Here is a 57,671-nt window from a genome sequence, read left to right as displayed (position 1 = left end):
TATCGATCAAGCTACGCAGCTGCAAAACACGCACTTCATGGCTTTTTTGAATCTCTGAGATTAGAACATTTTGATGATAATATAGCCGTATCGATGATTTGTCCAGGTTTTATCAAAACCGACGTTTCCAAGAATGCGCTAACCGCTGACGGAACTCCGCTCAATGAGATGGACAAAGCACAAGAAAATGGAATGAGTGCAGAAGACTGCGCTAAGGAGATTTTCAATGCCCTCAAACGCAAGAAAGAGGAAGTCTATATCGGTGGAAAAGAAACTATGGGAATCTATTTAAAACGATTTGTCCCAACAATTTTCACAAAGGTCCTACGTAAATCAGAAGTACGCTAACTATATGAAAGTAGTCAGAGCCGAGATAATAGCCATAGGGGATGAATTGCTCTATGGGCAAATAGTCGATACAAATAGTCATTGGATTAGTCAGGAACTTGATCTAATGGGAGTAAAAGTGGTTAGAAAAACGACTGTCGGAGATGACCGAAAGGATATTCTTGCGGCCTTTGCTTCTGCAGAAGCTAGAGCTGACATCATTTTGATCACTGGAGGTCTAGGCCCTACTCAAGACGATCTGACCAAGCCGCTAATGGCAGAATATTTTGACTGTCCCATTGTGGAAAATCCTGCTGCTGTAGAAGCTGTTACTGAGTTTTTCAAGCAAAGAGGTAGAGAAATCACTCCATTAAATATACTTCAAGGTCACCTTCCTACTTGCTGCACCTATGTACCCAATGAAGTTGGTACTGCTCCAGGAATGTGGTTTGAGCGCTATGGAACCTATTGGATGTCTATGCCTGGAGTGCCGCATGAGATGAAAAAACTGATGACAGGTTTTGTATTACCCAAGCTTCCTACCCTATTCCCTCTACCCGTCATCGTACACCGACTGATCAAAACTGTAGGAATTGGAGAAAGCTGGCTGGCAGACCTGATTAGAGATTGGGAGAATGCACTTCCTTCAACTATTCGATTGGCATATTTACCTTCCTTGGGTCATGTCAAACTACGACTTACTGGTTTCGGGCAGGATAAAGTTGAAATCGAAAAAGATATTCAAAAGCAAATTGAGCTGGTTTTACCAAGCATAGAAAAGTACGTGTATGGCTATGATTCAGAGTCCTTAGAATCTGCTATCGGTAAGCTATTGACAAGCAATAAGAAAACTGTAGCCTTAGCTGAAAGCTGCTCTGGAGGATATATTTCTCACCTAATTACTAGTGTTTCGGGCAGTAGTTCGTATTTTCAGGGAGCGGTAATTCCTTACCACAACCAATTTAAAGAGGGAATTCTTCAGGTGAAACATCAAACCTTGGACTCTTTTGGGGCAGTAAGTGAGGAAACAGTGAAGGAAATGTCCAGAGGAGTTCGAGAATTATTCAAGGCAGACTTTGGTTTGGCAAGCAGCGGAATCGCTGGCCCAAATGGCGGAACTGATGAAAAGCCAGTGGGTACAATTTGGATCGCCTGTGCAGGAAATGGATTTGTAGAAACTAAGAAACTCCAGCTCACACAGGATAGAATGCTCAATATTCAACTGACAGCAACGGCTGTTTTGAATTTACTTAGAATTTGTATTTCAGAGAAATAACAAATAAAATTTCTATTGAAAGGTTAGGGATAGTGTTTGAGAAAATTTAATTTTAAATCTTGAATATAAACCCAATAAATTATTAAATCATAACCATGGCGATTGTAGAAATGCTGATGCCCAAAATGGGCGAGAGTATCATAGAAGGCACAGTACTGACCTGGCTCAAAAAAGAGGGTGATATCATCGAGCAAGATGAATCAGTCCTAGAAGTAGCCACAGATAAGGTAGATACAGAAGTTCCATCCACACATGCTGGGGTTCTTAAGCAAATTCTTGCTAAAGAAGGTGATGTAATAGCTGTGGGTTCTCCGATAGCAATTATTGAAACAGCTGGGGAAGACAAAACTACTACTCTCAATTCTGAGCCTAACAAAGAAACACCAAAAGAAGAGTTGGTAGCTGCAGCACCAGAAAATACAGCTTCAATTTTAGGAACTTCGAGCAAATCAGACTCTGCCCAATCTGGAGATGATAGATTTTATTCTCCTTTAGTTCAAAGTATTGCCAAAGAGGAAGGAATCTCGAAGGCTGAGCTCGCCAAAATTCCTGGCACGGGAAAAGATGCCAGAGTGACCAAGCAAGACATGCTAGCTTACTTAGCATCTAAAACTGCTGCTAGCAAATCCACCAATTCCATCCCTCCTATTTCAGCTCCAAAAGTACAAGTGAGTAGTTCTGGCGAAGACGAGATCATCGAAATGGATCGTATGCGCAAGATGATCGCGCAGCGTATGTTGGATTCAAAACGTATTTCTGCCCATGTCACCTCTTTTGTAGAAGCGGACATGACAAACATCGTATTGTGGCGTGAGCGTCATAAACTTGATTATAAGGCCAAATTTGGTGAGTCGATTACCTACACACCGTTCTTTATTGAAGCCGTAGCAAAAGCTATTCGTGACTTCCCTATGATCAATATCTCCGTAGATGGAGATAGAATTATCAGAAAGAAGGATATCAATGTGGGTATGGCTGTAGCTCTACCTAATGGCAATCTGATCGTTCCTGTCATTAGAAATGCTGATCAGTTGAATCTTGTTGGGGTTTCCAAAAAAGTAAATGAGCTGGCTAATCTTGCTAGAAATAATAAGTTGACAGCAGATCACCTAACTGGTGGCACCTATACGGTCTCAAATGTGGGGTCTTTTGGGAATGTAATGGGAACTCCTATCATTCCACAGCCCCAAGTAGCTATTTTAGCTGTAGGTGCTATTGTGAAGAAGCCTGCTGTGGTAGAAACACCTACAGGTGATGTCATCGCAATCAGACATAAAATGTTCCTCTCCCATTCCTATGATCATCGAGTAGTTGATGGTTCCTTGGGCGGGAAGTTTGTCAAACGTGTTTCGGATTATCTGGAAGCATTTGATATCAACACTCCCCTATAAATTCAAAAGCCGGTTCAAATCACCGGCTTTTTTCATTTCACATTCCTCAAATCTCTTTTCAGAGAATATTCCTTTATTTTTTCTGCCAGTTTCAGCAGCCTGATAGGCTTGGTCAGATAATCATCCATTCCAGCTTCCGTAGCTTTTTTCTGATCCTCATCGAAGACATTGGCAGATAAACCAATTATAAAAACATTTCCTCTATCACCTAGCTCTCTGATCTTTTTAGAGGCTTCCAGCCCATTCAACAGAGGCATTTGTACATCCATCAGAATCATGTCAAAATCTTTGGATTTGACTAAATCCAAGGCTTCCAAGCCATTTTTTGCCACGGAAAAATCGTAACCTAGCTGACCAAGCATCAAGGTCATCAATTGGAGATTGAGTTCATTATCTTCCGCTAGGAGAATGCGAGCAGGATATTCGTTAGCCATACCGTTCCAATTAGTTCTCTGAGGCATTTCACTGGAAGGATATTCAGCCACAAATTTGGCTTTTTTCAAGATGACCGAAAAAGCAAAAGTTGAACCCACACCAGGCTCACTGGCAATATTCAATTCTCCTCCCATCAATTCCACAATCTTTTTGGCAATAGCTAAACCTAGGCCAGTTCCTTGATAACTCCTTGAACTTGAACTCTCTACTTGATAAAATGGATCTGTCAACCTTGGGATAACCTCCTTAGGAATACCTATCCCGCTATCTTTGACACTACAGCGCAGATAATGGATTTCTCCAGAAATATTTTCGATTTCGAGCTTCACCACTACAGTTCCTCCTTTGGGAGTAAACTTCACAGCATTGCCGACCAAATTTAGAATCACCTGGTTGATTTTTTCTACATCTCCTTCCATCAACTCCTTGGTTGCTGGCTCCAGCACGGTGGTCAAAATAACTCCCTTCTTTTGAGCCAAACCATAAAAAATCTGCACTTGCTTTTCCAACTCCTCGGCAGGAGAAAAAACAATGGAGTTAATTTCAATTTTCCCGGCTTCTATTTTCGAATAATCTAGAATATCCTTGATGATGCTCAGCAATGAATTACCTGAGTTTTTGATGATTTCCAGATATTGAAGCTGCTCAGCGTCTAGGTTTGTTTGATCCAGTAGGTCAATAATTCCTAGAAGACCATTCATCGGCGTTCGGATTTCATGACTCATATTGGCTAGGAATTCCGACTTAGCCTTACTTGCTTGATCCGCTGCATTCATTGCTTCGACCAAGCCTTTTTCCCAAATACGCTGACTAGTGATATCTTTAGATACGGACATCATTCTATTGCTATCTAATGGGAAAAATCGAACCTCAAAATATTGACTTTCCTGTGCTACTTCAATTTTCAAGTCTACAGTCTGAATTTGTTCTGTTTTCCTTGCCAAATTAAAGGCAAACTGAGTTTGTTCTCGTTGTTTGGGAGGGACCAGATCAAAAAGTGAATCACCAATCAGGGATCGATCTATGGATTGCAAGAATTTCTGATCCTTAATATGTGAATCCAAAACTTTTCCGTCATTATCAAAGGTGAATATGACATCGGGAATGTTATCGATCAGATTTTGAAGACGTTTACCACTTTCGATCAATTCATGTTTACTCAGAAACTGATCCGTGATATCTGTGCAAATGCCTAGTCCCCCATTAAACCTTCCTTGCTCATCAAAAACCAACTTTTCAAAAATCCTCAAGCGTAGTTTAGTTCCATCAGGTTTAATAAAATCATATTCTATATCGACTGAAGACTTATTTTGATTAAGAGCCCTCTTGACCAAACTTTTAACATTTAGTGCGTCATGGTGTCCATCTTCCTTTTGGAAGGCTTCCAAAAATTCTGATTTGGGATGACCAAGTATTACCTCTACCTCATCACTCACTCTAGTAATTTGCCCTTTGAAATTATGAAAATACACAAAGCCGCGAAGTTCCTTTAGCAGTAGGTTTTGCTGATCAAATAGCTCGGAAATCTCTTCTGCACTTTCTTCCAGTAGCTTCTGGGATTCTCGGTTATGCTGCAGCGAAAGCGTAAAGAAAACCACCGTACCCATCAGTAGAAATACAAATCCTGAAAACAAAAAGAGATATGTACTGTAGATCCCACTCAAGATTGAATCAGATTCAACCATAAATAAAAGTGCAGCATCATCGTAAAAATCTCCTAGGTTAAAAGGATATTGAACCAGAATACCTGCCCCTGAATTAGCTCCTTTTTTCCAGTCAATTTGATAAATCCCTATCACACCGATCTCTACATCATATCGAATTTTTTCCAAAGAGGTCTCGTCTATCACAAGCATATCTGAATCCTGACCGGGATCCAAATTTTGAGTCTTTCCTCCAAGCATCAGAAGTTTGCTCCCTCCTTTATTTAAATAATAATGGGTCACAAAATCTTTGGCGAACTTGACAGGATTCAATGAAAACGTGAGTTCAAAGCCTTTATCAGCCCCTTTAGTAGTAAAGATGAAATCTCTATCCCCCTTTTTCGGGACTGCACCCTGACTTATATTTCGGATAAAATCATTCCTTTCTGTCCGAGTTAAATACACCACAGAATCCTGAAGATCTACCCAAAGGGTATCAATAAGACTTGGATAGTTATTAAAAACTCTTCTTGCAGCCTTGGTGAAATCACCTCTAAAATCCTCTGCGTCTAGGTCTTCATCTTCCAAATAGTCAATAAGCGTCTTGGCAGTAATTTCAAAACGATCTATATCGATTTCAATTTCTGTAGCCGCCAGCTCAGTCTGGCGCCTTAGAAACTCTCTTTTGGATTTGGTTTCAGAATCAGATATCGCTTTGAAAAAACTAACTCCGAGTAATATCACCAGAATCACTAAAGTACTTCCGATGGCGATCATAAGCCAAAAATCTCTTCGATATCCTATCCTTTTCTTCATAGAGAATTGGGCTGTACTTCTATCAAATACCAATCAAAAAGTGTAAATGGTATTGCGTATGCTGCTTGGGGACTAAATTCATCTTGAAAGAAAAAATGGTTTTCCTTCTTCAGGATAATAGATTGGGCCATTTCTCGGACTTCCCTATTTTTAGAATTGAATAGATTAAAGTCTGAAATACGAAAATTATCTGAGCGAATAGTTTCTTCATATACATGATTGAGCAAAGGTGGAAAACTCAATGCCTCAATTGCAGAAGCATTTCCTCCTACTATATCTCCTTTGCCATTTACAATCAAATAGTCTCCTTCCCTAGATTCTAGGTATCTGCTGATAATCTCATCCACAGTGATGTCAATTCCCAAGACCGCATACAGCTCCCCATTATCAAGCACTGGATGAACCAAGGACAGAATCCAGCCCCTTCCTGCAGGATCAATATAAACTTCAGAAATCCACACTGGGCCTTGATCTGGATTATGCTTAGTATCAGCCTCATAAAAGAAATTAAAGCTTGCCAGATCTATATCCGGTTCCAGCAGAGTCTTAGCATCATATGCTGGAAATACCCGAGACATCTGATCGATAGTATTGAAATAAACCTGAGACAGGATTTTGTATTTTTTCGCTGTCTGATAAAAAAGTGAATCCATTCCATTAGTGATGAGCACATTTTCCATAGCTCTGTCAAAATCGGATGTTGTGTTCAAAATCACTACTGAACTTAACTTATCAGAGTCTTTAGGTGTATTCGTGGAATAGCCTCCATTGAAGCTATATTTATCGATTTGCACATGACTCATTAAACTATCTCTATTGTCTAATAGAAATTCGAAGTGATCTTTCAAAAAAACAATCTCGTCCTCCAGTACCGAGAGCTCCGATTCCATCTCTACAATGATAGATTTATCAAAGCCTTTGGTATGATCTGCTCCAACTTTGGGCGAAGATTCACAGGAAAGCAAAACAATAAGTGAGGGGAATATCCAGAGGAAAGATGATTTCATGAGATTTGAGCTTAAAGGGAAATTATAAATTATCCACCTCAGCACGAAATGATTCTCCCATTTCTTTAAACCTCAATTGGACTTTTTCAAAAAACTCACCCGTCCAAAAAGACTTCAAGTCTTCCTCATCTAACACATCCATCTCAGGGATTTTGAAGGTCTGCTCCATGGGACCCAACTCAAACTTGATGATATATTTGTTATTCCAGGAGAATACAGAGATTCTAATTTCCTTCTGACTAAACTCATGTACAACTCTCATTAGGCAGGTCTTACTTCTGTAGAGAAAGCGATTTCAGCCTTCAAGGAAGACGCAACTGAACAGTATTTCTCTACGGATAGCGCAACTACCTTAGCAAATTCTTCATCCTTAGCATCTGGAGAAACTAGAATAAATTTCAAATTGATAGCAGTAAAATAAGCAGGAACTCCTTCGTTTCTATCTCCCTCTACTTCTACTATAAAATCGATAACTGTTTTACGCTTTTTTTTCATCATCAAAACCGCATCGACAGCCGCACATGAACCCAGAGCAGAAAGCAACAAATCCATTGGGGATTGCGCCTTTTTGTCCTGAAAATCGTGCATATCGATCTGTACTACATTTCCCTGAGGATTTACTGCCTCGTATTCGTGATCCGCTTTCATGCGAACCGTCACATTTCTTTTAGCCATCTCTTTTTATAATTACCTAACGTGAATGTTATAAATAATTTTTAAATCTTTTAATTTTTCAATCTTAGAATCAGATTACATATTCCGGCGATATTGCCCCCCTACTTCGTAAAGTGCGTGAGTAATCTCCCCAAGTGAACAATACTTTACTGCTTCCATTAGTTCCGCGAAAATGTTCTCGTTATTAACAGAGACTTTTCTCAGTGCCTGAAGATGTTCAGTTACCAAAGTTGGATTGGCAGCATGAAGTGTTTGCAAGGTTTTGATCTGAGCTTCCTTTTCTTCAGTTTCAGCCCGAATCACTTCTCCCGGAGTGACCGTAGGAGATCCATCTGAAGACAGGAAGGTATTCACTCCGATGATAGGATATACTCCGGTATGCTTCAGCATTTCATAGTGCATACTTTCCTCTTGGATTTTGCCACGCTGATACATGGTTTCCATAGCTCCCAGCACACCACCACGCTCAGTGATTCTATCAAATTCCACATAAACAGCTTCCTCAATTAAGTCAGTCAACTCCTCTATAATAAAGGCTCCCTGAATAGGATTCTCATTTTTAGCAAGCCCCAATTCCTTATTGATAATCAACTGAATAGCCATCGCTCTTCGAACTGATGCTTCAGTAGGAGTTGTGATCGCTTCATCGTAAGCATTCGTGTGAAGTGAGTTGCAATTATCGTAAATCGCATACAAGGCTTGCAGGGTAGTTCGGATATCGTTGAAGTCAATTTCCTGTGCATGAAGCGAGCGTCCTGAAGTCTGAATATGGTATTTCAGCATTTGAGAACGCTCGTTTGCACCATACTTTAACTTCATTGCTTTTGCCCAAATCCTACGAGCCACTCTTCCGATTACTGCATATTCCGGATCGATCCCATTGGAGAAAAAGAAAGAGAGGTTTGGAGCAAATTGATTGATGTCCATTCCACGACTCACATAATATTCAACGTAGGTAAATCCGTTGGAAAGCGTCAAAGCTAACTGAGTGATAGGATTGGCGCCAGCTTCTGCAATATGATATCCAGAGATAGACACAGAGTAGAAATTACGGATGCTTTGCTCAATGAAGTATTGCTGTACATCACCCATCAGTCTCAAGGAGAATTCCGTGGAGAAAATACAGGTATTCTGTGCCTGATCTTCTTTCAAAATATCAGCTTGCACCGTTCCACGCACTCTAGCGATGGTATCAGCTTTGATCTTCTGATAAACTTCCAATGGTAACACCTGATCTCCAGTCACTCCCAAAAGCATCAAACCTAGACCATTATTCCCTTCTGGAACTTTAGCATTGTAAGTTGGTCTAGGGAGATTCTTGTCCTTATATAGTTGAGCAATTTTCTGATCAATTTCTTTTTCCAGTCCTTGCTCTTTGATATAAACCTCGCACTGCTGATCAATCGCGGCATTCATAAAAAATGCAGTCATCGTAGCCGCAGGACCATTGATAGTCATTGACACAGAGGTCATTGGATCTACTAGATTAAAGCCTGAATAGAGCTTCTTAGCATCATCCAAACAGCAAACATTCACACCTGAGTTACCGATCTTGCCATAGATATCTGGGCGATAGTCCGGATCTTCACCATACAAGGTAACTGAATCAAAAGCAGTAGAAAGTCGCTTTGCAGCCATATCCTTGGAGACATAGTGAAAACGTTTATTCGTACGCTCTGGCCCGCCTTCACCGGCAAACATTCGTGTAGGATCCTCTCCTTCTCTTTTGAATGGAAAAACACCTGCTGTGTATGGAAACTTTCCTGGGACATTTTCCCGTAAACCCCATTTCAATAAATCTCCCCATGCCTCATACTTAGGTAAGGAAATTTTAGGTATTCTAGTATCTGAAAGGGAGGTAGAGAAAGTCTTAATCTTAATCTCCTTATCTCTTACTTTAAACACATAAAAATCTTCTCCATACTTAGCTGACTCATCAGCCCATTCCTCTAGCCACTTTTTGTTTTTCGGGTCAAACTCTATCTCCACCTGGGCATATACTTCTTGGAGTTCTTTGATCAGGCGATCCTTATCCTCCAAGTTTGTTTTAGCAATCGCTTCTATTGACTTGGAAATGCTATAAAGTTGTTGTGCGATTTCCTTCTGCTCATCTACCCAGACATCGTAATTTCTGTTGATTTCAGAAATTTCGGATAAGTACCGAGTCCGTGCCGGAGGAATAATATAGATTTTCTCTGAGCTCCCTGCAGTCAACTCAAAGTTGCTTTTCATCTCTGGGTATTTCTCAGCAATCTTAGAAATCAAGCTGCGATAAAGCTGATTCATTCCAGGATCGTTGAATTGCGAAGCTATGGTACCAAAAACCGGAATATCCTCGTCCTTAGTTTCCCACAAATGATGATTTCGCTTAAACTGCTTTTTTACATCACGGATCGCGTCCAAAGCTCCTCTCTTATCGAACTTATTCAAGGCAATCAGGTCGGCAAAATCCAACATATCTATCTTTTCCAACTGCGAAGCGGCTCCATATTCTGGAGTCATCACATAGAGTGAAAGATCTGAATGCTCAATGATTTCCGTATCCGACTGACCAATCCCAGAAGTCTCCAATATCACCATATCATAACCGGCAGCTTTGACAGTATCTACTGCATCCTGCACATATTTGGAAAGCGCAAGATTAGATTGTCGCGTAGCCAATGAGCGCATATACACACGTGGATGATGAATCGCATTCATACGAATTCTATCGCCAAGCAATGCTCCACCAGTTTTTCGCTTAGATGGATCAACTGATATGATTGCCAGAGTTTTATCTTCAAAGTCCATGATGAATCGACGAACCAACTCATCTACTAAAGAGGATTTCCCAGCTCCGCCTGTACCTGTAATTCCAATCACAGGAGTCTTGCATGTTTCACTTTGTTTTCTGACTTTAGCAAGCAATTCGGTAGAATTTTCCGGGAAGTTTTCGAAGGCAGAAATAGCTCTGGATACATGCTCCTTATTTTCTACATTAAGAGCAAATCCTTTAGGCAAGGTTTCTCCGATTGCAAAATCACATTGACTCACCAAGTCATTAATCATTCCCTGCAAGCCTAATGAACGTCCATCATCTGGAGCGTAAATTCTATTGATGCCATAATCCTGCAATTCCTTTATTTCTTCAGGAAGGATGGTTCCTCCTCCTCCTCCAAAAATCTTCACATGAGCAGCGCCTTTTTCGCGCAGCAAATCATACATATACTTGAAAAATTCCACATGACCTCCCTGATAAGAAGTGATGGCAATAGCCTGCACATCTTCTTGGATTGCACAATCGACAATCTCCTGCACGGAGCGATTATGACCTAAGTGTATCACTTCACATCCGGTGGCCTGAATGATGCGTCGCATGATATTAATCGCGGCATCATGCCCATCGAAAAGCGAAGCGGCGGTAACTATTCTAATGTGGTTTTTGGGTTTGTAGCTCTCAGGAATTGTAGTCATGGACTTAAATTAGCTTGGTAGACTGATGTGGTATGGAACAGAAGTAGTTTTTGACTGCTATCTGCTCGTCTCACAAATATAGTAATTATAAAGGTGCTCTACTTTCGGTTTTGGTGGAAAAACAAAATATAATTTGGCTCATTCAGAGGGACAATTTAGCTTTTCAAGCCCTTTATTCTGTAATTTTTTACGACATTGGAACTCAAGATTAAAAAATATTTTAAACATTATTTTTAGCACCATGATCACTTATGTTAGTCCAGAAGTAGCCGTTTCTTCTATCCAAAGCCATCAGAGAGTTTTCATTCATGGAAGCGCAGCCACACCTACCAAATTATTGTATGCGTTAGCAGCCAGAAAAGATGAGCTCAGGGATGTAGAGATTGTCGCCATTACCACCTTGGGTGACATGCCATTGGTATCAGAAGACTGCAAGGACAGCTTTTATATGAACTCTCTTTTTGTTTCTCAAAATGTGAGAAAGTCAGTCAATTCAGAACATGGAGGTTATGTTCCTATTTTCCTCAGTGAAATAGGTCACCTATTCAGAAAAAACATTCTAAAAATAGACGTAGCCATCATTCAAGTATCTGAGCCAGATGCACATGGTTTCTGCTCCCTTGGCACTTCGGTGGATGTGGCAAAACCTGCTGTGGAAACTGCCCGGACTATCATAGCGCAGATCAATAAGCAAATGCCAAGAACACATGGAGATGGCCAAATTCATATATCTAAGTTTCATTCAGCTATTCATGTGGATGAGCCACTGCCGGAAGTGGATTATGGTGAAAAAATAACTGAAATAGAACGGCAGATAGGAAATCATTGCGCCTCTCTGATAGAAGATCGATCTACCTTACAAATGGGTATTGGAGCCATACCAGATGCAGTGCTCGATTCACTGAAGCAGCACAAAGATTTGGGTATTCATACCGAGATGTTTTCTAATGGTATTCTTGGGCTGCTACGATCTGGCGCCATTACCAACAAATACAAGAAAAAGCACCCTGGGAAAATTGTTTCTGCTTTCGTCACAGGTTCTAGGGAATTATATGACGCAATAGATGACAATCCGGAATTCTCATTTCATGAGGCTGCCTATGTAAATGATACGGCTGTTATCCGTAAAAACCCCAAAGTAATATCCATCAACAGTTGTGTAGAAATGGATCTAACTGGTCAAGTTTGCGCAGATTCCATTGGTAGCTATCAATATTCAGGAGTAGGTGGACAAATGGACTTCATGCGTGGAGCGTCACTTTCTGAAGGTGGAAAACCAATTATGGCGCTGACCTCTGCCACACGCAAAGGAAGCTCCAAAATAGTCCCTTTCCTCAAAGAAGGTGCTGGAGTAGTCACCACGCGGGCACATATGCAATATGTGGTCACGGAATATGGTATGGTTAATCTCTATGGGAAAAACCTGCGTCAGCGTGCTTATGAACTGATGAAAATCGCTCATCCTGATCATAGAGAAGATCTAGAGAAGTCAATAGTGGAACGCTTTGGTAGCTATATTTATCCATTTAGGTAAGCATTATTAGAATATCGTTTTGATTTATTCCGCTTCTGGTTAGTTTAGCAAACTTTACTAAACCCAGAATCGATGAATTCCAAACAATACGCATTCTTTCTATCCATTACCGCAGCTTTAGGCGGTTTCCTATTCGGATTTGACACAGCCGTGATTTCTGGTGCGGAGCGTGCCATTCAGGATGTCTGGGGGCTGGGTGATCTTGCACATGGTTTGGCTATTGCCATGGCACTCTATGGCACTGTGATTGGAGCATTATTCGGAGGAGTTCCAGCGGATAAATTTGGAAGGAAGAAAAGTTTACTCTGGATCGGTGCATTATACCTAATATCGGCTTTAGGCTCTGGAATGGCACCAGATCCCTATTCATTTATGTTTTTTAGGTTTATAGGAGGACTGGGCGTAGGCGCTTCATCTGTAGTTGCTCCTATGTATATCTCTGAAATCGCTCCTGCCAAAAACAGAGGATTATTAGTTGCTCTCTACCAATTCAATATCGTATTCGGTATTCTGATCGCCTATTTATCAAACTATCTAATAGGTACAGCGGGCATTGCAAACGACTGGAGATGGATGCTTGGAGTAGAAGCAATACCAGCTCTGATATATTCTGCTATGATCTTCAGAATCCCTGAAAGTCCTCGCTGGTTGATTTCAAAATTCAACGATCAGGTAAAAGCCAGAGAAATCCTAACTAGAACTGATCCAGATGGAGTAGATGAAGCGATTCGATTGGCTGTAATTGAAGAGCAAACTATCAAGCAAAAAGGTAGTTTCTCTGCCCTATTCACTAAAGCATTTATGTCCACCACCATGCTGGCCATTTTCATTGCTTTTTTCAACCAAGTTTCGGGCATCAATGCCATCATTTACTTTGCTCCAAGAGTATTTGAAATGGCAGGAATATCCACGGAGTCTGCCCTCTTCTCCACCATAGGAATAGGGGTGATTAATCTCCTAGCAACCTTTGTAGGCTTGTATTTGATCGATAGAATCGGTAGAAAAAAACTGATGTACATCGGCTCGATTGGCTACATCATTTCGCTTTCACTGATGTCATACAATTTCCTTGTCGGCGGCATAGACAACTTCTGGCTACCCATATTTGTATTTGCCTTTATTGCATCTCATGCTGTGGGTCAAGGAGCTGTGATTTGGGTATTTATCTCCGAAGTATTCCCTAATGAACTTCGTGCTTACGGACAATCTATCGGTTGTTTTACACACTGGATTCTTGCAGCATTGATAGCCAATGTCTTCCCATATTTTGCCACTCAATTTGGCCCCGGATACATCTTCGCATTCTTCGCTGTAATGATGGTTTGGCAACTACTTTGGGTCAAATATAAAATGCCAGAAACCAAAGGTCGTTCTCTAGAGGAAATCCAACAAGATTTACACAATACCGATGCAGCATAAAGTAGTCATATTCGGAGAAATGCTATGGGACTGCTTGCCATCTGGGGCAGTACCTGGCGGAGCTCCTATGAATGTCACGCTGAATCTTCATCAGCTCGGTTTAGATAGTAGATTAATTTCCGCTATAGGAGAAGATTCTGATGGTCAGAAACTTATTGAATTCCTGGCCACATTCAATCTCCCGTTGAATTTGATTCAACACAGTTCCGAACACGAGACTTCGAGAGTGTTGGTGAACGATGGTGATCCTGAAAACATCAAATACACTATCATATCTCCGGTAGCATGGGATTTCATTCAGTGGAATACTGAAATAGATGAGGCTGTTGCTATTTCGGATGCCTTTGTATTTGGAACACTTGGTGTTCGTAATTCTAAAAGCCTAACCACCCTACTCAAGTTACTTCGTCATAAGACCAAACGCATTTTTGATGTAAACTTCCGTCCTCCTTATTATGATTTTGAGATCATCGAAACCTTACTTGGCTTCACAGATATTCTTAAGATCAACGAGGATGAATTGGAGATTTTTGCTGATTACTTTGATATAGAATCTAGCATAAAAAGTGTCTGTGGCTATCTAGACAAACATTTTCCTATGGATTTGATCTGTGTAACTCTTGGTGCCAAAGGCGCTCTAATATACAAATCAGGAGAAATCATCCAGCATGATGGATACAAAGTCAAAGTTGCCGATAGCATAGGAGCTGGAGATGCATTTCTCTCTGGTTTTATCAAAACCTATCTAGAAGATCAGCCATTGGATCAGGTATTGGATTTCGCCTGTAAATTGGGTGCTTTCGTCGCCAGCAAAAAAGGAGGAACGCAGAGGTATGAGGTTTCGGATCTGTAAAAGTGGTCAGTCGCATTTAGAAGGTTTAAGTGATCAGTCGCAGTGTTCAGCCTTAATTTTCAAAACTCATCAGGTTGTATTAAAAAAATTACCCTGAATAACTACAGAGTTTATAAACTGATCACTGAGACCGCGACTGAACACTGATCACTGGGACTTATCAATTCTTACTTTCAAAACCCTCCTTTAATCCGATCCGCTATCTCCCCCAATTCCTCTTTACTCAACTTCAGCTTCTCACGAGTGAAATTGATATCATCCATGGAATTTAACGGCACGAGATGTACATGCACATGGGGAACTTCAAGGCCGATCACAGCCACTCCTACTCGTGTGCATTTGATGGTTTTGTCAATGGCTTTCGCAACTCGCTGCGCAAAAATATGTAAGCCAGAAAGCACTTCAGGCTCCAAATCAAAAATGTAATCGACTTCTTGCTTGGGGACAACTAGCACATGGCCTTTGACTAAAGGCATGATGTCTAGGAAAGCAATGTAATTTTCATCCTCAGCTACGATTTGAGCGGGAATTTCTCTGTTGATGATTTTAGTGAAAATTGAAGCCATAGCTATGAAAATAAAAATCCCGACAAACGCCGGGATTGTGTTAGAATGTAATATCTAATATTTCAAATTGAAGTGTTCCTGCTGGAGCAACTACCTCTGCGATATCACCTATTTTTTTGCCTACCAGGCCTTTTCCAAATGGAGAAGCCAGTGAAATCTTTCCAGCTTTCAAATCAGCTTCTTCCTCAGATACCAAGGTATAGCTTACCGTCATACCGTTTTTCACATTTTTAATCTTCACCGTAGTCAAGATTCCTACCTTGGAAGTGTCCAGCTGAGAACTGTCAAGAACTCTTGCATTTCCCACTACTTTCTCCAATTTCGCGATCTTAAGCTCCAAGTGTCCCTGTGCGTCCTTTGCGGCATCATATTCAGCATTCTCGCTTAGATCACCCTTGTCCCTAGCTTCAGCGATCTGATTAGATATATCAGTTCTGCCCTTCGTTCTAAGCATTTGAAGTTCGTCCTTCAATCGCTTTAAACCTTCTTCAGTATAGTATTGTATTGTTCCCATAATCTACTCTATTAAAAAGCCACAAAAACAAAGTAACGGTCGCAAGACGGGACCGTTACCTTGTTTTTAACTTGTATTTGAACTTCAAAGGTAACAAAGCTTTTGAAACAAAGCAAAGCAGGTTTTTAATCTTGCTTCTCTAAAGCATCTTTTAAAAACCCTTTAAAACTATATAATGTAGTAGTTGAAAAATTCCCTGAATCGATACTATTTCAATCTTGGTTCATTTATAGCAACTAACCAGTCTTGCTCACCACATATTTGGCATGCTGTGTTTTCATTAAGCTCTATTTCGATCTCTCCGCAGTGTGTACAACTATACAGCTTCCCTTCTTTAAATTCCTTACATGGAAAATCATAAATATTAGGCAATATCGGCAAACCGAAAAGAACTTTCTCATCAGGAAAATAAAAGACACTTAAATCCCCAGAAGTCTCTAGGTAGGCTAATTCAACTTGCCCGAGATGCGACACGCTATTTTGTCTTAGTTGTGAAAATAACTCATTGTAAGCCAAAGATTCTTTTCGAAATGATTGATAGAGAATTCGACCATTTTCTATCAATTTGACAGGCTTACCCTCTACAAACTCCTCTACCTTTTCAAACCTTCCGGTAAGGTAAGTAATGAACTTGTATAGGCTAATTACTATCACGAATACTAAAATAGCAGGTAGCAAAGCAACATCCTCATAAAACATAGGGTCACCAGCAGCAGAGCCTAGCGATATAATGATAGCCAGTTCAAATACTGAGAGTTGCTTGATGCCTCGCTTGCCCGACAAACGCAGTACAAAAAGCACTATAAAAAACATGATTGTGGTGCGTGCGAGCACTTCCCACAAAAATGCATATGGAATCTCTTCACCGATCAGGAGTCTCCTTACATCAAACAGCTCAAGTGATTCTGCGGATTCCATAGCCTATTAAATGGAAAATGATGGCGCCTCCTCGCGACTGTAGCTTATATTCATGCTTCAATTAAGTAGCTCTGAATCTATAATCGGCCTACTTTCACGGTCATACCTCTTTAAAAGTTAACCCTTAATTCAAGTAAACAACTCGAAGCCTAATAGCCGGTCAAGGGAGGCATCATCATTTATTTATAGTTTAGTCTAGTGACTTTGTTTTCCCGTCTTCATCGTAAATAATGGTTAAGGATTGTTCTCCTTTCGTCGTGAATGTTACAGAATAATAGGTTTTTCCATCCTCTTCAAAAATCCTCTTGTTTGTAATTTCATCCATAGAAACAGCATCATTCTTCTCAATAGCCTCAAGAACAGGAGGCGGAAGTGTTATAGAATCTGTTTGATCCATTGCCCCTGAGAGTAGCGTTCCATCTCGCTTTACAACATTGGTATCCGATTCATGTAAAGCTCCGCTCATTTCATTCTGAGCATCTATACTCTTTTCATAGGCCTTTTCAGATTTCTCGCCACAGGAAACCGTCAGGAAGGCAGCGGTGGCTAGGCTTATAAATAAATGCGTTTTCATAGTTGAGGTAGTTTTATTTCCTATTTGGAAGCATAAACTTCTTTTGATTTTGGAATCCAAAATCCAACCCAATTCTTTTCTCTCAGAAAAAAACCTAAAGAGGACCCATAGTTGACATCTCAGATTTCAAAATAAACAATTGAAAAAACCCAAATCCCAACAGCTAAGCGAAATAAACTCATAAAAATCCATACTATTGTTTGAAAAAATATTGAATACAGAAAAATGACATCTCAAATAATTAACCCAAAAAGCCTAACTTCGACAAGTAAACTCACACATTCAACAAACTCATAATGAGTCCTTTATTTCCCAAAATGTTGACTTTTGGTATTATAGGGTAATACCAAAGAAACACAGTTACATCTGCCCTACTTTCAAAAAATATCAGACTTCTTTAAAGGCCTTTTTTATCCTTTTCGCTAAAACTTTATTAATCTTCACATAAGATTCATGAGTCCAGCCAGCAACGTGTGGTGTAAATATCACATTGTCTCGGGCAGCCAGTTTTTCAAATTCAGCTTTTTGCTCAGGATTGAATTTCTGGAATTTTTCATTTTCCAATACATCCAGCAAGGCACCTCGCAATACTCCCTGATCTAGGGCGTCATTGAGCGTCTTTAAATTGATTACTTCACCTCTAGCCGTATTGATCAGCCAAAATGGTTTAGCAAAACTTTTGAGTTCTTTCAAAGTGAAAAAACCCCTAGTTTCTGCTGTAAGCGGAACATGAATACTCAAAATATCCGCTTCAGCTTTCAGTTTTTCCCACATTACTTCCTGCACAAAATCATCCGCAAAATCCATCCTATATTTATCATAAGCGAGGACATCCACTTTAAAACCTTGTAGTCGCTGAGCAAATGATTTACCCATATTTCCATAGCCCATAATACCCACAGTTTTACCCGCTAGCTCATGTCCACGATTGCCTTCTCTATCCCAGATACCCTTTCGGACTTCCTGATCGGCTTTTTCTACATTATTAAATAATGCCAAGAGCATCCCAATGGCATGTTCAGCTACTGCATCCCGATTGCCTTTGGCTGCATGAAAAAGCTTAATGTCTTTTTCGGCCATATACTCCAAATCTATCTTATCCAACCCTGCTCCTGCTCTACCTATAAACTTCAATTTGGTAGCCTTCTCCAATAAATCACGATCCATCGGAGTCTTAGAGCGGATAATAAGTCCTTCATATTCCGCTATGGTAGAAATGATTTCTTCACGGCTGATTTCAGGTAAGTAGCTGACCTCATGACCTTCCTTTTCCAGTATAGGCATGATACTTTCGTGCATCTCGTCGATGATGAGAATCTTCATTTTTATAAGTTTAGATATGTAATAGTGACATGGCTACCAAAAAATAAACCGCAAGCCCAATCAAATCATTGGCTGTGGTGATAAATGGTCCTGAAGCCAAAGCAGGATTTATCCCAATCTTGTCCAGGATTATAGGTGTGATCGTCCCCATGAACGAGGCAAGCAACACAACTGAAAACAAAGCTATTGATACAACCATCGCAAATGCCACGTCGGTTTTGTAAAACAAAACCACTACTCCAAAGACGAATGTAGCTAAGATCAACCCGTTTAAAATTGCCACTAACAATACTTTGAGAAATCTCTTTGCCATCGAATCATCAAAAATTGATTTGCTTGCTAGAGACTGTACCACTATTGAAGAAGTCTGAATCCCCACATTTCCACCAGTCGCAGTGATCAAAGGGATAAAAAAGGCAAGTGCTGTCACTTTGCTAAGTCCTTCCTCAAAAAAACCAATAAACCCCGCTCCAAGTAATCCACCGCAAATACCTATCAATAACCATGGCAATCTGGCCTTGGAGAGCTTGATCACACTATCATATTCATCGACCGTATCGGAGACACCTGTCATAGCCTGAATGTCTTCTTCAGCCTCTTCGCGAATTACATCAAGAATATCATCGACAGTGATTCTTCCTACCAACTTATTTTTACTATTGACTACAGGCAGTGATTCCAAATCATATTTACGCATAACCTCTGCCACTTCTTCCTGGTCCATATAGGTAGGCACAGAGATGACCTCCTCCATATAGATATCTTCGATCTTCGTCTCCTCCGATGCCAAGACAATGCGCTTCAAAGAAACTATCCCCATTAATTGCTGCCTGTTGTTTACAACAAAAATGGAATAGATCTTATTAACATTTTCCGCCTGACGACGAATCTCATTAATAGTCTGAACTACGTTCCAGTTTTTATTGGCGCGAATGTATTCCTTCGCCATAATACCCCCCGCGGTGTCTTGATCGTAGCGTAAGAGTTCGAGTATTTGATCCGATTTTACTTTATCCTGAAAATGGCTGATGATATCTTCTCGCTCTCGCTCTAGAAAAAGATTCAGAATATCCGCGCCATCATCGGAATCCATCAGCTCAATCAGATTGGCCATTTCTTGGACTTCCAATTCCTTCAATACCCTGTGCTGAGTAGTGGCTTCCAGCTCAATAATTATATCTGCTGCTAACTGCGCATCCACCACTCTAAGAACATAGATGGACTCCTCCATCGACAATTCATCGAGCAGCGCAGCAATGTCAGCCACATTCACTCCATCCAGCGACTCCTGAATGAAGTTTAAATCCTCCGCTTCAATAGCTTGCTGGAGGCTTTCTAAGTATTCTTTCGAGAGTTCAAACTGCTTAATTATTTCCACGAGAAGCTTCGATTGTTTGGGTCAGAAATATATAATCAGCCACGTCCAATTGCTCAGCTCTAAGATCCAAAATTGGATTTGAATTAAAGTCAAGCGGAAGATTAAAGGGCTTGAGACAGTTTCTAAGGGTTTTCCGCCTATTTCCAAAACCTGCCTTCACTACTTGTTTAAATAGCTTTTCATTACAATCTAATTTATCCGTAGCATTCCTTGTCAGTCGAATAACTCCTGAATTCACTTTAGGCGGAGGCTCAAATACATGGGGAGGAACTGTAAATAAATATTCTATATCGTAATAAGCCTGCAATAGCACTGACAATATCCCATAGGATTTATTCCCCTTTGGCGAAGCTATTCGTTCTGCCACTTCTTTTTGAAGCATACAGACTACTTCATTCACCTGATCTTTTACATCCAGTACTTTGAAGAAAATCTGAGAAGAAATATTGTAAGGGAAATTGCCAACGATTGCAAACTTATCTGGAAATGCTTCTTGGAGATGCATTTTCAAAAAATCGCCTTCAATGATCTTATCTCCCAATTCTGGATATTTTTTATGCAGATAAGCAACAGACTCCTTATCAATATCGATAAGATATAAATCCAACTTCCCCTTCAACAAGAAATCAGTAAGTACGCCCATTCCAGGCCCAATTTCAAGGACTTTGTTTACTTCATAATGCCCTTTGACCGCTTGCGCTATTTGCTCCGCAATAGTTAAATCGGTCAAAAAATGTTGTCCCAAGTGTTTCTTGGCTTTGACCTTTTCCATCGGTTAGCTCTGATAAATTTTTATAAATTGCAAGTTCAAAATTAAGAGAATAATTCTAAAGGACTAGCTTAGTTGCGGTAGCAATACCAAAGCAGTTAGCAAATCCAACTTACATCCTTTATGCAGCAACGAAAGATCAAACCCATAATCGGAATTAGCATTGGCGACATCAACGGAATAAGCGTCGAAGTCACCATGAAAGCCTTGCTAGACAACAGAACCTACAAGAAATTTACTCCGCTGATCTATGCGCATGGCAAGGCTTTTACTTTCTATCGAAAACAATTGGGGATTGAAGATTTCAATTTCAACCAGATCAGGTCTATTGACGAGATACAGCACAAGCGCATTAATGTAATCAATGTGACTGAAGAATGTCCTGAGGTAATTCCAGGTACAGAAACACAGGAAGCGGGGAAATTTGCGCTAGCAGCATTAAAAATGGCTGTTGATGATCTAAAGGAAGGAAAGATTCAAGCTTTGGTCACTGCTCCACTTAATAAGAACAATGTCAATTCTGAAGAGCTTCCTTTTGTTGGACATACAGAGTTTATTACTGAGGCGGTTGGAGCCAAGGAAAGCTTAATGCTGATGGTATCCGAACAAGTGCGTGTGGGATTAGTGACAGGGCACCTGCCTTTGGCAAAGGTGGCTGAAAATGTAACGCAGGAAAGAATTAATCAAAAAGCTAAAATTTTGATAAAAAGTCTAGAAAAGGACTTTGGTATAAATAAGCCGAAAATCGCAATCCTAGGACTCAACCCTCATGCAGGAGAAGATGGGCTGTTAGGTGAGGAAGAGGAAAAAATCATCAAGCCGGCGATTCATGCGCTGAAGGATCAAAACAAAATGGTCTTTGGCCCCTATCCTGCCGATGGCTTTTTCGGAATGGCGCATCAAACCAAATTTGATGGCGTTCTGGCCATGTATCATGATCAAGGTCTGGTACCTTTCAAATCTTTGGCATTCAGCACTGGAGTGAATTTCACCGCTGGATTGCCTGTAGTGAGAACCTCTCCTGATCATGGCACTGCCTACAATATTGCAGGTAAAAACGTTGCTGACGAAGGCTCTATGAGAGCTGCAATATTCTTAGCAGCAGACATTATTGAATTACATAACCCACAAGAATCAGAGGATTGAGAAGAAAAACCAAAGATTATTTCAAAATCTCTTTCATCCTGATATAATAATTCACTATTTTTGCGGTCTTAAATCGAGAGGAGGTATCGTGAAATTCTGGAGAACATTTGATATTGAGGTCATTAAGTTCCTCGAAGGCACTCACGAAATTGACTTCGAAATTGGAGATTCATTTTTCCAGCATTTCGAAGACAATGAACTGGTCCAAAAAGGCAATTTGATCGTACGGATCAAAATGAAAGTCGGAGCCAATTTGATTGAAATGGATTTTCACATCGCGGGTAAGGTAACTTTGACCTGTGATAGAAGTCTGGAGTCTTTTGAAGAGCCTTTAGATTTTCATGAAAAGATGATCTACAAGTTTGGCTCTGAAGAAAAAGAAATCGACGAAAATGTCAACATGATTACTCGGGACACCCCGAAGGTCAATGTGGCTCAGTTGATTTATGAATTTATTTTGCTTGCTTTGCCCGCAAAGAAAATTCATCCTGATTACAGAAACGAAATGGATGATGAGGATTACGAAGGAGAAGGGATTTACGCTTATATAGATGGGCAAAATTCTGATGACTCTGACGATGAATCAGAAGCCGAAGAAGATAATAACAGTACAGTTGATCCTAGATGGGATCTTTTAAAGAAATTAAAAAACAAGGAATAATCATAAACCACGCATAAAATGGCACATCCTAAACGAAAAATCTCGAAAACCAGAAGAGATAAAAGAAGAACACATTACAAATTGGAGGCTCCAGGTTTGGCAAAATGCCCTACTACAGGCGAAATGCACTTACCACACAGAGCTTTCTGGTTGGACGGTAAATTGTACTACAAAGGACAAGTTATCATCGAGAAAGAAATCTTAGCTTAATCAAGCAACTGAATCTTATAAAAATCCATTCGCCTATTGCGAATGGATTTTTTTTGTTTTTTACCCCAAGCAAAGCACTTGACAATCAAACCCATTAACTTCCATTGATGGATTTCTTTTGGTAGAGAATGACAATTGTAATATTTTTGCCTTCCTTACAGGATAGAACACATCCATAACATACAGTTTGAGATGATTTTGATTTGATCATCTTAGCTTAAACCCAGCATAATGGACAAACTCAGAGCCATGATCACCGGAATACAAGGTTACGTTCCGGAATACAGGTTGACTAACAAAGAACTTGAGAAACTCGTGGAAACGAATGACGAGTGGATCGTCTCAAGGACAGGAATAAAAGAAAGAAGAATACTAAAAGGCGAAGACCAAGGCAGCTCAGTAATGGGCGCCGAAGCTGTAAAAGGCCTTTTGGAAAAAACTGGTACTGATCCTTTAGATGTAGATTTGATTATTTGTGCGACAGTTACGCCAGATATGCCTTTTCCTGCTACTGCGAATATCATAGCCGATATTGTAGGAGCTAAGAAAAGCTACAGCTTTGATATTGGTGCAGCATGCTCTGGTTTCTTATATGCCCTTCAAATGGGTAGCCAATTTATCCAGACAGGCACTCACAAGAAAGTAATAATCGTGGGCGCGGATAAGATGTCGTCCATAGTCAACTACCAAGACCGAACTACTTGCATACTTTTCGGAGATGGTGCCGGGGCGGTGATGCTTGAGCCAACTACCGAAGACTTAGGCATAATGGATGCAATCCTTAGATCAGATGGATCTGGAGCTCCATACCTACATATGAAGGCAGGCGGAAGTCGCAGACCTGCCACCCAGCAAACGCTAGATGCAAATGAACACTATGCTTTCCAGGAAGGCTCTACAGTATTCAAATTTGCTGTTACTAATATGGCAGATGTCAGTGCAGAGGTAATGGAGAAAAACAACCTTACCGGAGATGATATCGCTTGGCTAGTACCTCATCAGGCGAATATGAGAATTATCAACGCTACAGCTAACCGAATGGGAATCGGACCGGACAAGGTTATGATAAACATTGAAAAATACGGAAACACCACAGCTGCTACATTGCCATTATGTCTTTGGGATTATGAAAGCCAACTAAAAAAAGGCGATAACTTGATACTCGCAGCATTTGGTGGCGGCTTTACTTGGGGCTCAATATTCCTCAAATGGGGATACGATCCGAAATAAGTGTTTAAGAAAATAATACGATAATAATTTTATGGCTAGTACTTCAGATTTTAAAAACGGACTTTGTCTGATCATAAATAATGACATCTACACTATCGTAGAGTTTCAGCATGTCAAACCAGGAAAAGGTCCAGCATTTGTCAGAACGAAGATGAAAGGAATCACTTCTGGAAAAACGCTTGACAAAACTTTCAATGCTGGAGAGAAAATAGAAACAGCAAGAGTGGAGAAAAGACCACATCAGTTCCTATATGCTGATGATATGGGCTACAACTTCATGGACACCAATAATTTTGAGCAGATTTCTATTGAAGAAAAACTGATCGATAGAGCTAACCTACTGAAAGACGGACAATTCGTGGATATTTTGATTCATGACGAAACAGAAACTCCTCTTGCCGTAGAGCTCCCTCCTTTTGTAGAATTGATGATCACTTACACCGAACCTGGTATCAAGGGTGACACTGCAACTAATGCCTTGAAAGCAGCTACTGTAGAAACTGGCGCAACCGTAATGGTGCCCCTGTTCGTAGAGCAAGACATCATGATCAAAGTAGACACCAGAGATGGTTCTTACTCAGAAAGAGTAAAATAACTTAGTTTAGCTGTGTGATTTTTTTAAATTACACAGCTTTATTCTTTTATCCCCATTTAAAAAAATTGCCTTTGGGCCCCAATAAATAATAGACCTATGAAAGCAAAAGAGATTCAAGAGCTTATCGATTATATCTCCAATTCTGGTTTGGCGGAAGTTAAAATCAAAACTGACGAGTTTGAACTTTCAATTAAAAAATATGCAGAATCATCTGCACCGAGAATGGTAGAAGTGGCCGCAGCTCCTGCACCTGCAGCTGTTTCTGCACCCGCTCCAGCAGCAGCACCTGCTCCAGCTGCAGCGGAACCTACTCCTTCCAATTTGGTGGAGATCAAATCACCTATGATTGGTACATTCTACATGACCTCTAGTCCAGATGCAGATCCATTTGTAGCTGTTGGAGATTCCGTCAAAACTGGTGACACTGTTTGTATCATCGAAGCAATGAAGCTTTTCAATGAAATCGAATCTGAGATCTCTGGTAAAATCGTCAAAATCTTGGTGAGCAATTCTACCCCTGTAGAATACGATCAACCATTATTCCTTGTAGATCCAGCGGGTTAATTTTTTCACTAAAAATAAATAGCTGTGTTTAAAAAAATACTTATCGCCAACAGAGGTGAAATTGCGCTTAGGATCATCCGTACTTGCAAAGAGATGGGAATTGAAACCGTAGCCGTTTATTCCACTGCGGACAAAGACAGTTTACATGTCAGATTTGCTGATGAAGCTGTCTGCATAGGCCCTGCTCCTAGTCGAGATTCTTACTTGAATATTCCAAGAATTATTGCCGCTGCAGAAATCACCAATGCAGATGCTATTCACCCTGGTTACGGATTCCTTTCTGAAAATGCAGAATTTTCCAAAATCTGTGAAGAATACGGAATCAAATTTATCGGTGCCAGTGCTGAGATGATCAATCAAATGGGTGACAAGGCTACTGCCAAGGCTACGATGAAAGCTGCTGGAGTGCCTACAATCCCTGGCTCTGAAGGGATTTTGGAATCCATGGAGCAAGGTGTTACTCTCGCCAATGAAATGGGATATCCCGTCATTCTAAAAGCAACTGCCGGTGGTGGTGGACGAGGAATGCGAATTGTGAAGGAAGAATCCGGTTTCAAAAAAGCTTGGGATGATGCAAGAATGGAATCAGGTGCCGCTTTCGGAAATGATGGTTTGTATCTTGAGAAATTTGTAGAAGAACCTCGCCACATTGAGATTCAGATTATCGGAGACAAAACAGGTAAAGCTTGTCACCTTTCAGAGCGTGATTGTTCTATCCAAAGAAGACATCAAAAACTGATCGAAGAAACTCCTTCTCCTTTTATCACGGATGAATTACGTGAAGAAATGGGCAAGGCTGCTATCAAAGGAGCTGAAGCCATTGGCTACGAAGGTGCAGGTACTGTCGAGTTCCTTGTTGACAAGCATCGCAACTTCTTCTTTATGGAAATGAATACTCGTATTCAGGTAGAGCATCCTATCACGGAAGAGGTAACCGATTTTGACTTGATCAAAGAACAAATCAAAGTGGCTGCTGGAAATACTATTTCAGGAAAAAACTACTACCCTAAGCTGTACGCAATGGAATGTAGAATCAATGCAGAAGATCCGGCACATGGATTCAGACCTAGTCCAGGAAAGATTAATAACCTTCATGTTCCAGGTGGGCGCGGGGTGAGAATTGATTCCCATGTATATGCAGGCTATGTGATTCCTCCTAATTACGATTCCATGATTGCCAAGCTGATTGTCAGCGGTCAATCCAGAGAAGAAGTGATCGTAAGAATGAAAAGAGCCTTAGAGGAATTTGTAATTGATGGCGTCAAAACAACCATTCCTTTCCATATCGCACTTTTGGAAAACGAACAATTCAAAGCAGGAAACTTCACTACGAAGTTCTTGGAAGACTTTGATTTCTCCGTGATCAAAGGATAAATCAAACATATTGAAATAGAAAAAGCTGTCCATCTGGGCAGCTTTTTCTATTTATAGGAAATTGTGATTTCAATCTACAATACCAAGAATCTTTTTCTTCAAAAATCACAAAACATTATTCTATTCATCAATATTTTAACTTAAGTTTTTTTCCTTTTGTCAAAAAAGAAAAAGAATAATCCAGAATTCAGGATGACTTTTGATCAAATTATCGCTAGTTTGAGCCTGATTATCACATCGATTAAACCCAAAAATGAATCCTTCTCAAATTCTTAGACTGTTCCTGTTCCTTGGTTTTGGCAGCGCACTAATTAGTTGCGGTTCAAACCAAAGCGATGAAATTCAGCTATCAGAAATCGAACAGGTAAGTTATAACTTCCATATACGACCAATTCTTTCTGACAAATGCTTCGTTTGCCATGGTCCAGATGCAAATAAACGTGAATCTGATCTACGCCTTGATACAGAAGAGGGAGCCTACGCAGCTCTGAAAGAAGATCCAAATCAGGTTGTGATAAAGCCTGGAAGCTTGGAGGAATCGACAGTATACCATAGAATCATTTCCGAGGATCCGGGGGAGTTGATGCCTCCGCCAGAATCTAATCTTGCCCTATCCGATACGGAAATTCAGCTAATCAAGAAATGGATCGAGCAAGGAGCCAAATATGAACCACATTGGGCTTTTGCAAAAGCTGAAAAAGCAGCTCTTCCCAACGAAACTGATTGGACCATCAATGAAATAGATCGCTTCACTTTGAAGAAAATGAGGGAGAAAGGTCTTCAACCTAATCCTGAAGCTAAATCTTACGAATTAATAAAAAGAGCAAGTTTAGACCTTACAGGTCTACCTCCAAGCCCTGAGCTTTTGGATAGATTTGGCGATTTTTCAGGTGATCTTTCATACGAGGATTTACTCGATGGCTTATTAGACGATCCAGGTTTTGGTGAGAAAATGGCAATTCTTTGGATGGATATATCGAGGTATTCAGATAGTTACGGCTATCAGGATGACAATATCCGTACACAGTGGCCATATCGCGATTGGGTGATTCATGCATTCAATGAGAACATGTCCTATGATCAATTTGTCACTTGGCAACTTGCAGGAGATCTTTTGCCTGATGCTAATAAAGAACAGATTTTGGCGACAGCCTTCAATAGAAATCATAAGTACACTGAAGAAGGTGGCGTAATCGATGAAGAGTACCGAATCGAATATGTACTTGACAAGACAAACACCGTGAGCAAGGGACTTTTGGGGATTACTATGGAGTGCGCCCAGTGTCATGATCATAAATATGATCCATTCTCTCAGAAAGAATATTTTGAGATGTTTGCCTTTTTCAATAATACGCCTGAAAAAGGATATCAAGGCGATGTCTCTCAATCCAAGCCTGCCAAAACCCCTATCCTCTTTGTAGATCAGGAAGATATTTCAGGTATTATGAGTTTTATCAATTATGCAGATACATCCAAGCTAAGTATCTCAGTGATGGGTGAATTGGATGAGCAGCGCCCAACCTACATTCTTGATCGGGGAGTTTATGATGCGCCAACGGTAGAAGTGGAACCTTCCACTCCTAGTTCTATTATGGATTTTCCAGAAGACTTGGAAAAGAACCGTCTAGGTCTGGCTAAATGGATTACTGCTAGAGAAAACCCGCTAACGGCTAGAGTATTTGTAAACTTGATGTGGCAGGAAATCTTCGGTCAAGGTATAGTAAAATCTGCTGGTGACTTTGGCATGCAAGGTGATCTACCTACTCATCCTGAATTGTTGGATTGGTTGGCAGTTGATTTTATGGAAAATGGTTGGGATATCAAACGCTTATTGAAGCAAATCCTAAGTTCGGCCACCTACAAGCAGTCAGCTGTAATAACCGAAAAGCATCTCAATACTGACCCCGCCAACTTATATCTAGCACGAGCGCCTCGGCTTCGATTACCTGCTGAAAACATCCAAGATTTAGTTTTGGCAAGTAGTGGATTGTTGGTAAGAAAGCTAGGTGGTCCAAGTCTCAAGCCATATATGCCTGAAGGAATCTGGGAGGCTGCTACTTCTGGAAGAGGTGTCTTGGCAACCTACATACAAGATAAAGGTGACAAACTCTATCGCCGAGGTTTATACAATTTCATCAAACTAACAGTCCCTCCTCCTAAGGCAATCATCTTTGATTCTAGTAATAGAGATCGCTGTGAAATAGGCAGAAACAGGACAAACACTCCTTTGCAAGCGCTTGTCATGATGAATGATCCGATGATACTCGAAGCATCACGTGTTCTTGCTAGCAAAATGTGGGATGAGAATACAGACGAAGAAAATGCTATTTCCACCTCATTCAAACGCATCGTTTGTAGAGATATGAGCAGCGAGGAGATGTCTATACTACTCTCCTACTACGAAAATCAATTAGATAGATTCAAAGAAAATCCAGACCAGGTACTTCCTACATTAAGTGTAGGAGAATTTCCTCTGGAAGAAAAAAATATCAATCCAGAAACTGCCGCGCTTATGCAAGTGATCGTGAGTATTTACAATCTGGAAGAAACCATTACGAAGAGCTGACATGGAAAAGGAAATATTAGAAGAAGGACTCAATCATAATCGAAGGAAATTTCTATCCAGACTTAGCCTTGGGGTTGGTAGCCTAGCACTAGGATCTCTTTTGGTTCCTGAACTTTTCTCAGGAAAATCTGAAGCTGAAGAAGCCATGATGAATGCCCTTCCTCACTTTGCACCCAAAGCTAAAAGAGTCATATATCTCTTTCAGAATGGCGCTCCTAGTCAACTAGAATCTTTCGATTATAAGCCAGAGTTGAATAAGCGAATGGGCGAAGAACTACCCGAATCCATTCGTGGCACGCAGCGACTTACAGGAATGACCGCTGGTCAAGCCTCTTTTCCTTTGGTAGGTTCGCACTATAAATTTGATCAATACGGAGAATCAAGAGCTTGGATATCTGAGGTCTTCCCACATACTGCAGGAATTGTTGATGACATTTGTATTGTCAAATCCATGCACACCGACGCAATCAACCATGATCCAGCACTTACCTTTTTCCAGACTGGAGCTCAGGTAGGAAATCGCCCAAGTATGGGTTCTTGGCTGAGCTATGGTCTAGGATCTGAGAACAGCAATCTCCCAGCCTTTTCTGTATTGCTTAGTCGTGGACGTGGAAATGGACAAGGTGTTTATTCCAAACTTTGGAGCAATGGCTTCCTCGACGCTACTCACCAAGGTGTTCAATTTTCCAATTCGGAAGATCCAGTGCTTTACCTCAAGGATCCAGAATCAATGAGTCGCTCAGAACGACGCAAAATGATCGATAAGATTGCGGAGATGAATAACCTGAGCATGCAGCAATTCAATGATCCTGAGATTTCGGCAAAAGTAAAGCAGTATGAAATGGCCTATAGAATGCAAACAGCAGTACCAGAAATGACTGATGTTTCTAAAGAGCCAGAAAGTATTATCAAGCTTTATGGACCAGATTGTTTGGTTCCTGGCACTTATGCAGCGAATTGCCTTTTGGCTAGAAAACTATCAGAAAGTGGCGTTCGTTTCGTGCAACTCTATCATCAAGGATGGGATCAGCATGGTAATTTGCCAAATGAAATGCGACTACAAGCAGAAGATGTTGATCAGGCTTCTGCGGCGCTAATTACAGACTTGAAGCAAAGAGGCTTATTGGATGAAACATTAGTAATTTGGGGTGGAGAATTTGGACGAACAAATTACTGTCAAGGCAAAATAATAGTGGATAATTATGGTCGTGATCATCATCCACGTGCATTCTCTATCTGGATGGCAGGCGGAGGAGTGAAATCCGGTATGGTCTATGGCGAGACAGATGAGTTTGGCTACAATATCACAGAAAACCCAGTGCACGTTCATGATTTCCAAGCTACCATGCTTCACCTTATGGGAATCGACCACGAGCGCATGACATACAAGCACCTAGGCAGAAGGTATCGACTGACAGATGTTTCGGGCAAAGTAGTAAAAGACTTAATTGCTTAGAATTCCCATGCTCAAGATTTCTTCGATTAGATCTATTCTAGAAAGCAGCCTTTTTGTTTGGATCGGTCTCACACTCATCATTACCCTGGCTGGCGACGCATTGGTTTTGCCCGATTGGCTGCAAGTATTCGGCAGAAGCCATCCTATACTCTTACACTTCCCGATTGTATTGCTCCTTATGGGTTTACTATTTTTCTGGATCCCAGGAATTGATCAAAAGCCCGAGATAAGAGAAATAGGAGAAGTCAGTTTTCTAGCTGGATGTAATTTCGCAGGAATCACTGTGTTAGCTGGGCTGATCTTGGCTCAGGAAGAATATACTGGCGAGATACTTACCTGGCACAAATGGGGAGGCATGGTAGTTTTTGGAGGCTGTGTTTTACTTTACTTTTTCAGAACTATCAAAGCTAGCTTAATCCGAATTTCCAGCCTTGGCCTTGCTATTGCCATTATTGCCACTGGACATTGGGGCGCAGGGCTGACACACGGAGAAGATTTCCTTTTGGCCCCTATCCAGTCCAATCAAGTTGAAATTATTCCATTGGCTGAGGCTGAGATTTTTGGCGATGTGGTGCAGCCTATTTTGCAGGCAAAATGCATCAGTTGTCATAAGGAAGGCAAGGTAAAAGGTAAGCTTAGAATGGATCATATCGAAGGCTTGCAAAAAGGTGGAAAGACAGGTCCTTTTGTATTGGCGGGGGATTTTGAGAAATCTATGCTAATCCAGCGAATCAATCTTCCTGAAGATGACAAGAAGCACATGCCACCAAAGAATAAGGCTCAACTGACAGATGAGGAACTTTTGATCCTAAGTGAGTGGGTGGCTTCTGGAGCTAGCTTTGAGCAAAAACTGGTTACGCTACCAGCCAAAAATGAACTCTACCAACTGGCTTCAGTGAAGTTTGAGGGAAATAAGATCTATTCCTTTGATGCTGCAGATCAAGACGATATTGAAGAGTTAAATACCTCATTCAGATCTGTAAAAGCACTTTTCCCAGAATCACCAGCGTTGGATGTTTCGTATTTTGGTATTTCAGCCTTCCCTCCCAAATCACTTTCTGACTTGAAAGTGGTTCATGATCAAATTGTCAAATTTAGTCTGAACAAGATGCCATTGGCTGGTGTGGATCTTAAGTTCTTGAAGGATTTCAAACACTTGGAAGAGTTGCAATTGAACTTTACTGACTTGGATGCTGAGCAGCTGAAAGTCGTTTCTGAACTCAAAACACTTGAAGTTCTCGCCATCTCTGGCAACGTAGTAGATCAATCGACGTTACAGAAAATCGCTGAGATGAAGTCTCTCAAAAAACTTTATTTATGGCATACGGCACTGACTGAGGAAGATCAGGAGAAAATTCAAAAAGCACTTCCTGATACTGAAATTGACTTTGGATTTGATGGAAAGGGAATAATCTATGAATTGAATAGCCCGATCATTTCCCAAGATGAGATGATCTACCAAGATAGTCTGGAGATCAAGCTCTCGCACCCTATCAAAACCGCTGAGATTCGCTATACTTTAGATGGTACAGAGCCAGATAGTATTTCTAGTCCAATTTATACGGAGCCAATATTTGTCACGACTACGGGGAAAATTATTGCCAAAGCTTTTTCCCAAGACTGGAAAGGTTCTAAAGAAATAGAATCTGTATTCATTCATTCTGGAATCAAACCTGCAGAATATGCTTTAGCCTATGAGCCAAACTCAAAATATAAAGCTTCAGGTCCAGGGACTCTTTTTGATCTGGTAAAAGCTGAAGCTACAAATCACGGTCAAAAATGGTTGGGTTTCCAGGAAAAACCGATGGTATTGGAAGTTGACTTCAAGAACTTGCCTAAGGCAAATGATGTATCTCTAAGCTTACTTTACAATGAGGCAGCACATATATTCCCTCCTGCCAAGGTAACAGTTCAAGGATTAGAAAATGGGCAGTGGAAGCAGCTCGCAAGTATTTCTCCTCCTATGCCAAAGGAAGCATCTTCAGCACGATCAGATCTGCTGACACTTTCCTTGGATAACAACAAGTACGAAAAGCTTAAAATCACTTTAATACCAGTTCCACATCTACCAAAATGGCATTCCAATGCAGGAAGTAAAGCTTGGGTATTTGTAGATGAGGTGATTTTCAATGAGTAAAATCACCTCATTTAATTAAATTTTCGTCCTTTGCCAGTATCTCCTTATACATTTCGATATTCTCCTTAATCTTATCATCCAACTGAGGTTCTTGGATATCCTCCATCTTTCTCATTTGCTCATAGATGATTTTTGCGACAAGAAGCCGAGCCGTTTCTTTATTGTCTGAGGGAATAATGTACCAAGGAGCATGAGCTTTTGAGGTTTTGTTGATCGCTTCCTCGTAGTACTTCTGATAATCATCCCAACGCTCACGCTCTTTGAGATCACCTGGAGAGAATTTCCAGTTATGTTTGGACTTATTCAGACGACGAAGCAAACGCTGCCTTTGCTCTTCTTTGCCTAGGTGAAGGAAAAACTTGAAAATGATCGTTCCATTATCAGCAATCTGCTTTTCAAAATTATTGATTTGCTCAAATCGCTTTTCCCAAAATTCCGCCTTTATATCATCCACTGATTCTATTCCTGGAATATTTTCTCCTAGAATATATTCTGGATGCACTCGCGTCACTAAGACATTCTCATAATGCGTCCGATTGAAAACCCCATATTTTCCACGCTGAGGCAGGCAAACAATATGTCTCCACAAATAATCATGCTGTAATTCTAAGGTGGAAGGAGTTTTAAAACTATGAACTACCACGCCACGTGGATTGAATTCCTTAAACACTTCCCGGATTAAACTATCCTTGCCTGCCGTATCCATTCCTTGGAGACATATAAGCACAGAATACTTGTTATGAGCATACATGATATCCTGATGTTCACTGAGATTTTCTCTCAGCTTGTTTAGCTTTTTATCCTTCTTCTTTTCTGATGCGTCGAGATCGATACTGGTCGGTATCTCCTTCAGACTGATTGGAGCAGTAATTTTAAAATCTTCTACAGATATATTTTTCATGAATAATTGTATTTTTCTGTGATTAAATCTAAGTGGTCAAGTGAAAAACAAGATAATATTTTATCTTGAAGCTTAAAGGATATGTAATCTTTTTCAAGCCAATTTACCCCACCTTAACATGACCCAAAATTCTATTTCTCCAGGTATAACAAACAGATATCTGGCGCTTGACGTATTGCGTGGACTCACTATTGCTTTTATGATCATAGTCAATACGGCAGGAGATTGGAGCAATTTATTTGCTCCCTTAGCTCACGCCAAGTGGCATGGCTTCACCCCCACTGATCTGGTATTCCCTACATTTCTATTTGTAGTCGGCAATGCAATGAGTTTTTCTATGAAAAAGCTTCAGCAAATGCCTAGCAACGAGTTTTTTAAAAAAGTAGGTAAAAGAACCATCCTGATATTCCTAATCGGCTGGTTACTCAATGCATTTCCTTTTTATGACATATCCGAAGCGGGTGCCATTAGTTTTATAGACCTTACTCAAGTTCGTCTCTTCGGTGTACTTCAGCGAATTGCACTTTGCTACTTCTTCGCATCCATTGTCTTATATTATGGCGGTATCAAGTTTAGCTGGATTTTCAGCGCTATCGCTCTATTCGGTTACTGGGCCATTATGTATTTCTTTGGTGATGCCTCAGATCCATATAGTCTCACAGGTAATGCAGCTATCAAATTGGACCTAGCCCTGATCGGGCCAGAGCGTATGTATGGAGGCGAAGGAATTCCTTTTGACCCCGAGGGAATATTGAGCACTTTACCTGGAATCGTCAATGTAATCGCAGGATACTTAGCTGGCAAAATGGTGCAGAAAATGGGTAATACGATGGAAACTGTCAAAAAATTACTCGCCATCGGAGTACTGCTGATCGCTCTGAGTTATGCCTGGGACATTTTATTTCCAATCAATAAGAAAATCTGGACAAGCTCTTATGTAGTACTCACCACAGGGATTAACCTTATTTTATTGGCCTTCTTAATTGGAATTATTGAAATAAAAAACTGGAAAGGCTGGACCTATTTCTTTGAAGTATTCGGTAGAAATCCTTTGATTCTATATGTTTTGTCTGGTTTAGTAGTTACTCTTTTATCGATGATTCCTGTTGGAGACACTACGTTAAAAGGATTCATATATCAAAATTTCTATACCAGTTGGCTTTCACCTAAAATGGCTTCATTCCTGTTTGCCTTTAGCTATATGCTCATCATATGGCTCATTGGACTTTGGATGGACAAAAAGAAAATCTACATCAAAGTATAGTTACAATGATTTGTTAATCAGATATATAAGCATTAAAATGTAACTTAACAGAGATTTTTAATCTAAGCTATATTTTTATGACACTTAAAATTGGAGTTTACAACGTAGAATGGATGCGTGATCTTTTTGACACAGATGGCAATCCCAAAATGTCTGGAAAGGAACACACGAGAAGTCAGCAACTCGCTGAAGTTATTGCTGCAATGGCTCCTGATTTCCTGGGGATTGTGGAAGGACCAAACACCTTGGTGGACGGGTCTAAAACTGCGTCCAAACAAATGGAAATCTGGACTCAAACTTTCATTCCAGATGCCAATTACAAAGGGATCCATGGTTTTCCTTCTGCCGGTCAGCAAGAACTATGTGCAATCTATAATCCTGACAAAATCAAAGTGCTTTTCACCCCTGAAACGAAGGAGGGAAAGAGATTTAACGAACCATTTCTCCAAGACACCACCAATCGATTGATCAAGGAACAATACAAGCATTATCGTCCCCCGCTTGAGTTGAGTATTTTGGGCTTGGATGATAGCTTGATCACAAGGATTATCATTGCCCACACCAAGTCCAAAGGGATTTTCGATATGGTCGATTATGCAAGGTTCGAACAAATTTCCGCTCGGGACAGATTGAAACTGTTTGCAGAATGCATGTCAATCCGTGAGCGATGTGATGAGTATTTGGAAAAAAATCAGCAAGTCATGGTGATGGGTGATATCAATGACGGATTTGAGTTGGACTTCTACGAAAATAAATTCTCTAAAAGTGCCGTAGAAATTTTGCTTGGCGATGTTTGGAAACCAGAGTATGTTTTGAAACCAGTATTACCCAAACCCAAGCTTAATAGCTACGGATACACACCTAATTCAAGCAAGTATAAGGACAGAATCACTGGCGATCAAATTAATGTCTTAATCGACCACATACTTGCAAGTCAAGGGCTAAATGTTCTATCTGGAACAGTTTGGAACCCGTATTTAGAAAAGAGTAACCCACTTATCCAATCATTGAGTAATTCACTCAAAAAAGCCTCAGACCACTTCCCAGTCCTTTGCGAAATAGAAACAACAACCACCTAAAATACATTATGGATCAAGCCGCACAAACGATGATCGACAATCTCGAAAAGAACACAGGCAAAAGCCTCGAAGAATGGATAGGGATTGTCAAAAAAGAAAACTTCAAAAAGCATGGTGAAATTCTGAAATTTCTGAAAACTGAGCATAATTTCACTCATGGATTTGCCAATCTAGTTGCTCATAAAACGCTTAAATCTGATGCAGGCTCTGCCACAGACACAGATGAATTGGTCACAAAGCAGTATAAAGGCAAAGAACAGTTTCTTCCGATTTATGAAAAACTAAGTACTGAAATCAAAGGCTTTGGCCCTGACGTGGAATTTGCTCCTAAAAATTCCTATGTGAGTCTGAGGCGTAAGAAACAATTTGCAATGCTCATTCCTGCTACCAAAACCCGCTATGAAATTGGCTTAAATCTGAAAGGTCATCCTGCTGAAGGAATCCTGCAACTTGACACCAAAACAAATGGTATGTGTAGTCACAAAATTCACCTGTCTAATGAATCTGACATAAACTCTGAGCTGATCGGCTGGATAAAAAAAGCATACGAAGCTGCTGGATAAATCTCAGTACTTACAAAAAAGGAACATTTTTGGACTATAACTGATCTGATCTTCTTTAATTTGGGGATATCTTAAATATTAAAGTTATCCCCTTTTTTATGTCCAATTCCCATAATGTCAAATCTTTCAAAACCATTTGTTTTAGCTTCTGTCTGGCACTTATTAGTCAAATTAGCTTTGGCCAAATTACCGAAGACACCTACCACAAAGCTGAATACTTTCTAAGTGGCAACATCCAAAAAGAGGTTTACCATTTAGATGTTATTCCAAATTGGCTCCCTGACAAAACTAGCTTTTGGCATCAAACCTACACCGCAGAAGGCAAGCGATTTTTTCTAACCTCTATAGAAAAGGGCGAAACCAAAGAAGCATTTGACCATGAGGAATTAGCAAACTTGCTAAGTGAAAAAAGCGGGGAAACTATTGATCCCAGTAATCTCCCTCTTTCTCGGATTCAGCTTAAGGGCGATGGATCAATAGTCTTCGACTGGAATAACAAAACTTGGACTTATCATAAGGGAAATCTTGATTCAAAAAGAGCTTCTGCTGACACCCGAGATAGATCAGTCTCAGTTTCTCCGGATGGCAACTGGAAAGCCTACGTACAGAATTTCAATCTATTTGTGGAAAATCTAGAAACAGGCAAGGTAAATCAATTGAGCTACGACGGGAAAAAGGGTTTTGAATACGCCTCTTTTTGGGGTTGGTCAGATATGGTTCTTGGTGAGGATGGAGAGCGGCCAGAACACTTGAGCATCAATTGGTCGCCAGATTCGAAGAAAATCCAAACGCAAATAGTAGACTTACGCTTGGCCGAAAAAATGCTGCTTCTGGACAATAGTCAAGACGATAAATTTCGCCCTCAACTCATGGGCTATTATCGTGCATCTCCCGGGGATACTTCTGTTGTGATGTACACACCTGTACTGTTTGATGTAGAAAGCAAAGTTGAGACAAAATTTCCAGAGCTTTCACTTCCTCATTTCATTGGTATGTACTTCAATTGGGATAGTACGAGTGAAAACCTCTACGGAACTTATTTGCAGAGGGGATTCAAAAGCTTTTCAATCCTAGAGATCAATGCAGCTACTAAGCAAACTCGAAAAGTATATACAGAGTCATCGCCTACCCATATCAACAACAACAATATTTTCAGAAGATTGGATAATGGGCAGTTCATTCTTGGAACAGAAAAATCAGGATGGAATCAGCTTTATCTGATGGACTGGAAGACAGGAAAGCTCATCAATCGAATTACTTCTGGTGACTATGTAGTCAAAAACCTCCTATCTATAGATGAGGAAAACAGCATTATTTACTTTGAAGCTGCTGGCAAGGAAGAAAACGTAAACCCTTATTATTCTTTCGTATACAAAGTAAATTTCGACGGCACAGGCCTTGAATTATTAACCCCAGAAAATGCTTTTCACGATATCAGCTATGGCAGTGGCAAAGACTATTTTATAGATAATTATTCTACCGTGGATCAGCCCACTGTTTCCGTAGTAAGGGAATTGAAAACTGGGAAAATCATCCATGAAATCTCTAAAGCAGATATCTCCAATTTGCTCCAAAAAGGCTATCAAAGTCCTAAGCAATTCACCGCAACGGCTAAGGACGGTAAAACCATCATTTATGGGATATTCTATCTGCCAACAGATTTTAATTCCAAAAAGAAATACCCAATTATAGATTACAGCTACACTGGTCCTCATATAGATATTACGCCCAAAACATTCAGAGCAGGCTTAGTTGGTTTGCAGCAACCCATGGCGGAACTTGGATTTGTGGTTGTTACAGTAGATGGTCTCGGCACACATGGCAGAGGAAAAGCCTTCAATGATGTCTCATACAAAAATCTTGGTGATGGTACTACAGATCATGTGTTTGCCATCAAGGAACTTGCTGCTAAAAACAAGTTTATGGATGTTGACAAAGTTGGGATATTTGGCCACTCAGCTGGTGGATACGATGCTGGTAGAGCTATTCTCTTACATCCTGATTTTTATAAAGTTGCCGTGGCCTCAGCGGGAGATCATGATCACAGAATGGAAAAAGCATGGTGGCCTGAAATGTACATGGGCTATCCTGTGGGCGACTTTTATCATGAGCAATCCAATATTACAAATGCAGGAAACTTAAAAGGACATCTGCTGCTAGCCCATGGAGGCATAGACGAAAATGTAAATCCATCAGCAACTTTCAAATTTGCTGAAGCATTGATCAAAGAGGGAAAAGACTTTGACTTATTTATTTGGCCTAGTCGCAATCATAGTTTCGGTAGAACAAATGGTGATTACTTTACCAAAAAGCGATGGGACTATTTTATAGAACATCTGATGGGCGAAAAGCCACTTAGACACTATCAAATTCAGAATTGATGTGAAAGTAAAATAGCGCAGACCTTTCGATCTGCGCTTTTTTTATAAAATGACAATATCAAGTCCTATTCCCCTGTTTTGGACATTGGACTTTCCTGAAAAATCACTTCACCACTTTTAAGATTCCCTGCATCGTATAGAAATGCCCAGGCACGGTACACACGTAGGTGTATTCTCCAGGCTCTGTAGGAGCAATGAAATAAATCGTATCTGATTCACTAGGCTGCAGCAACTTGGTATACACAAGCACATTGCTGCTGTTTGGAATGTATCCTTTTTGCTGACCTTCCAAACCTAAAGCCATCGCAGCCTCTCCTACTTCTATGGCAGTTCCTGGCATCACGATCACAAAGTTATGTAGCATATCATCCACATTTTGGAATACTAGCTTCACCTTGCTACCTGCTTTCACCTGCAACTGCGCCGGATCAAATTTCAAACCTGGCTTAGTCCCCATGTTGATGGTCACATCCGCTTTCCCATCCCAGTTTGCTGGCATAGTAGTCACATGCTTTCCCAACTTTGGAGTTGCAGGCTTGTTTGCTACAGCTTGTTGTTTCGCTACGGCCGCTTGTGCTTTGGCCTCAGCATCAGCCTGGGCTTTCGCGATGCTATCAGCCTGCGCCTGCATCATCATCTCATGCTCTTGTCGAGCCATGAATGGTGCAACATCTACTTTTTCACCTTTACCTAAATTGTTTAAGGTGTAATATCCTACGCTATGTAACAGAGGTTTACCTTCAGTGGATTTCACTCCCTCAGCTTTGATTTCATGGATGTAACCTAGACGTAAATTATCCACCACTAACCGAGCTTTCATACCATCTTCTGATACGACTACTCCTATGATTTTGCAAGGCTCATTATTGATCACTGGGCTTCCGTAAGCCGCTTGATACTTATATGTGAAACCAGTTACTTGATAATTAGCAGGGTCCTCAGCCAATTCCTTATTTATTGGCTCAGTGAATTCAATCTCAAAACCATCAGGCTTGGATTTGATTGTCTTCATTTCAAAAGGCATTCTTCCTGTCCACACCAACCGCTGCAAACTGTACAGCTCTTTGCCAGTAGAAGACCAGCCTCGGCTTGTCATTCCTACAAACATGGATGCGTCATTTCCCCAGACCATTCTCAGGATACCTGAAGAAAAGCCTTCTCTAAATGGAAAAACAACTCCTTGGTAAACCCCATCGATTTTCTCAAAATCTACACGGGCGATATTACTTTGTCCCTGATCTCCTACAAATACCTGATTGGCAAAAGGCCCAAATCCGCCTGCAGTATTGTCGTTCAAAAATCCGGAAGTAGAAATGCCCAAAATCCCATGAGGCAACCAAATCGCAGGTGCTTTCAAACCTGGAACTCGCTTAGCCACATCATAAAATGGTTCTCCGGTATTTGGAATATCCTCTTTCTTCAACGTGACAGGTGATCCTGGCAAGCTAGACCATTCCAAACTTTCTGCATTACCCAGAAAATCACCTTTCTCTACATGCGAAATCCTTCCCGATCCAACCCAGTCGCCTTGGTTTTCTGTATAAAAGAAATCTCCTTCGGCATTCATCCCATAACCAGCTGGAGAACGCATTCCCGCTGCAAAAGGTATCATTTCTCCATCAGGAGTAATCTCCAAAGTCCAACCTCTCCAAGGCACCAAACTAATACCATGACCTAGGCTGTTGCTCCAGCCTAGATTAAGAGTCACCAGCATATTACCATTAGGCAGGAAAGTAGGCCCATAAGAATACTCATGGTAATTTCCAGATAGAGGCCACGAGTAAATTTTCTTGTAAGTATCCGCCTGCCCATCTCCATCAGTATCGCGCAAGCGAGTTAACTCACTTCGCTGAGTCACATAGATGTCTCCGTCGTGATATGCCAAGCCCAAAGGCTCGTGTAAACCAGAAGCAAACTTCTTGTAAACAGGTTTCTCGCTACCAGAAATATTCGGATTGGATACTATCCAAACCTCGCCTCTTCTAGTACAGATCGCCAAGCTTCCATCAGGCAAGGCAGCCATTCCTCCTACTTCAAGGATTACATCTTCAGGTACAGGCAAGGAGATTATCTTATAGAAATCATCCTCTGTCTCCTGCACCGGCTTAAACGCGTTATCCTGAGCTTTTAATTCAACTTGTCCGAATAATAGGCAAGCCAAGGCAAAAGCAAATCCTCTTTTAATATTGATTGTCATTAGATTTTTCATGCTGCTTCCTATTAATTACCAAACAATTGAATATGAAACCTTACCTGCGTTGCCGTTTAACTTCACCGGTAAAATCAACTCTTGAGAGCCATCGCTTGTAGTTCTTACCATTGGCGATGTCTTTTTTTCAAACTCTATGTAATAGGATTTATCATCTATTGCATAAAGTCCATTTGGCAATTTTTCGATTTTAGAAGCTTGAGCCACTAAACAATAAAGCTGTGCATTTTGATCTTCGGCAGTGACTTCCAACGAATGACCCAATTTCTTTCCAGAGTCTCTCGTTTCAAAAGATTCACGGATATTTACTCCTGGCATTTTATACAAGATCACAGGATTTCCATTTTTCAAAACTTCATACTCAGTATATTCAAAACCGGTAATCTCATCTGGCCAAACAGAATCTTTGTTTGGAAGAGCAGCTATAGTTGGTTTACCTCCAAATTCAATCACGTTCCCCAAAGGCAACATCAATTGTGTTTCTCCACGTCCATACCACATTGGGGTGGTTTCTACGAAATCCCCTCTCCACACATTCAGAAGTTCTCCTCTACTCAGGTCAATTGCATAATTTGCTCCGCCAGGTTCGCCTACCGCTACCGTATGCGTGCGCTTCTCACCATGTTGCATGACAAAACCTCGTTGCATCACAGTCTTATCCGTGACTTTGACAGCAATCTGCCCTACTGGATCATCAGCTCTCATCGGAACATTTAAAGCCGTTTGGGCGACTCCATTACCTTCTACAGTCAGCGTGATATCATTACTAGGTGCATACCAGTGACCAAAAGTTTTAAAGTAATTCAACTTGATTTTATGAACTCCAGCAGTCAATTGAGTAGAACCATTGGCTTTGCCAGTGACTCCATCCACATATACTACTTCTTTCTCATCGATAAAAAACTTCCCAGCTCCGTTGATTACCCCAGGAGGAGTGTCGTCAGGCACCCAAGCTAGGTTTAAGTTGAAGAAGTATTCCCCGTCACTTGGTACCGTTAAGGTACCTTCGATCGTTCCTGAAAATTCGTTTCTAGTGGCTGGAGCTAGATGTGCCAAAACATCTATATCCATTTCACCTTTAGGTGGAGCTTTCGCAAAATCATTAATAGTCTTGATGCTATCATAATAGCTTAGCTTCATGTCTGTCAAAGTTACTGTTTCTGCACCATAGGTTTTGTACTTAATATCCCGTATAGCTACTCCGCCATGATCTCCCTGAATAACCAAAGGCCCCAACGCTTTCTCATCCTCAAAAAATGCAGCTTGTGTAGGTCCAGTTACTTCAATATTCTTTTGAACCAACACATCATTTTGGTAAACAGAAAGAAATTTGGCATTTGATACTTTTTTCCCCTGAGAATCAAAGCGCGGTGCTCGAAACACAATTCGAAGAGATTGCCAAAGTCCAGGCGCTCTACTCACGTTCACAAGCGGGGGATGTCCTTCATAGCCCTCTCGACCATCTCCTCTGTTCTCATCCCATCGCTGGTATATAGCACCCGCATCAGAGTACTTGGGGTCTTGTTCAGCCCATGAATCAAATAACTGAACTTCATATCTTCCTTGAAGATAAATGCCCGAGTTACTGCCTTTAGGCATCATGAAGTCAAGCTCGAGTTCTATGTCACCATGTTCAAAAGTAGACATGATAGCTTGATTTTCTCCTTTTTGGAGACTGTTGAGCAAAACGCCAGTACCATTCGTGATTTTAGACTTCCCTCCATTGAGATCGTAGAATATATCTCCGACTAGTTGCCAGTTGGTACTGGTAGGTTGGAATTCGTTCAAACTTTGTAGCGGTAGCACATCATATGGAATTGGGCTCTCCTGTGCTAAAGATGTTATCGTCTTGATAAATAGACAACAACAAATAAGAAACATCTTATTATTCATTATAGGTCAAATAGGTTATTGCTCTCAAAGGTAGCAGACTAGACAATTTAAAAAAATAGGATTATTTCAAGTAAAAATAGACAAGCATAGTATATATACAATAAAAAAGCAGGAGAAAATCTCCTGCCCTTTATTTGAAAACTAAACCAACTATTATTTAACTACCACAATGAATTCAAAAATAATACTTTTATAATTAAATCAAAATTCCAAATAAAAATTTGTTGTGATTATTTCTTCTCAGGGAAGTTACCACGTTTAAATGCAATTCCCAATGCTAATCCTTGACTAAATTGAATTTTATCATCTTGATCCAAATCATAGATCATCAAACTGGTCAAACTAACGTTAACTAAGTTAGACACTTTTGCTGTCAAACCGAAATCTAAACGGTGATCAATGGCATCAAAAGTGAAGGTTTCGTAATTAGCATACATTTGATACCTAATCATCAGCGAAAGATTATCGGATAGCTTCTTATTATAATCAGCCATTAAACTGAAAGCCAACCATTCTGTACGAACTGTTTTTCCTATTTCCACACCATAATTTTCAGGTACGTTCATATACAAATCAGTATCAGTCACAAATGTCCATCTAGGTGAGAAGGGGGAAATACGAAGACTAAATTCATCATTTGGCTTATACTCCACCCCTAGAGAGGTCGTGAGGTAACCTGGATTCAGAAACTTAGAAATTAGCATTCTCTCTGAATCTTCTGGAAATTCATAACCAGGAGCGAACTGCGACAAGAAATTAATTGCAAAGAAATAATTCCATTTGTCATTAATCTGATAGCCCACTTTGGAATCCAGGAAAATGCGGTCATTAGACTTACGCCCTTCTTCACCATCATTTTTTACGACACCATAGATAAAATCCATCGTATTGTCCCAAGACCATTTGTCTTTGGCATAATTGGCTCTACCATTGAGATAGACACCCAGTGCTATAGAGTTTACACCACCACCTTGCCAGTTGCCAGAAAAGGCCGCTTGATTAAGGTTGAGTCCTCCCTGTATTTCTTTGAGCCAATAGCTCGTATCTTTGGGAGTCAATGAAGCATCTTCTTGGGCAAGTAATTGCCCAGAAAATAAAATAAACAGGAAAAGTGTAGAAATTCTTTTCATAATTGAGAGATGTTGAATTATTTCAATATAAATAAATACAATGCAAATATGGAAAATGACTTGGAAAGAGAATTAATAATTCGTGATTTTTTGGCTAGACAGCGGACAACTTTAGCAAATAACAGGACTTTGCTCTCTTTTATCCGAACATCTCTATACTTTTTGGTGTCAGGAACTGCTCTTTTTGAAGTAAATCAATTAGACCATGTGAGAGATTTGGGGTACTTGGCATTTGGATTGAGTCTGGTTTTTCTAATTATAGGATTTGTAAATTATTACCGCGTTCGTAAAAAGTTAAAAAAAGGAAATTACCTAAAAATGTGATAAATGACTTTTGAAATAGGGCTTGTTTTTTCGATTATAGGGTTTGCAATCGTATTATTTTTCACGGAGAAATTTACTATCGACACTGTTTCTATCGGAGTCATGGTTGCTTTTCTTCTCACCGGAATTCTAGATGTAGAAGAAGGTTTATCAGGATTTTCCAGTCCAGCCACTATCACAGTAGCTGCCATGTTTGTAGTGTCGGCCGCAATATTCAATACTGGACTTCTAGACAGTTTCACTCAAAAACTAAGTGCCCAAGCCGGAAAAGGACAAACCCATCTTTTATTCACTTTAATGATGTCTGCGGGATTTCTTTCAGCATTTATCAGCGATACTGCTGTGGTTGCCTTGCTGATGCCTGCTGTAATACGTCTTAACACAACTGATAATATCCCGCCTTCTAAATTGCTTATGCCGCTTTCCTTTGGAGCATTGATGGGCGGGATTTGCACCCTGCTTGGTACTAGTACTAATATTCTGGTTAGTGGAATTGCAGAAAAAGCCGGTCTTCCATCTTTCGGCGTATTTGAAATGAGCCTGATGGGATTAGTATTTTTTGCTACAGGGTTAATCTACATGCTGACGATAGGCAGATGGCTTACCCCAAATAGAAAAGCAAAAACAGAACTTGGAGAAAGTATTCAACTTGGCAATTACCTCTCTGAATTGGTCATCTTAAAGGAATATGCGCAGCTAAATGAACCCCTTTTCAAACAAGGGATTTTTGATAAACTTCCCATCAAACCATTACAAATCATTAGATCCGATGGCAGAAAAGTACGTGTGTATCCAAACACCTCTATTCAGGAAGGAGATATTATTCGTATTAACTGCGATAAAGAAACCTTAGAAAAAATCAAAACTATTGTTGGAATTGAGCTGAAAGCTGATTTGAAATGGAATGAGGAAAACATCACAGACGAAGACGAAAGACTATACGAAGCTCTAGTCACACCTAATTCTTTTCTCGTAAACAAAAGTATCAAATCACTGAATTTCAAGAGGCTATATAATCAAGTTATGGTTATTGGAATCAGACATAGATCCGACATGCTCGACTCTTTGCTTTCCAAAACAGCATTAAGAGCTGGAGATATTTTATTGCTAAGAGCAACTGAAGAATCCATACAAAGTATAGAATCAAGTGAAGACCTGCTGCTACTTTCGGAGACTAAACATCAGCCACTTAATAAACTAAAAAGCATACTAACGTTAGTTGTACTAGCTTTAATCATAGGATTGGCATCCTTTGAGGTATTCCCGATTGTAGTTACCGCAGTTGCAGGAGCTATCATTTTAATTATGTTGGGTTCGCTGAGTACAGAACAAGCTTATAAAGCTATTGACTGGAAAGTTATCCTTATGTTGGCAGGTGTATTATCTATGGGCTTAGCCTTGGAAAAAACCGGTGGCTCTCAGCTAATCGGCGCCTCAATTGTAGAAGGTGTAGGGCAATTTGGACCGAGAGCAGTGATGAGTGCTCTATTTGCCCTTACATTTATGATGACCAATGTGATGTCAAACAATGCGACTGCGGCTCTGCTTGCTCCTATTGCTATCAGCATAGCTGCCGCATTGGATGTAGATTCTAGGCCAATGCTTATGGCAGTTACCTTTGCGGCTAGTTTGAGTTTTATGACTCCGATGGGCTATCAGACTAATACAATGATATACACGCCAGGTAATTATAGATTTAGCGATTATCTGAAAATTGGAACTCCTTTGAATCTCCTGCTGTGGATAGTGGCTACTATTGGTATCCCCTACTTTTTCCCTTTCTGATTATCTGAAAAATAGGTCAAGACTACGTATTTTCGAAGGTTCAAATCAAATTAACCCTCACCACATAATCCAATCCATATCCCATGAAAATTTTCGGAATAGTTTTAATAGTAGCTGGCATGCTGATGCTATTCAGCAATAGTTTCTCTTTCACTACCAAGGAAAAAGTAATCGACGCTGGACCAATTCAGGTAAGTGCTGACAAGAAACGTGAAGTAAATTGGCCAACCTATACAGGAGGAATTGTACTGGCTGCTGGAGTGATTATGCTGGTAGTTGCTCAAAAAAAGAAATAAAGTATCACAACTAATTATTATAATTAGGACTATTCGGAATCTTGCCTGTAGCCAAATTAAATTCCTTAGGCAATTCGGCAGTCTCGGTGACCGCGTAGATTAGGCTTAGAGGAGGCTTAGCATACCGTGGCCATTTGGGTAAATATTTACTTCTACCAAAGAAATATGTAATCATACATTAATAATGCAAAAAGCCCCTTGATCGGGGCTTTTTGCATTTAGTTTACAAGCTTAACTTGCATCACATGTTCGGCTTCCAAGTTGAAAAACTCTCTATGCACATTAAATTCAGGTTCATCTCCAACTGGATGTTTAGCTAAGTAGGTTCCATCCTCCTGCATCACATAAGAGTTTACATTATCTCTTAAATTATAAGCCAGGATATTCATCAATTGCTGCTCAAGCAAAGGTGATTCAACTTTGAAAAGTGCTTCTAATCTCTTGTCAAAGCTTCTTACCATCATATCTGCACTACCTGCATAGGTTCTGGTATCTCCATTATTGTGGAAATAGTAAATTCTGGAATGCTCTAGGAAGTCACCAACGATAGACAATACCTCAATATTTTCACTCAAACCAACTCTTCCAGGTCTGATACAGCAAATACCTCGTACAATTAATTTGATCGTCACACCAGATTGTGAGGCACGATACAAGGCGTATATTATTTCGGAATCTTCCAAAGAATTGACTTTAATGAAAATGCCAGACGGTAATCCATTTCGAGCATGTTCAGCTTCCTCCTCAATGTATTCGATCAATTGATTTCGCATATCACGTGGAGCTGTAATAAGATTTTTATATTGAGATGGCATCGAATGCCCTGTGATTACGTTGAAAAACTCAGATACATCATTGGCCAAAGTTTCATTAGTGGTCATTAATCCAATATCGGTATATAGCCTAGCAGTGTCTTCGTTATAATTTCCTGAGCCTAAGTGTACAAATCTGGTAATTTCACCACCATCACGCTTCACTATCAAGAGCAGCTTGGTATGCGTCTTCAAATGAGAAATCCCATAAATCACAAAGCAGCCTGCTTTCTGTAGCTTTTTGGCTTCACGAATATTATTTTCCTCATCAAATCTAGCTTTCACCTCAAAAAGCACAGAAACATGCTTTCCGTTCTCGGCTGCTTTCAGCAATGCCTTCGTGATTCTACTATCTTTGGCCAGCCTATAAATGGTCATTTTAATCGCCATAACATCTGGATCTTCTGATGCTTTTTCTACTAGATCCAAGATAGAATCGATGTTATTATAAGGATGATGAAGCAGAATATCCTTCTCTTTCAATACTTCGAAAATATCTGACAACCCCTCATCCTGATAGGATAAAGGTTTTACTGGATCAGGAATTTGTGGCAAGCGCTCTCGGAATTTTTTATTCCCAACGATCTGCCAAAACCCCGTAAAATCAATCTGACTGGCTCTTTTGACTAGAAATACTGAATCCATTTTAAGATTCCATCTTTCCAAAAGTGAATTCATCATCCACTTACTGTAGCCTTCCTCGATTTCTATTCTTACAACCCTTCCACTCTTTCTTTCCATCAATTTCCGCTTCACCTCTTCTAGGAAGTTAGCATCCATATCTTCACTTTCCTCCAGCGTGAAGTCACCATTTCTGGTAATTCTAAAAAGGCTGATGCCTTCTATTTCCACATTTCTGAAAAGTGAAACTATGTTTTCACGAATTACCTCCTCAATAGGAATGAGCAGAAGAGAATCTTCTCGCTCGATTTCAAAATAGCGAGGAATATTCGCTGGAATCTGCACAAAACTCATCTTGCGCATATCTTGTCTATCTCCCGGACTGGTAGTTACTACTCCGAATACCAGTAGTTTATTCATCAAAATCGGGAAAGTACGATACCCATCATACACCATTGGGGTTAGCATAGGGTAGATTGCCTTGACAAAGTAATCATGTACTTTCTCCTGCTCTTTCTCAGTCAGCTTGGATAGATTACAAAGAATAACTCCTTGGCTCTGCAACTCAGGCATGATCACTTCAGAGAAATGATTATGCTGATCAGTATGAAAGGCATGACTCTCGTTCATCAACTTTGCCTTAAAAGGCTCTTCCCTCAAGCCAGAATAATCTACTCGCTCCTTGTCATAATCAAGATAGTTATAGAGCGAACCTACCCGAATCATGAAAAATTCGTCCAGATTAGACGCTGTTATCGCCAAAAACTTAAGCTTCTCAAACACAGAACGATGTGCTTTCTTGGATTGATCCAGCACTCGTACGTTAAACTTCAACCAACTTAAATCCCTGCTTATCAGATCACTCTGTTGTACTATCGAATCGTATTTTTCAACAACTTCCAATTTCATCGCATTCAAGGTTAATAGTTAAATAGCAAGATATTTTCTCCTTGCTTATTCTGGGTTTATCTATTTGATTTCAATTAAAAAAAGGGGCTAAAAGCCCCTTTTGAATGATCAGGTATCGATTTTTGCGTATTTAGCATTTTTCTCGATAAACTCTCTTCTTGGGGCTACTTCATCTCCCATTAGCACGGAGAAGAGATGATCTGCTTCTGCGGCGGAATCTATATTCACCTGTTTAATCGTTCGAACATTTGGATCCATTGTGGTAGTCCAAAGTTGCTCAGGGTTCATTTCTCCAAGACCCTTATATCTCTGAATAGCCACACTATCTTCTCTACCATCCTTAGCCATATCTGCCGTAAGAACCTTACGCTCTTCTTCAGTCCAGCAGTATCGCTCGTCTTTTCCTCTTTTCAATAAATATAAAGGAGGCAAAGCAATATAAACATAACCATATTCAATCAATGTTCTCATATATCTAAAGAACAGAGTCAAAATCAAGGTTCGAATGTGAGATCCGTCAATATCCGCATCCGTCATAATGATGATTTTATGATAGCGCAGATTAGAAAGATCTAATTCCTTATCGTCATTCGCCGTACCAATCTTTACTCCAAGTGCGGTTAAAATGTTTTTAATCTCTTCGTTATCGTAGATTTTATGCTCATGAGCTTTTTCCACGTTTAGAATTTTACCTTTCAATGGTAAGATCGCCTGAAAATCACGATCTCGACCTTGCTTAGCAGATCCACCTGCCGAGTCCCCTTCCACTAGGTACAATTCACAAACCGTAGGATCAGAATTCGCACAATCGGCCAATTTACCTGGAAGACCTCCGCCTCCAAGTATATTCTTTCGCTGCACCATCTCACGCGCTTTTCTAGCTGCGTGTCTGGCTTGAGCTGCCAAGATCACTTTACCAACGATTATTTTGGCTTCCTTAGGATGCTCTTCCAGCCAAAACTGTAATGCTTCAGAAACAGCAGAATCTACTGCCCCTACCACTTCCGAGTTACCCAACTTAGTTTTGGTCTGTCCTTCAAACTGAGGCTCAGCGACTTTCACAGAAATTACTGCAGTAAGACCTTCACGGAAATCATCACCAGAAACTTCCATCTTAAGCTTATCCAGCATACCGGACTTATCAGCATAAGACTTTAGTGTTCTAGTCAAGGCTCTTCTAAAACCTGACACGTGACTACCACCCTCGTAAGTGTTGATTGTATTTACATAAGAGACCACGTTCTCAGAGTATGAACTATTGTAGTTCATAGCCACTTGAACTGGCACTCCATTCTTTTCAGTATCAATAGATATCGGTGTATCGATGATTTTCTCACGACTAACATCTAAGTATTGAACGAACTCTACCAAACCACCTTCAGAGTAAAACTCATCAGATTTGACAGATCCATCATCTTCGGTCTCACGAAGATCCGTTAAGAAAATTCTTATCCCTGCGTTCAAAAAGGACATTTCACGAAGTCTGTTCGCTATGGTCTCATACTTGTATTCAGTGATTGCAAAAATAGTGGTATCAGGCTTGAAGTGGATAGTAGTTCCTCTTCGATCTGTAGTACCTATCTGCTTTGCAGGATATTGCGGCACACCTATTTTAAATTCCTGCTCTGTGATTACTCCGTTACGATAAACAGTAGCTTTCATATCTTCTGAGAGCGCATTCACACAAGACACACCAACACCGTGCAATCCACCAGAAACCTTGTAGGTATCCTTATCGAATTTACCACCGGCGTGAAGTACAGTTAACACAACTTCCAAAGCAGATTTCTTCTCCTTCGAGTGCATTTCTGTAGGGATCCCTCGACCATTGTCTTCGACAGTGACTGAATTATCTTCATTGATGGTGACTTTGATCGTATCACAATGTCCTGCAAGTGCTTCATCAATAGAGTTATCTACTACTTCCCAGATCAGGTGATGGAGTCCTTTGACCCCAATGTCACCGATATACATAGCAGGTCTCTTACGAACCGCTTCAAGACCTTCTAATACCTGAATATTACCAGCACCGTAGTCGTCTAGATTCTTAGCTTTTTCTTCACTCATATGTTTTGGAGAAAACCCTCAAAATGGGTCTAAAAAGGTGATTTTATGTTCTTTTTTAGATGTTGCAAGATAGGTAAAAAATGTGACTTTACACAGCTTTTCGCGATACTCAATTGCACAAAAAAGGAATTTGAAATCAAGAGCTCAAACTGCTGATTTACAGCACTATTAATATTGATTTGAACTCAACATCACTAAGGTACAGGCATGCATAGCTTCAATACCTGCCGCTTTCGCTTTCTCAAAAAATATAGGATTCTCTGTTCCTGGATTAAAGATGATCCTTTTTGGCTTCAAACTAAGCAAATAATCAATCCACTCTTCTTGGTTGGCAGATCCTATATAGAGTGTGATGGTATGTATATCTTGTAATTCGGGCTTAGTACGGAGATCCAGAATTTTCTTTCCAAAAAGCTCTCCTGATTTGATCCCTATAGGAATAAAATCTATACCCGCCATATCCAATCTACTAGCCGCAAAATAGGCATACCTAGATGGATTTGTCGTAGCTCCGACAATCAGCGTACGCTTATCAGGCATCTCCTCTACTTCCATATACTTTGTCTCGTTCGAAGGTATCCATATGCCTGTGCTTTTTGGTTTCGTAGATATCTGCCAGCGTAATCAAAATACCAGTCTCCTCTACTTCGCCAAATTCATCATTCAAAGCTGTACCAAAAGTCATCATCGTTGGAGATAGATTCATATAGGTATTGATCAGTGGAGGAATATTTTCTCCATAGGTACGAATTCTGCTATTCAGCAACTTATACCCTTCCTTATATTCCAATCCCTCAAAAGGATTTCCCGCCTTAGGCAAATCAGTTTCATAACCCAGTTTCAAGTGATCTTTAGGCTGAACCAATTCTTCTTTGTCAGGAAAATAATAATTCATAAACATCAGCAACAAATCTCTTCCTTCACGGCTGAAATGCGGATACATGGTGACTTTACCAAATAAATACTTCACCTCAGGGTTCATCAAAACAACGGCTCCTAAGCCATCCCACAGGTTGTCAAGACTGAATATCCCCTTTCTATTATCAATTGCTGGTTGGTATTTTGGTTGAACAAAAGATCTTCCCAACTCTATGGTATAGGGAATATAGTCTTCAATAAAACGTTGGGTGAAATCAAATAAATGGGTGGTGGAAAGATTTAAGGTACTGTCTTTCTCTATTGATTTTTTGCAGTTGATCAATCGATACCCAGCTACAATTTCCTCTTCCTCTGGATTCCATGTGATCAATTGTTCATAACAGTTTTCACAGATATCATTTTCATCCAAATCAAGCTCCAAGCCTGTTCCGCCTCCTGCTCCTCTAAAAGTCAACTCCCTTAATCTTCCAATCTCTCGAACGACATTCGGGGAATTATGAAAATTAACCAAGTAAACCAGGTTGTCTCCATTATTTGTATATCGTAAAAATCGCTCTGGTGTCAACTCAGACTTTAATAGATCTTTGTCAATCGCCGGAATTATCGCTGCTGCTTTATTCATTCTTTTTTACCAAGTTCGTAAACTACATCCTTCAAATGATCTGCCCATTGTCCATCCGTTTTGGAAGAATCTAGACTTTGATAGGAAACTTGTTCACCTACAGTGATCACCACTTTTTGTCCTTGCTGCTTATATAACTCATCAGCCAGGTAAAACATTTCAATATTAGCTTTAATACCTATCTTCTTTCTCCAAAAAGCCAAATTGTAGAAAAATTTGGAGTTTTTACCTCCTACAAAACAAGGTAAGATATCTTTTTTGTATTTCTTCGCTTTGGTCACAAAGCTCTTTTTCCATTGCAAGTCTCGAATACCTGTTTCATCTTTCCTTGAAACAAGTCCTGCAGGGAAGATTAATACTGCACAGGATCCTGAATAGGCTGATTCAATGGCAGCCAAGGTATCACCCGAATTCTTGCCATGCTTATTTATAGGTATAAATAATGTGTTGAAATTTTTGAATGCCATTAATAGGTCATTCACCAAAAACCGCACATCCGATCTGACCTCCCCAATTGCCTGAATTAAGGCAATTCCGTCTATTCCTCCAAGTGGATGATTTGCCGTAATGACTATCCCCCCTGTCTTTGGGATATTTTCCTTTCCTACCAACTCTACTTCTATATTCAATTCTCTCATCAATCCTTTGGCATAATCAATGCCGTGCAAATGATCAACTCTGTCTAGCACTTCATTCATCCAAGCCTCATGGGTCACTCGCTTAATATAGTTGAGCATAAAACCCGGCATCCACTTCAAAAGCGAAGGATTTTTGGAATCAATGGCTTTTTCTATATCGATAAATTTCTGAGACATTAATAGGCAAGGCTGGAGGTAAGAAGATCGAAAATAGTAGAAATAGTTCTATTTCAATTTCAAAATAAACCTAAAAATACAAAAAAACAGTTTTAACAGAAGATTCCCCAACAGCTAATGAAGTACTGTCCTGAGTACCAATCTACTTAATTTATCCCCTTCTCATTTGACCATCGCCTCTTTGATAAGTTTATGTACTTAGGACATTTCTAATACTGGACTATTGCGCTAAACTGGCTATTGGCTATGATTGATTGATTCTAAGCATTGCATCCGACTCCCTCCAATTAATTTCTTATTTTTGCTGTCTGAAAAACTACTCCTTATGAACGAATCCATCCTATCACTTTGTCCAGGCCCTTGGCAAGATTATGAACTCATTGACACAGGAGGATTTGAGAAGTTGGAGAGGTTTGGAGAATTCATTCTCAGCAGACCAGAACCTCAGGCGATTTGGGACAAAACACTGCTTGAAGCTGAATGGAGAAATCTAGCTCATGCGCATTTTGCAAAGGAAAAGAGCAATCCCGAAAAAGGAAATTGGGAGCAGCTGAAGAAAATGCCTCATAATTGGACAATTGAATATGCTAATCCAGAAGGCTTGAAGCTAAAGCTGAATCTAGCCCAGACTTCCTTCAAGCACATCGGTCTCTTCCCTGAGCAAGCAGTAAACTGGGATTATCTCTTCAAAACTATCAAGCGCTCCCCGGTTGCAAAGCCTAAGGTGCTTAATCTTTTTGCCTATACAGGTGCTGCAAGTGTCGCGGCCAAAGCTGCAGGAGCTGATGTGACTCACTTGGACTCAGTAAAACAGGTCGTGACCTGGTCTAGACACAATATGGAATCCTCTGGACAATCGGACATTCGATGGATGGTGGATGATGCAATGAAATTCATCAAGCGAGAAGCCCGCCGAGGAAATAAATACAATGGAATCATCCTTGATCCTCCTGCCTATGGTCGCGGTCCAGATGGGGAAAAGTGGGTTTTGGAAGAGCAAATCAATGAAATGCTGAAAGTATGCGCCGAAATCCTTGATCCAAAAGATCACTTTCTCTTGCTCAATATGTACTCACTGAGCTTCTCTTCTCTGATCGCAGCCAACCTAATCAACACTACTTTCAAAAATGTGCAGAACGCAGAGCATGGCGAACTTTACCTTCAGGACAATCAAAATAAAAAACTTCCCTTGGGAATCTTCTTCAGATTTTCAAGCTATTGAAATAATCACCAATCATGAATAACCGTCAGCTTTTCTTAAAACACCTAGCTCAAACAACAGATTTCCCATTGATGATCGAAGTGGAAAAAGCGGAGGGAATATATTTGTATGGCCCCCAAGGAGAAAAGTACATCGACTTAATTTCTGGAATTGGTGTGAGCAATGTGGGACATCGTCATCCAAAAGTGTTGGAAGCGATCCATGGACAATTGGACAAATACCTGCACCTAATGGTGTATGGAGAATATGTGCAGAGTCCCCAGTCATTATTGGCTAAAGAACTCTGTGACATCTTGCCAGATAAATTAGACAATGTCTATCTGGTCAATAGCGGAAGTGAGGCTATTGAGGGTGCACTAAAACTTGCCAAGCGCTACACTGGCAAACCCAATCTGATTTCCTGTGTCAACGCCTATCATGGCAGTTCGCATGGTGCACTTAGCGTAGGTGGAAATGAGATTTTCAAACAAGCATATCGCCCGCTTCTTCCTGGCGTGAGCCACATCAATTATGGTGAGATCACAGATTTGGAAAGTATCGATTCCAATACTGCTGCCGTGCTCGTGGAAACCATACAGGGAGAAGCTGGAATTCGTGTGGCTAGCAAAGAATACTTTCAAGCCTTACGTAAGAAGTGTGATCAAACAGGCACTTTATTGATTTTAGATGAGGTGCAATGTGGATTCGGTAGAACAGGAAAATTTTGGGCTTTCGAACATTTTGGGATTGTACCAGATATACTTGTTTGTGCCAAAGGAATGGGCGGAGGCATGCCAATCGGTGCTTTTATCGCCAATAAGGCTGTAATGGGAGTTTTTAAAAACAATCCTATTCTAGGACATATCACCACTTTTGGAGGACACCCTGTTAGTTCGGCCGCTTCACTGGCTACAATAAAAATCCTTCAGGAGGAGAAATTGATTGAGTCCGTTGAAGAAAAAGCAAATTTGATTAAAACACTTTTGGTACATCCCAAAATCAAAAGCATAAGAAATAAGGGATTGCTGATGGCTGTTGAATTCGACTCATTTGATACGCTAAAGCCAATTATTGACCGCGCCATTGAATTGGGAGTAATTACTGATTGGTTTCTTTTCTGTGATGATGCCATGCGAATAGCTCCCCCGCTTACTATTACTTCCGCTGAGATTCATGAAGCTTGTGCTATTATTTTACAGGCAATCGAGGAAGTATTTCCTTCCTAAATACCCTATAACCACTTAGTATGACTGTGGATTAAAGACAAAACCAGCCAATTTCATAGCTTCGGAAAATTCTCCTTTGTTAAGTTTAAGGTCAAAACCAGAGGACTCCAAGGTCTCTATCATTAGTTCCGTAGCCATATTACCCACCAACTCATCCTTGGCCATCGGGCATCCTCCATATCCTTTCAAAGCTCCATCGAACCTTCTGCATCCAGCTTTGGCTCCCGCCCTCACTTTAGCTGCAATATCTTCTGGCCTGCTATGCAGATGCGCACCAAATTCTATATGGGAAAAAGCTGAAATCTGAAGACTAAGCAAACTTGTAATCAACTCTGTATCAGCAATTCCGATAGTATCAGATAATGAGATGATTTTAACCCCCAATTGATCCAATTTCTCTACAAAGTTTGCAACTAACTCTGGAGAATACGGATCCCCATAAGGATTTCCAAAGCCCATACTCAGGTAAGTCACTAGCGTTTTCCCCTTCACCTCACATAGATTCTGGATTTCTTCTACCGTACTCAAGGCTTGCTTAATGCTGGCATTTGTATTTCGCTTTTGGAAGGTTTCCGAAACAGAAAGCGGAAATCCTAAATAATCAATCTCTGGAAAATCCATGGCATCCTCTGCTCCACGGACATTAGCCACTATCGCCAACAGCTTGCTCTTAGCATGATGCAAATCCAATAAGCTAAGTACCTCAGCTGTATCCCGCATCTGAGGTATCGCCTTTGGGCTCACAAAACTCCCAAAATCAATTGTGTCAAAACCAACTTCCAACAATTGATTGATATAGGCCGCTTTGATGGCAGTATCTATAAACTCAGGAATTCCTTGCATTGCATCCCGCGGGCATTCTATCAATTTAATCATGCCCCAAGTTACCAAAACATCAGTTACGCCCCATCTGAAATTGGAAGGAAGTATATGCATTCACTAAGGCGTCAATAATCATTTGAGAAGGCGATAATCAGCGATGCGTTTTGCCAACCTGTTCAGAATTAGGAAATTTTGGGTAATAATTCTCATAAAACGGGGAAAATAAAACATAGTGACATTTTTATCAAAATTGACAAAAACAGCGTCAAATGCCAATTAAGGCACTTTTACACCTACTTTATGCACTTAACGCAAGCTTGGTAACTCTATTGCAACAGTGAGTATAGAACTTAACCATCAAAACCTTTAAGGTTTTAAAACCAAACCAATCTAGAAAATGAAAACTAAAGCAACACTACTTATTGGAACAGCCGTATTGGCTCTCGAATCCTGTGAAACGAAAAATTACACGGAAGAAGATCGCATTACAGTAACTACCAATTTAGAGAATTACGTGGATAGCGTAGAAAGTGCCGTCCAAATGGTTCCTGTCCACAATTGGTCTCTAATCGACGAGCGATATGATAGTTTGGACTCCAGAGCTGAAAAGGTTTATAATGACCTTAAAGTTGAGGATGACAATCTTGAAATGATCGAAGAGCGATATGAGACTGCCGTAAAAAATGGTAAAGCGCAAGCTGAAAACTTCGAAAGAACGGCCGATATGCACATGAACAATGTGGAAACTTGGTGGGACAAAACTACTGCTGATGTAGAGAAAGGCACGAAAAATACTGCCGAAGACATAGAAGATGCCACTCAGGAAAGCCTCGACTGGTTGGAGAAAAACTTCGATAAGCTAAGTGATGACACCAAAAAGAAATATGAGGAAGTAACTATGAAACTTCAAAAAGATTAAGATCACCAATCAACCAATTAAGAAGGCTGCAATTGTAGCCTTCTTTTTTTGAGACTGTAATCTAAACTCTGTCTAAGACTTTGAATTTTAGTTAAAGTTTATAAGATAGAGCAGTATGAAAGAACAAGAATCAGCACTCAAGA

48 protein-coding genes (1 of these 48 running past the window's edge) are annotated in these 57,671 nt (G+C 40.3%); 26 read left to right on the top strand and 22 right to left on the bottom strand.

Annotated features, from left to right (window positions below; genetic code table 11):
- The 3 genes from LV85_RS05605 to LV85_RS05595 all read left to right on the top strand — a co-directional run.
- On the top strand, positions 1-348 hold the end of the coding sequence (locus tag LV85_RS05605) for an SDR family oxidoreductase (RefSeq protein WP_111317217.1). Its footprint begins 438 nt before the window's first position; 348 of the gene's 786 nt are visible here — the last part of the coding sequence; its start codon lies beyond the left edge, outside the window; it ends in the stop codon at positions 346-348.
- 4 nt (positions 349-352) lie between these two features.
- Entirely contained in the window at positions 353-1,603 is a 1,251-nt protein-coding gene (locus LV85_RS05600; protein ID WP_111317216.1) for a competence/damage-inducible protein A, read from the top strand.
- A 95-nt stretch (positions 1,604-1,698) separates the two neighbouring features.
- Positions 1,699-2,994, top strand: coding sequence for a dihydrolipoamide acetyltransferase family protein (locus LV85_RS05595; RefSeq protein WP_111317215.1), 1,296 nt, complete (start codon positions 1,699-1,701; stop codon positions 2,992-2,994).
- 32 nt (positions 2,995-3,026) lie between these two features.
- On the opposite strand, the gene LV85_RS05590 is transcribed toward LV85_RS05595, so the two are convergent.
- From LV85_RS05590 to LV85_RS05570, 5 genes are all read right to left on the bottom strand, one after another.
- The gene (locus LV85_RS05590; protein ID WP_111317214.1) at positions 3,027-5,888 is read right to left on the bottom strand and encodes a PAS domain-containing hybrid sensor histidine kinase/response regulator; all 2,862 of its coding nucleotides are present in this window, start codon (positions 5,886-5,888) and stop codon (positions 3,027-3,029) included.
- Positions 5,885-6,895: a PDC sensor domain-containing protein gene (locus tag LV85_RS05585; RefSeq protein ID WP_111317213.1), complete on the bottom strand. Its 1,011-nt coding sequence runs from the start codon at positions 6,893-6,895 to the stop codon at positions 5,885-5,887. Before LV85_RS05585 ends, LV85_RS05590 begins: the two co-directional genes overlap by 4 nt.
- 22 nt (positions 6,896-6,917) lie before the next feature.
- On the bottom strand, positions 6,918-7,157 hold the full coding sequence (locus LV85_RS05580) for a hypothetical protein (protein ID WP_111317212.1): 240 nt from the start codon (positions 7,155-7,157) through the stop codon (positions 6,918-6,920).
- Positions 7,157-7,570 carry an OsmC family protein gene (locus tag LV85_RS05575; RefSeq protein ID WP_111317211.1) on the bottom strand — a complete coding sequence of 138 codons (414 nt, stop codon included), beginning with the start codon at positions 7,568-7,570 and terminating at the stop codon, positions 7,157-7,159. The genes LV85_RS05580 and LV85_RS05575 overlap by 1 nt, the downstream gene beginning before the upstream one ends.
- Before the next feature lie 75 nt (positions 7,571-7,645).
- The gene (locus LV85_RS05570; protein WP_111317210.1) at positions 7,646-11,023 is read right to left on the bottom strand and encodes a methylmalonyl-CoA mutase family protein; all 3,378 of its coding nucleotides are present in this window, start codon (positions 11,021-11,023) and stop codon (positions 7,646-7,648) included.
- A gap of 241 nt (positions 11,024-11,264) precedes the next feature.
- On the opposite strand from LV85_RS05570, the gene LV85_RS05565 reads away from it, so the two are divergent.
- From LV85_RS05565 to LV85_RS05555, 3 genes are all read left to right on the top strand, one after another.
- Complete coding sequence (locus tag LV85_RS05565; RefSeq protein ID WP_111317209.1) at positions 11,265-12,557, top strand: acetyl-CoA hydrolase/transferase family protein; 1,293 nt, start codon at positions 11,265-11,267, stop codon at positions 12,555-12,557.
- A 72-nt stretch (positions 12,558-12,629) separates the two neighbouring features.
- The gene (locus LV85_RS05560) at positions 12,630-13,976 is read left to right on the top strand and encodes a sugar porter family MFS transporter (protein ID WP_111317208.1); all 1,347 of its coding nucleotides are present in this window, start codon (positions 12,630-12,632) and stop codon (positions 13,974-13,976) included.
- On the top strand, positions 13,966-14,829 hold the full coding sequence (locus LV85_RS05555; RefSeq protein ID WP_111317207.1) for a carbohydrate kinase family protein: 864 nt from the start codon (positions 13,966-13,968) through the stop codon (positions 14,827-14,829). Before LV85_RS05560 ends, LV85_RS05555 begins: the two co-directional genes overlap by 11 nt.
- A 173-nt stretch (positions 14,830-15,002) precedes the next feature.
- Here LV85_RS05555 and LV85_RS05550 read toward each other — a convergent pair whose 3' ends face one another.
- The 7 genes from LV85_RS05550 to rsmA form a co-directional block, all read right to left on the bottom strand.
- On the bottom strand, positions 15,003-15,395 hold the full coding sequence (locus LV85_RS05550) for an HIT family protein (protein WP_111317206.1): 393 nt from the start codon (positions 15,393-15,395) through the stop codon (positions 15,003-15,005).
- Between the two features lie 40 nt (positions 15,396-15,435).
- Complete coding sequence (gene greA, locus LV85_RS05545; RefSeq protein WP_111317205.1) at positions 15,436-15,909, bottom strand: transcription elongation factor GreA; 474 nt, start codon at positions 15,907-15,909, stop codon at positions 15,436-15,438.
- A gap of 207 nt (positions 15,910-16,116) precedes the next feature.
- Positions 16,117-16,827, bottom strand: a complete 711-nt coding sequence (locus LV85_RS05540) for a DUF421 domain-containing protein (RefSeq protein ID WP_111317204.1) — start codon at positions 16,825-16,827, stop codon at positions 16,117-16,119.
- Positions 16,828-17,017: 190 nt separating this feature from the next.
- Positions 17,018-17,401: a hypothetical protein gene (locus tag LV85_RS05535; RefSeq protein WP_146260435.1), complete on the bottom strand. Its 384-nt coding sequence runs from the start codon at positions 17,399-17,401 to the stop codon at positions 17,018-17,020.
- Positions 17,402-17,788: 387 nt separating this feature from the next.
- Positions 17,789-18,724 (bottom strand): 2-hydroxyacid dehydrogenase, encoded by a 936-nt coding sequence (locus LV85_RS05530; RefSeq protein ID WP_111317202.1) that lies wholly within the window; start codon positions 18,722-18,724, stop codon positions 17,789-17,791.
- A 10-nt stretch (positions 18,725-18,734) separates the two neighbouring features.
- Positions 18,735-20,102, bottom strand: a complete 1,368-nt coding sequence (mgtE, locus tag LV85_RS05525) for a magnesium transporter (RefSeq protein ID WP_111317201.1) — start codon at positions 20,100-20,102, stop codon at positions 18,735-18,737.
- Positions 20,089-20,874: a 16S rRNA (adenine(1518)-N(6)/adenine(1519)-N(6))-dimethyltransferase RsmA gene (gene rsmA / locus LV85_RS05520; RefSeq protein ID WP_111317200.1), complete on the bottom strand. Its 786-nt coding sequence runs from the start codon at positions 20,872-20,874 to the stop codon at positions 20,089-20,091. The genes mgtE and rsmA overlap by 14 nt, the downstream gene beginning before the upstream one ends.
- Positions 20,875-20,994: 120 nt before the next feature.
- Between rsmA and pdxA the strand changes: the two genes are divergently transcribed.
- The 10 genes from pdxA (at position 20,995) to LV85_RS05470 (ending at position 32,810) form a co-directional block, all read left to right on the top strand.
- Complete coding sequence (pdxA, locus tag LV85_RS05515; protein WP_111317199.1) at positions 20,995-22,017, top strand: 4-hydroxythreonine-4-phosphate dehydrogenase PdxA; 1,023 nt, start codon at positions 20,995-20,997, stop codon at positions 22,015-22,017.
- Between the two features lie 88 nt (positions 22,018-22,105).
- Positions 22,106-22,678: a YceD family protein gene (locus tag LV85_RS05510; protein ID WP_111317198.1), complete on the top strand. Its 573-nt coding sequence runs from the start codon at positions 22,106-22,108 to the stop codon at positions 22,676-22,678.
- An 18-nt stretch (positions 22,679-22,696) separates the two neighbouring features.
- Positions 22,697-22,888, top strand: coding sequence for a 50S ribosomal protein L32 (gene rpmF / locus LV85_RS05505; RefSeq protein ID WP_057938136.1), 192 nt, complete (start codon positions 22,697-22,699; stop codon positions 22,886-22,888).
- 231 nt (positions 22,889-23,119) lie between these two features.
- Positions 23,120-24,118, top strand: a complete 999-nt coding sequence (locus tag LV85_RS05500; protein ID WP_111317197.1) for a beta-ketoacyl-ACP synthase III — start codon at positions 23,120-23,122, stop codon at positions 24,116-24,118.
- 31 nt (positions 24,119-24,149) lie between these two features.
- On the top strand, positions 24,150-24,713 hold the full coding sequence (gene efp / locus LV85_RS05495) for an elongation factor P (RefSeq protein WP_111317196.1): 564 nt from the start codon (positions 24,150-24,152) through the stop codon (positions 24,711-24,713).
- Positions 24,714-24,809: 96 nt separating this feature from the next.
- Positions 24,810-25,277 carry an acetyl-CoA carboxylase biotin carboxyl carrier protein gene (gene accB / locus LV85_RS05490; protein WP_111317195.1) on the top strand — a complete coding sequence of 156 codons (468 nt, stop codon included), beginning with the start codon at positions 24,810-24,812 and terminating at the stop codon, positions 25,275-25,277.
- Between the two features lie 24 nt (positions 25,278-25,301).
- Positions 25,302-26,651, top strand: a complete 1,350-nt coding sequence (gene accC / locus LV85_RS05485) for an acetyl-CoA carboxylase biotin carboxylase subunit (RefSeq protein ID WP_111317194.1) — start codon at positions 25,302-25,304, stop codon at positions 26,649-26,651.
- Between the two features lie 253 nt (positions 26,652-26,904).
- Positions 26,905-29,217, top strand: a complete 2,313-nt coding sequence (locus LV85_RS05480; protein WP_111317193.1) for a PSD1 and planctomycete cytochrome C domain-containing protein — start codon at positions 26,905-26,907, stop codon at positions 29,215-29,217.
- Position 29,218: 1 nt separating this feature from the next.
- Positions 29,219-30,673, top strand: coding sequence for a DUF1501 domain-containing protein (locus LV85_RS05475; RefSeq protein WP_111317192.1), 1,455 nt, complete (start codon positions 29,219-29,221; stop codon positions 30,671-30,673).
- A gap of 7 nt (positions 30,674-30,680) precedes the next feature.
- Entirely contained in the window at positions 30,681-32,810 is a 2,130-nt protein-coding gene (locus LV85_RS05470; RefSeq protein ID WP_111317191.1) for a chitobiase/beta-hexosaminidase C-terminal domain-containing protein, read from the top strand.
- Positions 32,811-32,817: 7 nt separating this feature from the next.
- On the opposite strand, the gene LV85_RS05465 is transcribed toward LV85_RS05470, so the two are convergent.
- Positions 32,818-33,711 (bottom strand): PPK2 family polyphosphate kinase, encoded by an 894-nt coding sequence (locus LV85_RS05465; RefSeq protein WP_111317190.1) that lies wholly within the window; start codon positions 33,709-33,711, stop codon positions 32,818-32,820.
- A gap of 118 nt (positions 33,712-33,829) precedes the next feature.
- Here LV85_RS05465 and LV85_RS05460 point away from each other — a divergent pair, with 118 nt between their 5' ends.
- The 4 genes from LV85_RS05460 (at position 33,830) to LV85_RS05445 (ending at position 38,998) form a co-directional block, all read left to right on the top strand.
- The gene (locus LV85_RS05460) at positions 33,830-34,975 is read left to right on the top strand and encodes an acyltransferase family protein (RefSeq protein WP_111317189.1); all 1,146 of its coding nucleotides are present in this window, start codon (positions 33,830-33,832) and stop codon (positions 34,973-34,975) included.
- Positions 34,976-35,052: 77 nt separating this feature from the next.
- Positions 35,053-36,054 carry an endonuclease/exonuclease/phosphatase family protein gene (locus LV85_RS05455; protein WP_111317188.1) on the top strand — a complete coding sequence of 334 codons (1,002 nt, stop codon included), beginning with the start codon at positions 35,053-35,055 and terminating at the stop codon, positions 36,052-36,054.
- Between the two features lie 8 nt (positions 36,055-36,062).
- Complete coding sequence (locus LV85_RS05450; RefSeq protein WP_111317187.1) at positions 36,063-36,617, top strand: DUF4287 domain-containing protein; 555 nt, start codon at positions 36,063-36,065, stop codon at positions 36,615-36,617.
- A 98-nt stretch (positions 36,618-36,715) separates the two neighbouring features.
- Positions 36,716-38,998, top strand: a complete 2,283-nt coding sequence (locus LV85_RS05445; protein ID WP_111317186.1) for a S9 family peptidase — start codon at positions 36,716-36,718, stop codon at positions 38,996-38,998.
- Positions 38,999-39,101: 103 nt separating this feature from the next.
- Here the strand turns inward: LV85_RS05445 and LV85_RS05440 are convergent, their stop codons facing one another.
- The 3 genes from LV85_RS05440 to LV85_RS05430 form a co-directional block, all read right to left on the bottom strand.
- Positions 39,102-41,207 (bottom strand): plastocyanin/azurin family copper-binding protein, encoded by a 2,106-nt coding sequence (locus LV85_RS05440; protein ID WP_111317185.1) that lies wholly within the window; start codon positions 41,205-41,207, stop codon positions 39,102-39,104.
- Positions 41,208-41,222: 15 nt separating this feature from the next.
- On the bottom strand, positions 41,223-42,995 hold the full coding sequence (locus LV85_RS05435; RefSeq protein ID WP_158531145.1) for a family 16 glycoside hydrolase: 1,773 nt from the start codon (positions 42,993-42,995) through the stop codon (positions 41,223-41,225).
- A 335-nt stretch (positions 42,996-43,330) separates the two neighbouring features.
- Positions 43,331-44,230, bottom strand: coding sequence for a DUF3078 domain-containing protein (locus tag LV85_RS05430; RefSeq protein ID WP_111317183.1), 900 nt, complete (start codon positions 44,228-44,230; stop codon positions 43,331-43,333).
- Between the two features lie 48 nt (positions 44,231-44,278).
- Between LV85_RS05430 and LV85_RS05425 the strand changes: the two genes are divergently transcribed.
- From LV85_RS05425 to LV85_RS05415, 3 genes are all read left to right on the top strand, one after another.
- On the top strand, positions 44,279-44,554 hold the full coding sequence (locus tag LV85_RS05425) for a YidH family protein (RefSeq protein WP_111317392.1): 276 nt from the start codon (positions 44,279-44,281) through the stop codon (positions 44,552-44,554).
- A 3-nt stretch (positions 44,555-44,557) separates the two neighbouring features.
- A complete protein-coding gene (locus LV85_RS05420) occupies positions 44,558-46,339 on the top strand; it encodes an SLC13 family permease (protein WP_111317182.1) in 1,782 nt (593 codons plus the stop codon).
- Between the two features lie 83 nt (positions 46,340-46,422).
- Positions 46,423-46,635 carry a hypothetical protein gene (locus LV85_RS05415; RefSeq protein ID WP_111317181.1) on the top strand — a complete coding sequence of 71 codons (213 nt, stop codon included), beginning with the start codon at positions 46,423-46,425 and terminating at the stop codon, positions 46,633-46,635.
- Positions 46,636-46,853: 218 nt separating this feature from the next.
- On the opposite strand, the gene ppk1 is transcribed toward LV85_RS05415, so the two are convergent.
- The 5 genes from ppk1 to LV85_RS05390 all read right to left on the bottom strand — a co-directional run bounded on the left by ppk1 (position 46,854) and on the right by LV85_RS05390 (position 53,360).
- The gene (gene ppk1 / locus LV85_RS05410) at positions 46,854-48,977 is read right to left on the bottom strand and encodes a polyphosphate kinase 1 (protein WP_111317180.1); all 2,124 of its coding nucleotides are present in this window, start codon (positions 48,975-48,977) and stop codon (positions 46,854-46,856) included.
- 108 nt (positions 48,978-49,085) lie between these two features.
- On the bottom strand, positions 49,086-51,044 hold the full coding sequence (gene gyrB / locus LV85_RS05405; RefSeq protein ID WP_111317179.1) for a DNA topoisomerase (ATP-hydrolyzing) subunit B: 1,959 nt from the start codon (positions 51,042-51,044) through the stop codon (positions 49,086-49,088).
- A gap of 168 nt (positions 51,045-51,212) precedes the next feature.
- Positions 51,213-51,599, bottom strand: coding sequence for a CoA-binding protein (locus LV85_RS05400; protein ID WP_111317178.1), 387 nt, complete (start codon positions 51,597-51,599; stop codon positions 51,213-51,215).
- Complete coding sequence (locus tag LV85_RS05395; RefSeq protein ID WP_111317177.1) at positions 51,577-52,545, bottom strand: GNAT family N-acetyltransferase; 969 nt, start codon at positions 52,543-52,545, stop codon at positions 51,577-51,579. Before LV85_RS05395 ends, LV85_RS05400 begins: the two co-directional genes overlap by 23 nt.
- Entirely contained in the window at positions 52,542-53,360 is an 819-nt protein-coding gene (locus tag LV85_RS05390) for a 1-acyl-sn-glycerol-3-phosphate acyltransferase (protein ID WP_111317176.1), read from the bottom strand. Before LV85_RS05390 ends, LV85_RS05395 begins: the two co-directional genes overlap by 4 nt.
- 325 nt (positions 53,361-53,685) lie before the next feature.
- Between LV85_RS05390 and LV85_RS05385 the strand changes: the two genes are divergently transcribed.
- Together LV85_RS05385 and LV85_RS05380 are read left to right on the top strand one after the other, a co-directional pair.
- On the top strand, positions 53,686-54,582 hold the full coding sequence (locus LV85_RS05385) for a class I SAM-dependent methyltransferase (protein ID WP_111317175.1): 897 nt from the start codon (positions 53,686-53,688) through the stop codon (positions 54,580-54,582).
- Positions 54,583-54,596: 14 nt separating this feature from the next.
- Positions 54,597-55,787, top strand: a complete 1,191-nt coding sequence (locus tag LV85_RS05380) for an aspartate aminotransferase family protein (RefSeq protein WP_111317174.1) — start codon at positions 54,597-54,599, stop codon at positions 55,785-55,787.
- A gap of 15 nt (positions 55,788-55,802) precedes the next feature.
- Here the strand turns inward: LV85_RS05380 and LV85_RS05375 are convergent, their stop codons facing one another.
- Positions 55,803-56,663 (bottom strand): hydroxymethylglutaryl-CoA lyase, encoded by an 861-nt coding sequence (locus tag LV85_RS05375; protein ID WP_111317391.1) that lies wholly within the window; start codon positions 56,661-56,663, stop codon positions 55,803-55,805.
- A gap of 343 nt (positions 56,664-57,006) precedes the next feature.
- Between LV85_RS05375 and LV85_RS05370 the strand changes: the two genes are divergently transcribed.
- Positions 57,007-57,528, top strand: coding sequence for a hypothetical protein (locus LV85_RS05370; RefSeq protein ID WP_111317173.1), 522 nt, complete (start codon positions 57,007-57,009; stop codon positions 57,526-57,528).
- Positions 57,529-57,671 lie beyond the last annotated feature (143 nt).

Origin of the sequence: Algoriphagus chordae (genome assembly GCF_003254055.1) — a bacterium.
Taxonomy (GTDB): domain Bacteria; phylum Bacteroidota; class Bacteroidia; order Cytophagales; family Cyclobacteriaceae; genus Algoriphagus; species Algoriphagus chordae.
This window is presented reverse-complemented; position numbering and strand designations above follow the sequence as displayed.

Excerpts from the sequence above, each read along its gene's own strand:
- LV85_RS05425 (WP_111317392.1), top strand. The coding sequence starts at position 44,279 with ATGGAAAATGACTTGGAAAGAGAATTAATAATTCGTGATTTTTTGGCT.
- pdxA (WP_111317199.1), top strand. The coding sequence starts at position 20,995 with ATGCAGCAACGAAAGATCAAACCCATAATCGGAATTAGCATTGGCGAC.
- LV85_RS05540 (WP_111317204.1), bottom strand. The coding sequence starts at position 16,827 with ATGGAATCCGCAGAATCACTTGAGCTGTTTGATGTAAGGAGACTCCTG.
- LV85_RS05595 (WP_111317215.1), top strand. The coding sequence starts at position 1,699 with ATGGCGATTGTAGAAATGCTGATGCCCAAAATGGGCGAGAGTATCATA.
- LV85_RS05370 (WP_111317173.1), top strand. The coding sequence starts at position 57,007 with ATGAAAACTAAAGCAACACTACTTATTGGAACAGCCGTATTGGCTCTC.
- LV85_RS05430 (WP_111317183.1), bottom strand. The coding sequence starts at position 44,230 with ATGAAAAGAATTTCTACACTTTTCCTGTTTATTTTATTTTCTGGGCAA.
- LV85_RS05415 (WP_111317181.1), top strand. The coding sequence starts at position 46,423 with ATGAAAATTTTCGGAATAGTTTTAATAGTAGCTGGCATGCTGATGCTA.
- LV85_RS05585 (WP_111317213.1), bottom strand. The coding sequence starts at position 6,895 with ATGAAATCATCTTTCCTCTGGATATTCCCCTCACTTATTGTTTTGCTT.
- LV85_RS05500 (WP_111317197.1), top strand. The coding sequence starts at position 23,120 with ATGGACAAACTCAGAGCCATGATCACCGGAATACAAGGTTACGTTCCG.
- rsmA (WP_111317200.1), bottom strand. The coding sequence starts at position 20,874 with ATGGAAAAGGTCAAAGCCAAGAAACACTTGGGACAACATTTTTTGACC.
- LV85_RS05385 (WP_111317175.1), top strand. The coding sequence starts at position 53,686 with ATGAACGAATCCATCCTATCACTTTGTCCAGGCCCTTGGCAAGATTAT.
- accB (WP_111317195.1), top strand. The coding sequence starts at position 24,810 with ATGAAAGCAAAAGAGATTCAAGAGCTTATCGATTATATCTCCAATTCT.
- greA (WP_111317205.1), bottom strand. The coding sequence starts at position 15,909 with ATGGGAACAATACAATACTATACTGAAGAAGGTTTAAAGCGATTGAAG.
- LV85_RS05390 (WP_111317176.1), bottom strand. The coding sequence starts at position 53,360 with ATGTCTCAGAAATTTATCGATATAGAAAAAGCCATTGATTCCAAAAAT.
- rpmF (WP_057938136.1), top strand. The coding sequence starts at position 22,697 with ATGGCACATCCTAAACGAAAAATCTCGAAAACCAGAAGAGATAAAAGA.
- LV85_RS05440 (WP_111317185.1), bottom strand. The coding sequence starts at position 41,207 with ATGAAAAATCTAATGACAATCAATATTAAAAGAGGATTTGCTTTTGCC.
- LV85_RS05600 (WP_111317216.1), top strand. The coding sequence starts at position 353 with ATGAAAGTAGTCAGAGCCGAGATAATAGCCATAGGGGATGAATTGCTC.
- LV85_RS05460 (WP_111317189.1), top strand. The coding sequence starts at position 33,830 with ATGACCCAAAATTCTATTTCTCCAGGTATAACAAACAGATATCTGGCG.
- LV85_RS05465 (WP_111317190.1), bottom strand. The coding sequence starts at position 33,711 with ATGAAAAATATATCTGTAGAAGATTTTAAAATTACTGCTCCAATCAGT.
- LV85_RS05550 (WP_111317206.1), bottom strand. The coding sequence starts at position 15,395 with ATGGCTTCAATTTTCACTAAAATCATCAACAGAGAAATTCCCGCTCAA.
- LV85_RS05450 (WP_111317187.1), top strand. The coding sequence starts at position 36,063 with ATGGATCAAGCCGCACAAACGATGATCGACAATCTCGAAAAGAACACA.
- LV85_RS05590 (WP_111317214.1), bottom strand. The coding sequence starts at position 5,888 with ATGAAGAAAAGGATAGGATATCGAAGAGATTTTTGGCTTATGATCGCC.
- LV85_RS05375 (WP_111317391.1), bottom strand. The coding sequence starts at position 56,663 with ATGATTAAATTGATAGAATGCCCGCGGGATGCAATGCAAGGAATTCCT.
- LV85_RS05395 (WP_111317177.1), bottom strand. The coding sequence starts at position 52,545 with ATGAATAAAGCAGCAGCGATAATTCCGGCGATTGACAAAGATCTATTA.
- LV85_RS05535 (WP_146260435.1), bottom strand. The coding sequence starts at position 17,401 with ATGAAAACGCATTTATTTATAAGCCTAGCCACCGCTGCCTTCCTGACG.
- LV85_RS05400 (WP_111317178.1), bottom strand. The coding sequence starts at position 51,599 with ATGGAAGTAGAGGAGATGCCTGATAAGCGTACGCTGATTGTCGGAGCT.
- LV85_RS05580 (WP_111317212.1), bottom strand. The coding sequence starts at position 7,157 with ATGAGAGTTGTACATGAGTTTAGTCAGAAGGAAATTAGAATCTCTGTA.
- LV85_RS05470 (WP_111317191.1), top strand. The coding sequence starts at position 30,681 with ATGCTCAAGATTTCTTCGATTAGATCTATTCTAGAAAGCAGCCTTTTT.
- LV85_RS05480 (WP_111317193.1), top strand. The coding sequence starts at position 26,905 with ATGAATCCTTCTCAAATTCTTAGACTGTTCCTGTTCCTTGGTTTTGGC.
- LV85_RS05380 (WP_111317174.1), top strand. The coding sequence starts at position 54,597 with ATGAATAACCGTCAGCTTTTCTTAAAACACCTAGCTCAAACAACAGAT.
- LV85_RS05565 (WP_111317209.1), top strand. The coding sequence starts at position 11,265 with ATGATCACTTATGTTAGTCCAGAAGTAGCCGTTTCTTCTATCCAAAGC.
- LV85_RS05445 (WP_111317186.1), top strand. The coding sequence starts at position 36,716 with ATGTCCAATTCCCATAATGTCAAATCTTTCAAAACCATTTGTTTTAGC.
- LV85_RS05530 (WP_111317202.1), bottom strand. The coding sequence starts at position 18,724 with ATGAAGATTCTCATCATCGACGAGATGCACGAAAGTATCATGCCTATA.
- LV85_RS05455 (WP_111317188.1), top strand. The coding sequence starts at position 35,053 with ATGACACTTAAAATTGGAGTTTACAACGTAGAATGGATGCGTGATCTT.
- LV85_RS05420 (WP_111317182.1), top strand. The coding sequence starts at position 44,558 with ATGACTTTTGAAATAGGGCTTGTTTTTTCGATTATAGGGTTTGCAATC.
- LV85_RS05560 (WP_111317208.1), top strand. The coding sequence starts at position 12,630 with ATGAATTCCAAACAATACGCATTCTTTCTATCCATTACCGCAGCTTTA.
- LV85_RS05570 (WP_111317210.1), bottom strand. The coding sequence starts at position 11,023 with ATGACTACAATTCCTGAGAGCTACAAACCCAAAAACCACATTAGAATA.
- LV85_RS05575 (WP_111317211.1), bottom strand. The coding sequence starts at position 7,570 with ATGGCTAAAAGAAATGTGACGGTTCGCATGAAAGCGGATCACGAATAC.
- efp (WP_111317196.1), top strand. The coding sequence starts at position 24,150 with ATGGCTAGTACTTCAGATTTTAAAAACGGACTTTGTCTGATCATAAAT.
- LV85_RS05555 (WP_111317207.1), top strand. The coding sequence starts at position 13,966 with ATGCAGCATAAAGTAGTCATATTCGGAGAAATGCTATGGGACTGCTTG.
- ppk1 (WP_111317180.1), bottom strand. The coding sequence starts at position 48,977 with ATGAAATTGGAAGTTGTTGAAAAATACGATTCGATAGTACAACAGAGT.
- gyrB (WP_111317179.1), bottom strand. The coding sequence starts at position 51,044 with ATGAGTGAAGAAAAAGCTAAGAATCTAGACGACTACGGTGCTGGTAAT.
- LV85_RS05475 (WP_111317192.1), top strand. The coding sequence starts at position 29,219 with ATGGAAAAGGAAATATTAGAAGAAGGACTCAATCATAATCGAAGGAAA.